The organism is Methylophaga sp. UBA2689 (assembly GCA_002354555.1).
Taxonomy (GTDB): domain Bacteria; phylum Pseudomonadota; class Gammaproteobacteria; order Nitrosococcales; family Methylophagaceae; genus Methylophaga.
Genome location: DELT01000099.1, coordinates 10,660 through 68,330 on the forward strand (window position 1 = coordinate 10,660; position 57,671 = coordinate 68,330).

The following is a 57,671-nucleotide window of genomic DNA, read 5'->3' on the forward strand; positions in this document are numbered from 1 at the left end:
ATCAAAGGGGAAGAACAAACCGAGGCACTTCGTCGCCGTCTGCGCGCCATGGAGCGTGACGGACAAATCCTGCGTAATCGCAAAAATGCTTACGGCATTGTCTCTAAAATGAATCTGGTCAGTGGCCGCGTAATGGGGCATCCTGAAGGCTTTGGCTTTTTAATTCCTGATGAAGGCGGTGAGGATTTATTTCTCAGCGAACGTGAAATGCGAGTTGTTTTGCATGGTGATCGTGCGTTAGCTCGTGTCAGCGGTACCGATCGCCGGGGACGTAGAGAAGGCGCGATTGTTGAAATAGTTAAACGTGCCAACCAGACTGTGGTCGGTCGGTTGCAGGAAGACGCCGGTCTTTATTATCTAATTCCGCATAACCGTCGCATCAGTCAGGATATTATGATTCCTGTTCCCGACTTAATGGATGCCAAAGACGGACAAATTGTCGAAGCAGAAATTACTGAACATCCGAATAAGCATCGCTCGCCTTTAGGCAAAATTGTTACTGTATTAGGCGACCATATGGCGCCCGGTATGGAAATCGATATTGCACTTCGCAGCTTTGAACTGCCGCATGTCTGGTCTCCAAAAGCGTTGGCTCAGGCTGAAAGTTTTGGTGAAACCATTCCTCAGGATGCTATTCATGATCGTCTGGACTTACGCGAATTGCCGCTGGTCACAATAGATGGTTCAGATGCGCGTGACTTTGACGATGCAGTTTATGCAGAAAAACTGGACTCAGGTAACTGGCGTTTGTGGGTGGCTATTGCTGACGTTTCCTATTACGTGAAACCTGAAGATAATCTCGATAAAGATGCCCAGGAACGCGCCACTTCAGTGTACTTTCCAAGTCAGGTCATTCCGATGTTGCCTGAAGCATTATCCAATGGCTTGTGTTCATTAAATCCAGAGGTTGATCGTTTATGCATGGCCTGCGAAATGATCATCAATCAGGACGGTGAAATTGAATCCTACAAATTTCACCAAGCAGTAATGAACTCCAAGGCACGGCTGATTTACGAACAGGTTGCCAGCATCTTGCAAGAAAATGATAGCGAATTACGCAATCAATATGCCCATGTACTTCCGGGGCTGGAAACCATGTATGAATTGTTTCATGTCATGCTCAAAGCACGCGAAAAACGTGGGGCAATTGATTTTGAAATGACCGAAACACAATTTATGTTTGATGAGAATCGGAAAATTTCCTCAATCGAACCTCGTCAACGTAATGATGCCCATCGGTTAATTGAAGAATTCATGATTGCGGCCAACGTCGCAGCAGCAAAATATTTGCTCGCCAGCAAACTGCCGGTTTTATACCGTGTTCATGAAGTGCCATCGGTTGAAAAACTATCTGCCTTACGTGAATTTTTAGGTGAGTTAGGATTGTTTTTAGGTGGTGGAGATGAGCCTGAGCCCGGCCACTATGCCTCTTTATTGAAAACAGTCAGCAAACGCCCTGATGGACATTTGTTGCAAACAGTTATGTTACGCAGTATGAAACAAGCGGTTTATTCTCCTGAAAATGTGGGTCACTTTGGGCTGGGTCTCGAAGCTTATGCACATTTCACGTCACCGATTCGACGCTATCCGGATTTGTTAGTGCATCGTGCGATCAAGCATGCTATTACTAAACAGAAAAAGGCCACCTGGCATTATTCGGAAGAAGCCATGGTGCAACTTGGTGAACATTGTTCAATGGCCAGCCGTAGAGCTGATGAAGCAACGCGTGATGTTGCTGACTGGCTCAAGTGTGAATACATGCGTGATCGTGTTGGTGAAGTTCATGAAGGTGTTATCAGCGGTGTGACTGGTTTTGGTTTATTCGTGGAACTGAGTGATATCTACATTGAAGGTCTGGTTCATGTCACTGCACTGAAAAATGATTACTATCAGTTTGATGCCAGCGGCCATCGCTTAATGGGTGAAAAATCACGCAAATCCTATCGTCTGGGCGATTCCATTAAAGTTAAAGTGGTACGAGTAGACCTGGATGAAAAGAAAATCGATCTGGATCTGGCATAACATAGATTGTTTATTTAGAGTTACCACTGTGGTTAGTTTAAAATTACCAGCTCAGTGGTGGTTTTGAATGATAAACGGGCCCCGGGGCTCAATTTCCCTTGACCAGAAAAATAAAGGCAGTACAATTGTCGACTTCCTGAAGGTCACCCAGCTAATTTCGAGTGATTTTCTGAATAGATTTCTGTGGTGAGTGTAGCTCAGTTGGTAGAGCCCCGGATTGTGATTCCGGTGGTCGTGGGTTCGAGCCCCATCACTCACCCCACTTTTTGAAATCGACTATTTACCTCATCACATTGAAAGTAAATAACCGATTCAGCATTATTTTTTTAACAGGTGATTCAGGCTTGCATGCCCCCCACACTGTTTGTATAATGCGCCTCTTGTTGCCGGTGTAGCTCAGTTGGTAGAGCAACTGATTTGTAATCAGTGGGTCGTAGGTTCAAGTCCTATCTCCGGCTCCATATATATAACAAAGCCTCAGAAGTTTTTAGCTTCGGAGGCTTTTTTATTTGTTTACTACATTTGAGATTTTCCTTCTCTTACTACCAAGTTTTTATTGTATTTGTAGCTTCAGAAAATCCAATGGGGCGTCTTTTTTCAGCACTGACAGTCTCTGCTCATGAGTTTTAAGTTTTAGAGAGTGGAGTTAAATCCAATTAAACTTAGCGAAACATGAGAAACTTTTGCCTTTAACATCAACGGTGTTAACACATCCCAGTCATGGTATTCGTGCAATTGTGACATCATCTGCTTCGAATAACTGACATTTTCTCTTTGCATCACAGGTTGACTCTGGAATTTTGTTTGGCTGTTCAATTATCCGAACTTGGTTACCAACCAACGGTATGCTGGGCAACAGACTTTTTCCTTACATGATTACTATCATATAAATTTACAGTGGTTATTAGAGATGTTTATCTCTAACGTAAATTATTTACTAAATTAATCAGATTTTTATAACCTTCTTCTATCTCTTCGAATGCAATCATTGCCGACGTTATGTCACCACACTGATGCAGAACATGTGTATTAGCGATTGAGTTTAATAGCGTTGTATAGTGGTTTTCCAATTGCCCCAGCAGGTGTGCTTCGATAAATTGAATGCTCTTTGCCTTTTTCAACCAAAATCCGCAATGACTATGTGCTGAGACAATTAATGGAAAATTACTATTGGTTTTAGCGTGGATATTGTTTTTTAAAAATTCATGCTCTATTTCGAGAAAATGTATAAATAATCTGAGTTGGGAAGTTTTTAAGGAATCATTTTTCTTATTTTCAATAACAATCAGTTCTTGTATGGAAAAATTGCAAGCCCATTCCAATACACTTTCTGCTGGCATTGGTCGCGCGATAGCATAACCCTGTGCAATTTTACACCCCATACATAAAAGAATCTGAGCGTGTTTAAACGACTCAACGCCTTCAGCAATAACTTCGATGTTAAATGAGTTGGCAAGAGAAATGACACTTTCGACAATTTTATAGTCATCTGCATCATTGAGCATATTCCGAACAAAAGATTGATCTATCTTGATAGTTTTTATGGGAAGTGTTCTTATGTGGCTAAGCGAAGAATATCCTGTTCCAAAATCATCCAAAGCCATTGAGATATCTAATTTTTCCTTACATTCAGCAATAACAGTCTGAATTGAAGATAATTCATCAAGCGCATGGCTCTCCAGTATTTCAATTTGAAAAAAACTCAAATCAAGTCCGGGAAACTCATTACATATTATCTCCAGACTTTTTATAAATGAGCTTCTTGCAAGATGATAAGCAGACAGATTGACACTTACACGTAGTTTTAATCCATAGTTATGCCAAGTCGAAAGACATTTCAAAGCTTCTTTTATCACATACTGTCCCAGCAAAACCTCGACATCGGACTCATTTATTGAAGGCAAAAACTCAATTGGCGATAAAAGACCCTTTGAAGGATGCTGCCAACGGACCAACGCTTCAAAACCAATTATTTCGCCGGATGTCATATCTATCTTGGGCTGAAAGAACAATCGCAACTGCTCTTCGTTTATCGCTGATAAGACTTCAACATGGCTGAAAGAACTTTTTGAGACTTCTTTTACTTTTTCAGTATCTCCATACATTAAAAATGCTGATTTACCTGCATTTTTTATCTGATAAAGAGTTTGATCAGCGTGTTCAATCAGAGAATCCAGAGATCCTTTATCGAAAGGATACAGCGTGTAGCCAATCGAAGCCCCTATATATATTTTATGTCCATCAACAAGATCATAAGGTTGACTCACTGTATTTAATAGTTTTTGGAGTATTCCATCACAATCCGACCGGCTATGAATCTCACTCAATAAAATGACAAACTCATCACCGCCATATCTCGATATTGTATCTTCCTGTCTAAGCTGGGATTTTATTCTATCGGCCAACTCAACCAGAAGCTGATCTCCAATGTTATGGCCATAAGTATCATTTACTGGTTTGAAGTCATCCAGGTCCAAAAAGCAAACCGCCAACATTTCATGATTTCGATTTGCTTTAGCAACAGCCTGATTAAACCGATCTCCCAGCAAGTGCCTGTTAGGTAACCCGGTAAGTGCATCGTAATGGGCTAATTTTTCAAGACTTGTGTGATGTTCTTTCATTTTGGTTATATCAGACATCATTCCCAAATAATGCACAGTGTCAGTACCCGGTATGTTGACTTTATTTACACTTAAAAGCTCTGCATAGAAAGTTCCGTCTTTTTTTCTATTCCATACTTCACCTTCCCAACGCCCATTTTCTTCAATAGTCAGCCACATGTCCTTATAAAAGTTTTTATCCTGCCGACCGGAGCTTAGAATACTCGGGTTGTTTCCAATCAATTCTTGTTCTGTAAAACCGCTTATCCGACAAAAAGCATCATTACAAACAAGAATGCGAGCTTTATCATCGGTAATAATCATGCCTTCCTGAGCCTTGTTAAATAGCTCCATCAACAGAAAATCTAGATTGCTTAAATCAAACATAATTTACTCCAAACTACTTAATCCCTCGTTTTATGCTTATGAATTAGTTTGTTTGGCCCAAAATTGAGCGGCCAGGGATTCAAAGTTTGTTGTTAAGGACATCATGTGTGAACTGATGGAAACAGTGTTATCTGCCTCTCTGACGTTATTGCCCGACGAATCTCTTATGTTATGAATACTCTTACTAATTTCTTCAGCCACGGCACTCTGTTGCTCAACTGCAGAAGCGATTTGTGTGGTCATATCATTAATTTTCTGGATCACATCCAGAATATTTGCAAAAGAACTGACTGTATCCTGATTATGACCGACACAGGTATCTGCCTGTTTCAACCCCTCATTCATCGCCTTAACAGCGGTAGAGGAATTATTTTGAAGCTTCTCAACCATCACGCGAATCTCTTCTGTAGAAGTTCGTGTTCTACTGGCAAGGGAGCGAACTTCATCGGCAACCACAGCAAATCCGCGTCCAGCATCGCCCGCTCTTGCTGCCTCAATTGCAGCATTTAAAGCGAGTAAATTGGTTTGCTCAGAAATTTCATTGATTACGTCCAGCACAATGGCAATATCGTTACTGCTTTTTTCCAGTGCTTTGATCGTTTCTGATGCTTGCTCGACACCGCCTCGCAATGTCTGCATCAAATCAACGCTAATTTGCACCACCTTCTTGCCATTTTCAACTTCCTCAACCCCTTTATTGGCTATTAAAGTACTGTTTTGAGCATTCCTCGAAACCTCCTGAATACTCGCAGACATTTCGTTTATTGCCGCTGCAATCTGTTCTGTCTCATTGAATTGTTGCTCGGCATATCCTTTTGAAGCTTTAATAGCCCCACCTAAAGTATAAGTATTTGAGCCCATTGTAGCGGCGCTGTCGGCAACACGACCGATTAAACCTGCTGTTTCAGACTCGAGAAACTTCATGGCCAGTGCAATATCACCAAGCTCATCACGCCTTCCACTATAGACATATCTGGCCACAGGATCATGTATGGTTTTACGCGCATTGGTAACAATGACTTTTAAGGGTGATAGCAGGATATAAACCCCACCTAGTGAAACACTGATACACAAAAGTGAAATGAGAGTAATGAATAACCAGCTTTGAAGTAACAGGCTTGCTAAAATCTGGATCATCATTGGCAGAACTATTAATGCAGCAATTTTGAAAATTATAGATAGAGAGTTTTTAAGTTCTGCAGTCTTTTTCCCTGTGCGAAGCTTTTCGTAAATTCGGGAAGCACGATCCACATGTTCTCTTTTGGGCTTTCTTCTTATTGACTGGTATTCCCGTGTTCCATCGTCTTTTGTTATCGGGGTAACGTAGGCATCAACCCAGTAGTGATTTCCATTTTTGCAACGATTTTTGACCATTCCCATCCAGGACTTATCAGATTTAACTTTTCCCCACAAAGCAGCAAAGGCAGCAGGTGGCATATCGGGATGCCTTACTACATTATGATTTTTGCCTACCAATTCCTCTTCAGTAAAACCACTAATATCAACAAAGTCCTGATTGACATAAGTAATAATTCCCTTACTATTTGTAGTGGTAAGTATATTTGCATCACTTTTGTATGATTCTTCTACTTGTGTAACTGGTTCGTTAATCTTCATAACTTTTGGCCTTTAGCGTGGAAAGCATATTTAACTACTCGCAAGGCTATATTTAGTTTAAACAATAGGTCTAATACCAAAAATGAATCAACGTATAACAAAAAACTATCAGTTCAACTATGACCTGAAACAGTTACGGGCTTTTCTTGAAGTTGCTAAAGTAAAAAGCTTTAGTAAAGCAGCAGAGAATTTGTTTATTTCTCAACCGGCAATTTCAAGAAAAATTTCTCAGCTTGAGGAGGCATTGAACTGCCAACTTTTCATTAGAGAAAACAATACCGTTACATTAACACCAGCAGGCGAAGAACTTAGAAATAAATTACCTAAGATTTTTGACAATCTAACAGGCATAACTGAGTCACTCAACTCTCTAACAATATATAACAAATTAAAAATAGGTTATACATGTGCTGCAATGAGTAGTTTTTTACCCAACTTGATACGCAAAACTACAGATAAACTTCCAGGATATGAATTAATTTTTTCTGAAGACAATACAACAGGGTTAATTAATAAGGTACTTGAAAATAATATCCATTGCGCATTTATTATGGCGCAACCAAAACACGAAAACCTGATAACAATAAATATCCGGTCCGAATCCATGGGCTTGATGATACCGGATAATCATCCTCTTAATTCACTGAATGAAATACCACTTGAATTACTCAAGCAGGAAACGATAATTCTTTTTCCCAGACCTCAAAACCCCAGCTTATATGACCATATACTGGAACATTTTCATAACAAAAAATTTATGCCAAAAGCTATAAGAGAGGCGGATAGTTGCAATGCAATATTTGGTTTTGTTGCTGCGGAAACTGGTGTTGCCTTTATAGCAGAATCGATGGCAGGACTTTGCATGAAAGGTACGATTTATAAGCCAATTTCTCAACCGGGTCCTGAAATTAAATTCAGCTTCATATCCAATAAATTTTTTCTTGAAGACTGGCATTTAACTTTTTAACGTTTAATTTCTGAAAACTATTGTGACGATTCTTCTTTCTACCAAAACCAGATAGATACATCCTTTATCATTCAGAATAACCTTTAACCTTAAACTAATATTTGTTCAGTATAGAAGGATGTTAAATATAAATAGTTTTTTCAAAATAAAAACGGCTACTATTATTAAAATAAATTGAATAAAAATTACAATTTAAAAATCTAAATTAATTACATTTTTTTATAACAACCAAATTTTCATATTTATTTAAAAAACTAAATCATTAAACACATATCACCAAATCAAATATAGCGACGATTATTTCAGTTAATTATTTATAAGCAAAAAAGCCCAATCTACCACTTTTGGGTTATTAGCAGCGATAAGTATCAATAGCATTACCTCAGATAAGTATTAACCTTGTAATATATGCAAATATTTTTTAAGGGAAAAATGTAGTATGGCATCTGTCACATGTTGACGGCTGGCTGCATGTAAATAAATGAAGAAAGCTATTTATTTGTATTGTGATATAAAAAAAAGTATTTCCAAACTGCCACTATTGTTTATACCTTTTTTGGTGATAGTGGTAGGTTCTGGTTTTTCCTTGGCACAATATCATCAAGTTAAAAGCCGTAATCAGCAGGTGATCGCTGATCGCTTTGCTATATCGTTTAACGAAATCACCCAAAGCATTACTGAAAAAGTCCGCAGCTACGAACAGATGTTACGGGCGACTCAGGGATTATTTGAATCCTCAAAAATTATTACCCGCTCAGAATTCCGAAATTACGCTGAAAAACTCCGGCTGGAAGCTTTTTATCCCGGGATTCAGGGATTGGGATATGTACCACTGATCACACCTGAAGAAAAATCTGCTCATATCGAAATGGTCCGTCAATCAGGATTTCCTGACTACAACATTTATCCTGAAGGTGAACGGCAAGTTTATACAAGCATTTTGTATCTTGAACCATTTGAGACACGTAATCTTCGGGCGTTTGGTTTTGATATGTATTCTGAAACCACACGGCGTGCGGCCATGATGGAAGCGCTTCAAAGTGGCAACACCGCGCTCTCTGGAGGGGTAAAACTTGTTCAGGACAATCCCGAAGAACCCGTAACGGGATTGCTTATGTACCTGCCATTATTTGAATCAAATGCCTCTGAAAAAATCCATACTGGCTGGGTTTATGCTGTATTTCGAATAAATGACGTGATCAATGCTTCATTAACGCAAAATGGCATATTTAGCCATATGCAGATAACAGATGTGACCGATGGCACGCAGGATGTGCTGTTTCAGTCCAGTCAATTTCAAACTAATACTTTTGAATTAAGTGAGACATATACTCTGGCAGGTCGGCAGTGGAAAGTAACCGCCTATCCCGATAAAGCATTCATAAAAGCCTTCGAAAAACAGTCAGCAACTGCATTGTTTTTTTTAGAATTGTTAATGACATTTTTAATTGCTTTTATATTCTGGTTATTAGCAAGTGGTCGTGTAAGAGCAGAAAACAGGGCAAACGAAATAACCCAATCCCTGAAAGAAAAGCACTTAAAGCTGCAGCTGGCAACAGATACCGCTGGCATGGGTACCTGGGAATGGAATTTTCAGCGCCAGATAGTGTTAGTAGATGAGCATCAATTAAGCATTTTTGGCGAGAAGGAACATGCCAATCAGTCTCTTAGTCTCGAAGACTGGTTTTCCCGATTTGAAGAAACTGATCGTCAGCGGGTGGAAATGGCATTTGAGCGAAGCAAAGCAAATGGTGATGATCTCAATATTCAGGCTTTGGTACAGGCTGGTAACGAGACCCGAATGGTACAACTCAAGACGGCCATTAATTTCGAGGCTTCAGGCCTGGCAACAGGCATGATAGGTATTTGTTTTGATATTACTGACAGCTGGCTTTATCAGACACAACTTGAACAAACTGAAGCACGTTGGAAACATGCGCTGGAAGGTAGTGGCGAAGGCGTATGGGACTGGTCAATTATCGATGACAAAGTGCTTTTTTCGGAAAAACTGATTTCCATGCTGGGATATACACCAGATGAATTTTCTCCTCATGTCAGCGAATGGTCAGATCGTATTCATCCAGATGATCGTCAACAGGTATTCAGCGATATTGATGCGTTGCTGGATGGCAGCCAACCTGAGTACCGAAATGAACACCGTATGCTGTGTAAAGATGGTAGCTGGAAATGGATTCTGGATCGTGGCACGGTGGTTGACCGTGATGAGCAGGGCAATCCACTCAGAGCTATTGGTACTCATACCGACATCAGTGGACGAAAAGCAATCGAAATCAATCTGCGTATCAGTGAAGAACGCTTCCGTAATGCCTTTGATACAGCTGCTATCGGGATGGCACTGGTTGGTCTGGATGGGAGCTGGCTGGAGGCAAACCCAGCCTGTTGCGAAATGCTTGGTTACAGCGAAGGTGAATTATTACAAATGACCTTTATGGATGTGACACATCCTGAAGATCTCGATGTCGATAAACATTTTGTCGATCAGCTTATTGCCGGTGAAATTGATCACTATCAGATGGAAAAGCGTTATATATGCAAAAATCATCAACTAATTGATGTATTACTCAGCGTCTCGGTGGTTCATGACATAAATGGGGATCTGCTGCATTTTGTCTCACAAATAGAAGATATTACCGCCAGAAAACACGAACATGAATTAATGCGAAAAATGGCGCTTTATGATGCCTTGACCGGCTTACCAAATCGCCGTTTGTTTGACGAGCGGATGAATCAGGCAATACTCGGTGCAAAACGAAATAAACATCCGCTGGCCCTGATGTTTATTGATGTCGATCATTTTAAGCAAATCAATGATACCTACGGGCATGATGTTGGGGATCAAGTGATAAAACGCGTAGCAGAAACCATGCTGTCAGCATTAAGAGCGACGGATACACTTGCTCGATTTGGTGGTGATGAATTCGTCGTCTTACTGAACAAAGTAAGTTCTCCCGAAGCTGCGGTAAAAGTGGCTGAACACTTGCGCAAGAGTCTGGAAAACCACCTTGTATTTGGGGATATTCGGTTATTGATCACTTTGAGTATCGGCATTGCAGCCTACTTACCCGAAACGAATGAAACTCCCCTTCAGCTTATGAAAAAGGCCGATATGGCGCTTTATGATGTCAAAGCTCGTGGCCGTGATGGTGTCGGTATATTCCAGACGGGTGGATTTGAAAAATAATAACTCAATATTTGTAAATAAAATCAGTATGTTTTCATTCCGCCATCAATTCAAGTGGTGAACCAGTAACAATTTGCTTAGTCTGATAAAAAGCATTACTTCTGTTAGATTGTATATTTGCATTATCAGGTTAAACAAAGAGGTTTGAATGTCCTATATTGAGGTGACGATGAAGAAGCTGCAACGAAGCAGCCCAAGTCAGCCAGAGTTTTATCAAGCTACCGAAGAAATTCTCCAATCTATATGCCCTTTGCTGGACAGAAATCCTCAGTATCTACAACAAAATATCATCGAACGCATAGTTGAACCGGAACGCCAGATTATGTTCAGAGTTGTCTGGCAAGATGATGACGGTAACGTCCAGGTTAACAAAGGCTATCGAGTTCAGTTCAACTCCGCACTGGGCCCCTATAAAGGTGGTATCCGCTTTCATCCTTCAGTCACTGCCAGTACCGTTAAATTTCTGGGCTTTGAGCAGATATTTAAAAATGCATTGACTGGTTTATCACTCGGTGGAGGCAAAGGTGGCTCAGACTTTGATCCCAAAAATCGATCAGATAACGAAATTATGCGTTTCTGTCAGGCATTTATGAACGAGTTGCAACGGCATATTGGTGCGACCATCGATGTACCCGCAGGCGACATTGGCGTGGGTAAGCGTGAGATTGGCTATCTGTTTGGACAATACAAACGTTTGAATCGTCACTTTGAAGGAGTACTGACAGGAAAATCGCTGAATTGGGGGGGATCACTTGTTCGCCCTGAAGCCACAGGCTACGGCTTAGTCTATTTCACAGAAAATATGCTGCAAGCCAATGATGATTGTCTCGATGGCAAAAAATGCCTGGTATCAGGGGCAGGAAATGTGGCGATACATACTATTGAAAAACTCTATCAATGTGGTGCACTGCCAATAAGCTGCTCTGACAGCACCGGTACCATTTATCACGAAAAAGGTATTGATTTAATTCTGCTGAGGGAATTAAAAGAGGATCAAAATTGCTCTTTGGCGAAATACCTGGAATCACACCCTGACGCTGAGTTTACACCTATCAAACAGTATCCTGAAGGTGGTCATGCGGTATGGCGTATTAAAGCAGATGCTGCTTTTCCGTGCGCGACCCAGAATGAATTATCGGCAGCTGATGCCGTTGCACTGTGCAAAAATGGTATTAGCTGCATTGCTGAAGGCGCCAATATGCCCTGCACTGCTGAAGCACAGGCACATATTATTGCGGCAGGGATTCATTATGCTCCAGCCAAAGCTGCCAATGCCGGCGGCGTCGCCACCAGCCAGCTCGAAATGGCGCAAAATGCCAGTATGATGCAATGGTCGTTTGCTGACGTGGATCAACGTTTGCAAATTATCATGAAAGATATCTATCAACGCTGTGCAGAGACTGCCATTGAATTTCATCAACCCTGCAATCTTATGCTGGGGGCAAATATCGCGGGATTCCGAAAAGTTGCGGATGCGATGCTGGAACAGGGATTGGTGTAACCTCAGTTACATCTATCGATAAAGACTAATATTCGGAATACAATTTTGAAATTCACAAACCTATTAATTGTGAGCATAGGCCTCGCCACATTAACTCAGACATTAACAGCCAGAGCAGAGTCCATTTCTTTGAAAATAGTTGATCAACAACAACAGGCTGTTTCCAGTGCGGTAATTGAGGTATTGAGTTCGCCCGAAAGCTTTGGTCAAGTAGATTCAATCAATGTTATCGATCAGATAGATAAGATGTTTGTCCCTGAGCAAATTGTTATTCAACAAGGTCAGGCAGTTGATTTTCCCAATAGCGACAATATACGCCATCACGTTTATTCATTTTCTGAAGCTAAAACGTTTGAACTCAAGCTCTATGCCGACAAACCGGAAAAGCCAATCCAATTTGAAAAGCCCGGTGTGGTTGTAGTGGGCTGTAACATTCACGACACAATGATTGGCTACATTTATATCGCACAACACCAAACGGTTGTGACGTCCTCTGATCAAGGTTACGCAAAATTTAATGCAACCGAGCAGAATCCCCGGATAAGTGTCTGGCATCCCTATACGACTGATGGTGCCGAAAGTCGTCAGTATTTTGAAATAGATCAGCTTGAACAAAATGATAAAGGTGAGCACATAGTCCAGTTGGACATTGCGCCCCCACCTCCGCGTGAGTCATTTGAGGATACCTTTGGTGCGCCTGGGCATCACTAAATTACGCACGCAAATTCTGCTATTTGCGCTTTCACTGGTTCTGGTGACCACAATGGTCATTCAGGCTATTTCGTGGTGGTCTGCCAACCAGTTTAATCAGCAACAGATTCAGCAAAATACCATTAAGGCTGAAAATATTCTGCGTCAATACATTCGCTCAACAGAAAAAAATCTGGTGAATTCGGCACAGGTACTGACGGCAGACTTTGGTTTTAAACAAGCGGTGGCTTCCGGCGACAAAGATACTATCGCCAGCGTATTAATGAATCATGGTGCACGAATCAATGCTGATTTAATGTTGTTGACGGATCTATCCGGTAAGCTGATCTCCAGTAGTCATTCGATCATTAACGATGAGGCCCTACTGAGCTATGTAGTTAAAGATTTACTGGAAAAACCTGCCATTGCTCATATTGTGATGCTGGACGACCGGGTTTATGAGCTCATCCTGTTACCAATAATGGCCCCCAGAACCATTGCCTATACGTTAGTAGGATTTGAGCTGAATCAGACAAACCTTAATGAGCTCAAACAACTCACCGGTCTGGACATAACCCTGCTTAAACATTCAGTTCCGGTTTATTCCACACTGGAAAATATTTCAAATGATTCAGAATTTATAGAGACGATAAATTCAGCTCACACAGAATGGTTTTGGATGGAAAGACCTACATTTATCAATTCTGATTTTATGCCAGTGACCACCAGCATAAACCCTGTCAGCATTCTTTTATCAGCTGACTTAAGACCCACCTATCAACAATATGATGAGATGTCTGGGCGCATCATCCTGATAGTCTTATTGGTGATGTTGGTTTCCATCATCATCAGCACCATCATTGCACATACCTTAACCACCCCGCTCGCTAAACTGGTCGGCATCGCCAACCAGTTTGCCAAAGGAAATTACGATGCCTGGCAGGAACCCGGCCAGGCCAGTAGTGAAATCCGTGATTTAGCTGCTGCCCTCAGAACCATGGGGTCAGAAGTTAAACAGCGTGAACAGGTTGTGACATGGCAGGCCAGACATGATGCATTGACCGGTTTATTCAATATCCACACCATGCGAAGCACACTTTCAGCAACAATGCAGGAATATGGTCAATGTATTGTAGTGGCGACGTATATTCAAAATTTCCGACAGATAAATGATCGGCTTGGGCCTGAAGTTGCCGATGCCTGCCTCACTGTTCTGGCTCAACGACTTAACCAGTTTGCTACAGCTGGAGAAAAAACCAATGCACGTCTGGAAGGAATCGAGTTTCTATCCGTTATTCAATTGCTGCCTGGACAAAGTCCTAAACAGGTTGTTGAAGCATTGCTTAATAACCTGGATAAGCCCTTTCAAATTGGTAATATCAGTTTAAGCGCTCATTTTTATGCTGGGGTGTGTTGCTATCCAGCCGATGGATATGACAGTAAAACGATGCTTCGTCGAGTCAGAATTGCTGCTGATCATGCTCGCCTGAATCGTACAACCATACATGTCTATATGCCCGGTGAAGACGAAAATCATCTAGAAGAATTAAGCCTTATTGAAGCGCTTCAAGCACTGTTGAGACAACCGACTAATATTGAATTATTTTTAAACTTCCAGCCTAAGGTTGAGCTTAAAAATGGCAAAATGGAAACCGTAGAAACTCTTATACGCTGGCATCGTCCAGGCTTAGGCCGAGTTGCACCTGATAAATTTATCGGCTTGGCCGAACAGTCCGGTCTGATCGTTGAGTTAACCCACTGGGTTATCAAACAGACACTCAAGCAGTTAAGCGATTGGCGGGAAAATGGATTGGCATTAAATGCTGCCATTAATGTGTCGGCAGAGGATTTGGCGCATCCGGATTTTTGTCAATTTCTGGACACACAGATTGAGTTTTACAATATTCCCGCCAGCTCGGTCACGATCGAGATCACCGAACGCGATATCATGTACGATGAAGCGCTGGGTATCGAGGTACTTAAAACCTTAAAAAAATCCGGCTATATGATTGCTGTAGATGATTACGGAATAGGTCAGTCATCATTATCGAAATTAAAAATCCTACCTGTCGATGAACTCAAACTGGATATGAGTTTTATTCGCAATCTCGATAGTTCTACAACGGATCAAAAAATTGTTCGATCCACTATCTATCTGGCCCATTCATTGGGGTTAAAGGTGGTGGCTGAAGGTGTTGAAAATGCTGCGACCTACTCTATTCTGCTGGAAATGGGCTGTGATAGTGTTCAAGGCTATTTAATAAGTAAACCTCGGGATGCTGAAGATCTCGTTGCTTGGTTAGGTGAAAATAATGCGACTTATTCTTTTTCTGCTGACAGTATCACTCACTAGTCAGCTTTTCGCCGCAGATGGCAAGTTGATCGCCACGCCCGGCATTTCCCAAATTGAAGGGACCGGCGGTGGCGGTTTTGTACCGTGGGCTCAATTAGCCGGTTATGGCAGTCGAGATGAAATAGCCGCCAATGTATTTTGTAGTGGTGCGAATGTGGATGACTATGATTTACGTGTCTGCGGCGCTCAGGCGACTTTCTATGACCGAATTGAATTCTCAGTTGCCAAGCAAAAATTTCATGTTGATGCCTTAGACCTCGATATCAAACAACGTGTATTGGGTGTCAAAGCCAGACTTTATGGCGATATTGTCTATAGTCAATTTCCGCAGATAAGCCTGGGGATCCAGCATAAAAAACTTGACGATCCTACTGTCGCCTATTTGTTGGGCGCAGATGATGATTCCGGAACCGATATTTATCTGGCTGCCAGTAAACTGCATCTTGGTGCAATTGCCGGGTATAACTGGCTATGGAATGTAACGGCCCGTTCTACAGAAGCCAATCAGACCGGCTTATTAGGTTTTGGTGATGCAGCACATGGAAGTCAGCGTGAAATTGTCCTTGAAGCATCCACAGCTATACTATTTGGTCGCCATTTAGCCCTTGGTGTTGAATATCGCCAAAAACCCGATAATCTTGCTTTAAAAGAAGATGACTGGTCTAACGTGTTTGTGGCCTGGTTTCCCAATAAGGTTATAAGTGTCACGGCCGCCTGGCTTGATCTGGGTGAAATTGCTGGCGCCAAAAACCAGAAAGGGGCTTATTTTTCTGTGACAGGTTACTTTTGATGTTAGCGAAATTCCAATATAGCTTTTTGATGGCTTGCTGCCTGATATTAACCGCTTGTGCTAGTACTTCAGAATCCACGCTCTACAATAAACTGGGTGGTGAGCAAGGTGTGAATAATATTGTTGAAAACCTCATCCAGCAAATTGGTCAGGATGAGCAGATTTTCCATTATTTCGCCGAAGCCCGCGTCAGCCGATTCCGTGAAAATCTCATCGAACACTTTTGTGCGATCTCTGACGGCCCCTGCCAATATACCGGTGACAATATGGCCGATATCCATACTGGTATGAATATCAATGAAAGCGATTTTAATCATTTGGTGGATTTATTGATTAATGCCATGGATGCTGAAGGAATACCTCACCGTGTTCAAAATCAGCTGCTTGCTCGTCTGGCACCATTGCGTGAAAACATTATCTATCTATGATTCAACTTTATCGTCAATATCAGATTCTACAACCGGAAAAGCAGGAACATGGGTAAAAATCACCTGATTACGGCCATGATTCTTTGCTTTATATAACGCCGTATCGGCCGTATGCAAAATCACATCCATCGGTGGCACAGCCTCTTCAGGCCGTAGCAGGCAAACACCACAACTCATCGTCACCGGAATTAACCGGGAACCACTCGGGATGGGATCATCCGCTATAACTGATCTTAATCTTTCAAAAGATGCTGTTGCCTCTTCAGGTTTTAATTGCAAAGCGACCAAAAACTCTTCCCCTCCAAAGCGTCCCAATACATCATAGCTTCGCAAAGTGGATTTCAGGCGTTTTGCAAAGCGGCGCAGTACCTCGTCGCCTGCAGCATGACCATAGGTATCATTTATCTTTTTGAAATTATCTATATCGCATAATGCGACGCAATAAATTTTATCACTACGAGTTGAGCGTGCGAGTTCTTCAGTGATTCGTTCGATAGCAGCATGACGATTAAGAATGGACGTTAAATGATCATGAGTTGCTCGGTAAATCAAATCCTTGTATAGATGAGAAAGTGGATTTGCCAGACGTCTGGCCAGCAAAGTGCTGAGCACCACACTGATTATCACAATAAATAACGTTAAACCCAGCAGAGAATAATTCAGTCGATCAAAAACCTGATAAAAAATGGATAAATCTGCCAACAAAAATAATTGTATTTGCTGGTCATTAACGCTTTTTAACTTGACCTCTTCCAATAAGAATTGGGATCTTTGCCACCACAAATCAGGCACATTCGTTTTTTGTAGAAGACGGTCGAACTCAGCTTTATGAATTTGCAGGGTAGTTAAAAAGAAATCTGTCTGGTTAGATTCAAACACAATATCCAACCCGGTTTTGAGCTTTAATTCTTCCAGTAAGGGTGCATTTATTTCAAACGCGATAATACTGATAGCGACTTGATGCGGTGCATTGATGGGTAAGCTGAATAAACGATACAAACGATTATTTATTTCCACAAACTGACCCTGCTGGCTGATGCCATTAAACGCCAGCCAATTGATATCGGCCATATCAGAAAGTGGGAAATCCAATTCATTCGCTGCAATCAGCTCACCATTATCACTGACCACCAACATCAAATCTGCCTGAATCCGTCCAGCATGGTTAGTAAGCATGCTGGTAATGGTAGGAACATCATTGGTCGCAACAGCTTGTCTGAAACCAAAATCCTGGATAATAACTCTGGTTGCGTAACGTAGATTCGTCTCACGGCTGTCAATGTACTGATGCAGAAAATAGGAGGCATTTGCCACCTGTTCATGAATTTGCTGCTGATTATGTTTATGAATAAACCAACCATGGCTCAGCTGCATGGCAAACGCCGTCAGTAAAATAAGACTGACACAAAGTAGAATCACCCTGGTTCGGATGCTATTCATCTAAAAGTAGTTTCCATAATATGCAGCATATTCAGCCATCTGAACTCCTTTCATCAGGATTTATCAATCCTGTAAAGTTTCAGGGTAGACTCCAGGCCCTGATTTTCTGTCCGGTTTTAAAACCAAACAGACGATTGCCACCCACAGCGACAGCAATATACTGTTTACCATTAACACTGTAGGTAATGGGTGGCGCATTGACGCCCGCTTCAGTTTTACCGCTCCAGCGTTTTTCTCCCGAATCAGCATCAAAGGCCATCAGTTCACCACTCCCTTCTCCGGTAAACACCAGACCACTGGCTGTACTTAAAACGCCGCCTATTAATGGATTTTCAGTTTTGACCTGCCAGACTATTTCCCCACTATCCAAATCAATTGCAGTTAATAAACCATGTTTTTCAGGAGTATTTAACGGAGACATTGAAGAATAACGCACCGCTTCTTCTCCATCCTTGGCGGCCTGTTTGTGTAATTTATATTCCACCGGCCAGTGAATGGCGGCAATAAATACCAAACGTCTGCGAGCATCCACTGAAACGGGAGACCAGTTTGCCCCGCCCATTACACCAGGATAAATAACCGTGCCTTCGCTGCTGGGAAGTTCAAACATGTTTTTTTGCGGGACAAAGGCTTCACTTTTATAGAGAAACTTACCATTTCGTCTATCATGCACATAAAACCAGCCGGTTTTACCGGCTTGCCCAATGGCGGGGGTAGGTTTTCCCTGGATTGTAATATCAAATAAAACCGGGGGACTAGCCACATCGTATCCCCAGCTGTCATGGGGGACTTGTTGATAATGCCAGCGATAATCTCCACTGTTGGCATCAAGTGCCAGTAGTGAACTGCTGTAAAGATTATCTCCTGGTCTGGATGAGCCTTCCATTTGCGGTGAAGGATTACCAGTACCAAAATGCAGGATGCCAGTGTAAGGATCGATAACTGGCGTACTCCATGCCGAAGCACCACCATAGCGCCAGGCGTCGCTATGCTGTTCCAGCGAGGCTTTTTCCTTTGCAATATCGCGCGGTAATTTCACCCCATCAGCGGTTTTGGTAACAAAATCACCTTCCCAGTTTTCAGCCTTGATGGTATCAAACTGCCATTTCTGTTTACCGGTTTCAATATCATAGCCAGCCATGAAACCGCGTCGACCATATTTCCCGGCTATCCCGACGACAGCGCCCAAAGGTGAATCAGAGTCTGTAGCATCAAGATGTAAACCATATCCCACACCAGTAATACCAATAATGACTGTATCCTGATAAATCATCGGTGCCATATTGATACCCGCTCCGGAGGTGCCGGATACACTGCCCAATTCCGTATCGTCGAGCGTGCTGACATCTTCCTGAATACCACTGTTTTCATCAACAACACGATTATCCCAGCGTTTTTCGCCTGTTTTGGCATCCAGTGCAATCAGTCTGGCATCAATAGTGCCGGTCAAAACCATTCCATTTGCAACAGCCACACCGCGATTCGCAGGACCACAACAAATGGGATAATCTTCATCTAAATCATGTTCGTAGCGCCATAACTGATTACCTGTCGCAGCGTCCAGCGCAACCACATCATTAAATGGCAAGGAAACATACATCACACCATCCTGAACCACCGGTGTCGCCTGGAAAGTCTCATTTACACCGGTATCAAACTCCCATGCTTCAACCAGCCCCATAACATTACTTTTGTTAATCTGCGTCAGCTTACTGTGCCGTTGGTGCAGATTATCACCACCGTAAACGGGCCACTCAATCTCTTTTGCTAAAACTGGCAGGGATAATATAGTTAAAAGCCCCCCCAACCAGATGACGTGTTTTAAAGGCATGGTTTTCTCTCTCTTGATTATTTTTAGTTATGATAACAATTACTATCGAGCGAGGATTATTTATCCCGTAAATTGGATCTTATGATCCAGATCAAATCAAAGCCCGATAACCCTACAGCAAATAAGTAAGTCTCCCTACAATCAAATTATCAACACCTGTTGTTAATCAGATAAGTGAGGTAAGTAATGTATAAAACACTACTGGTAGGACTTATAACGTTTTTAAATATATCCCCTGTGTTGGCAGATAATCTTAGAAACGAGCCCATCAAACCGATAAAGCCGTTTATTATTACCGAACCCGCCAAAGTTGAACTCGGGAAAAAACTTTTTTTTGACCCCAGACTCTCCCGCTCGGGTTTCATATCCTGTAATTCCTGCCATAACCTCAGTATGGGTGGAAGTGATAACTTGCCGACTTCCATTGGTCATAATTGGCAGCAAGGCCCAATCAACTCTCCCACCGTACTCAATTCCAGTATGAATCTGGCCCAGTTCTGGGATGGTCGGGCAGCCGATTTACAGGAACAGGCTGCCGGACCAATTGCTAATCCGATGGAAATGGCTTTTAGCCACTCTCTGGCCATTGATGTTTTGCGTTCGATTCCACAATACGTTGCTGCATTCAATGAAATCTATGGCAGCAATGAGATTACTCTGGATCAGGTTACCAATGCCATAGCGGCCTTTGAAGAAACCCTGGTCACTCCTAATTCTCGCTTTGATCTTTGGCTTAAAGGCAATGACAATGCTTTGACTGACACTGAAATTGCCGGTTATCAGAAATTTAAAGAAATCGGTTGTGTGGCCTGTCATAACGGGGCTGCTGTAGGTGGCAGTTCATTCCAGAAAATGGGGATTATGGAATCCTACCAGACCGAAAACCCGGCTGAAGGACGTATTGCAGTGACCGGTAAAGATGCCGACCGCTTCTCCTTCAAAGTGCCAACTTTACGTAATGTTGAGTTGACCTACCCTTACTTCCATGACGGTGCCTATTGGAAACTGGAAGATGCCGTCGATGTGATGGCCAGACTGCAGCTGGGGCAGAAACTGGAAAAACAGGACATTCAAAACATAACTGCATTTTTGAAAACCTTGACGGGTGACCAACCCAAATTTGCCGTACCACAATTGCCACCGTCTACTGCTGACACACCAATTCCAGTTCCTTTTGAAGACTGATCAGTCAACAACGCCCGCCAGTATTGATTACCGGCGGGCTTTCTATGGAGTTTTTAATCAGGCAGATCTGCAACCCTATCAACTACTGCCGCATATAAATCTCGAGTTGAAGCAATCGCACCATCCTGAACCTGCTCAGCCGAAATAACTTTGCCACCCGCAGCCTGAAGCGGTCGGGTTGCTGTTGCACTGGCCACAACAGTTGGTTTATACCCCAGATTAAATCCGCCATGCGCTGTGGAATTTACACACATATGTGTCATAAATCCTGCCAACACAATATTTTCAATATTCAGCGCTTTCAGCCTTTCATCCAATTCAGTTTGCACAAACGCATTGGGAAAGTTTTTGGTAATAACGTATTCCCCGTCTTTAGGTGCCACCTCATTGGAAATCTGGCCAATATCCGTAGTGAGATCGTAAGGTGAGCCCATGCCACCATCATGTTGAATATGAATGACAGGGATATTTAACGCCCTTGCACGTTCCAGCAAAGCTTTGGCTTCAATAATAGCTTTTTCTACACCTGTGAGCTGCATAACTCCCACACGATAGGTATTCTGACAATCAACCATGATCAGTGCTGAATCACTTAAACGGGCCGGCTGATGGCCAAGGCCGACAATATCTCTCAATGTGGTGGGTGTGTTACTCATATTGCTCCTTTAAAGAATCATTTGGATTTTATTCTGCACGATGCTGAAAACTGACCGCATAGGCTGCAGGGCGAGCCAGTAATATAGGATCATCTGAAGGTTCAATACCCTCCGGCAAAGCCAGTGGGTTGAACATGGTTTTGCGTTCATATTCCAATGCATTACCTTTAACCGCTTCTATAACAATGGTTCCTAACTCAACCACTTCACGACTTTCCGGCCAGATAACCGTGGCATCATCCACTTCATCATTTTCATTGGCAATTTGCAGTTTTAGATGAAATTTCACCAGTTCTCGCGGCAAACGTTCGCGAATTTCATTCATCAGATAATCGTTATTCTGTTCACCGGCTACTTTCTGTCCAAGCATTTTTTCATCTTCATATGGCTCAACAATATAACGTCCATAAACCGACTGGCCGAGCTCATTGGTAAATTTAAATGCATTAATGCTGTGATATGACAATACGGCGAAACTTGCCGGTACCGGTTTTGGATATTCCGCAAAGGCTTTTGCAGCTGGATTTTCCTGAATATATTTTTTTAATGGCGTGGGCGATTCTTCACTTTTTGCTGATTTTTTAACCGCCGTCATAAACTGCAAAAATTCCTTTGGGGTAGAAGCAGGAAACCGTGGTACTGAACTCAATACCAGATCCGTGTATTCGTCATCTTCCAGACTAAACCGGACTGCCATTCCCTTGATGATTCCCCTTGGGTCATTATCGGCAATATCCGGAATACCGGTGCCATTTGAAAATCTTACAACGATAGGAGTCGCATCATCATTATTGAAATGTTCTGCTTTAGAGATGCGTGAGGCAGATTCATCTGGATAAAAATCTCCTTTTAACACCACACCTTTCGCATGAACCGCTCGCATACCTTCATGAGGTCCGTTAAATAATTCATGCTGAATATCGACAATCTTCGCCACCGTCTCTACATCATTTTCCTCAGCATAAGCCGACATAGATGAAAGACTCATTAACAATGCCGCCATCGAACCTGTCATTTTTGTGATTTGCATGTTTGCCTCCAATATTCATTATGAATCCATTTTCATGAAGCCTTTGAATAATACGAACCTTTCTGCCTAAATTAGTTCAAGAATTCATAGGTTCCAATAACATCGATTAAAACTGGGCCATTAAAATCAAATTTACTGGTTTGCACTTACTAGACGACTGGTCTATTATGGGACCACTTTAGTAGACGACCGGTCTAATATGACACGCATCGAAACAAGACAATCATTAATTCAAGTGGGTACCGACGTTATTGGTAGCCATGGATTTAATCCTACCGGCTTAAATACGGTATTGAAAACAGCGGGCGTCCCCAAAGGCTCCTTTTATTATTACTTTGCCAGTAAAGAAGAATTTGGTCTGGCAATCATTGATGAGTTTGCAGTTGCCTATAACGATAAAATTGCTCATTTCCTGAACAACGAGGCTCTAAGCCCTCTGCAACGTATTCGGGCCTATCTGGATGACGGGCTGGCGACAATACGTGAGGGCATGTGTAAACGCGGCTATTTGATAGGTACATTGGGACAGGAATTATCCAGCCAGAATGAAACCTTCAGAGTTCGCCTTGATCAAGTCTTCGAAGGCTGGAAACAACAATTCGGCCTGTGCCTGAAGTCCGCTATCGACTGTGGCGAGCTCTCTGAAGAAGCCGATGTTGAACAACTTTCCGAATTTTTATTATCGGGATGGCAAGGCGCAATTCTGCGCGCCAAAATGCATTCCAGCATTACACCACTCCAGGCTTTTATCGATATCGTTTTTACAAACGTATTGATTAACCGATAGCCATATTCTCACATTTACCGGGGGTTCTTTTATGAGCAAAGTTGCTCGTTTCCATCAGACAGGTGGACCTGAAGTTTTACAACTGGACGATATGGAGATATCCGCACCTCAAGCCGACGAAGTGTTGCTCAAAATTAACACCGTGGGTCTGAATCGTGCTGAGGTCATGTTTCGCAGTGGCCAATATCTGGAAGTACCCGAGCTTCCTGCACGACTCGGATACGAGGCATCAGGCATCATCGAACAGGTAGGTTCCAATGTCAGCCAGTTCAAAACCGGCGATAAGGTTAATGTGATTCCAGCTTTTTCAATGAATCAATACGGTACCTATGCTGAAAAAGCTGTTTTACCGGTTCATGCTATCGTTAAACAACCACCCAGTATGTCTGACAATGAAGCAGCGGCTGTGTGGATGCAATATCTTACCGCCTGGGGTGCATTGATTGATATCGGGCAGTTAACCCAAGGACAGACAATACTGATTCCTGCGGCATCCAGCAGTGTCGGTCTGGCCGCCATTCAGATAGCGAATCAGGTTGGTGCCATTCCAGTAGCAATTACTCGTACAGCGGCTAAAAAGTCCATGTTGCTTGAACATGGTGCCCAACATGTTATTGTCAGTGAATCCCAGCAAATAACCGAGCAGGTACAGCTGATTACGGGTGGTAAAGGTGCGGAGATGGTGTTTGATCCTGTCGCCGGACCAGCATTAAATGAATTAGCCAACGCGTGTGGACGATTCGCACAAATTTTCGTCTACGGTGCGTTAAGTACTGAGGCCACACCTTTTCCATTATTTACAGCCCTGGAAAAAGGCCTCACCTTTCGCGGATATACCTTGTTTGAAATCAGCCAGAATGCCGAGCGTTTACAACGCGGTGTGGAATTTATCGAAAAAGGCTTGGCTGCCGGCCACCTCAAACCGATTATTGCCAAAACCTTTTTATTGGATGACATTGTTGCTGCACATCAGTACATGGAATCCAACCAACAAATTGGCAAAATCATTGTCACCACTTCAAAAAACTAATGCTTTTCACAATGGAGGAATCCAATGAAGTTTAACCTCAAGACTCTAAGTGCCTTAACCCTTGCTTCGCTTGGTTTAATTAGCACTGCTAGCTTCGCCGATGCAGCTGATGTCGAAAAAAACCTGCATAAACTCAATGTACCTGATGGCTTTAAAGTTGAAGTCTATGCCGAAGTGCCAGGCGCAAGGCAAATGGCACTGGGCCAGTCCACTGGTACAGTGTTTGTCGGTACACGTGGCCAAAAAGCTTATGCAGTAGTGGATCGCAATAAAGATCGTAAAGCCGATGAAGTGGTCACTATTCTTGACGACCTTAAAGTCGGTAACGGTGTCGCCATGTATCAGGGCAACTTATATATTGCCGAACAAAACCGTATTGCTCGCTATGCAGCGCCTGGATTTGATCTGACCCTGCCCTTTAAGCAAATGCGCGAAGTGATTTATGAAGATCTGCCTGATAAAGCGCATCACGGCTGGCGTTATATTGACTTTGGACCCGATGGCAAACTCTATGTCACTGTCGGTGCCCCCTGTAATATCTGCGATGTAAAAGGTCAGGAAGCCACCATTATCCGGATGAATCCGGATGGCAGTGATGCTGAAATCTATGCTGAAGGTATTCGTAATTCTGTCGGTATGGATTTCCAACCGGACACCGGAACATTGTATTTTACTGATAACAACACCGATATGATGGGTGATGACATTCCACCGGGTGAATTAAATGCTGCACCTGAAAAAGGCATGCACTTTGGCTTCCCCTACTATGCCGGCGGTAAAGAACGTCATGAAGACTGGGCCGATAAAACACCGCCCAAAGATGTCACCTTCCCGGTCGCTGAATTTCAGGCCCATACTGCTGCACTGGGCATGAAATTTTATACCGGCAACATGTTCCCGGAAGATTTCAAAGGAGATGTCATCATTGCCCAGCATGGTTCATGGAACCGCACAGAACCGGTTGGCTATCAGTTAATGCGTGTCACATTTGATGCAAACAATGAAGTCAGTGGTCATGAAACCTTTATCGATGGATGGTTAAATGATGGTGAAGCGTGGGGCCGTCCTACGGATGTCCTGCAATTACCTGACGGCTCGGTGCTTGTCTCTGATGATTTTAATGGCGTGATTTACCGGGTCAGTTACGGTGAAGAACAGAGTGATGCTCAAACCACCAGCACAAGACATGGCAACAACACGATAGAAAATCTGATGATGCCGGAATCAGCTATCGCCCATCCGGATGGTCGGGTGTTTGTCACTGAAATCGGTGAATTTGGTAAAAATGGTGATGGTAAAGTCACTGTTGTGAACACCGATGGCAGCACTGAAACGCTAGTCGACGGCCTCAATGATCCCAAAGGCATCGATATGTTTAACAACACGCTTTATGTGGCCGATGTTGATCAACTGGTGAAAATCAGTCTGGATGGTCAAAGCGAAGTGATGGTTAAACCAGGTGATTTTCCAGGTAAACCAGTGTTTCTAAATGATGTCGAAATTGACGGCCATGGCAATGTATATGTATCCGACAGTGGTGACGATAACGGCAAAGATGCCGGTATTTATCAAGTCACAGCCGAAGGCAAGGTAACTGAAATCATCAAGCAAAATTCCGGTATCAAACGTCCCAACGGTTTGTTAATGGATGGCTATAACAAGATGCTAGTAGCTGATTTTGGCACTGGTGACTTGTTTCAACTTGATATTAACTCCGCTAAAGCCACTAAAGTGAACAGTGGTTTTGGGGGTGCAGACGGTCTGGTTCGGGATACTGATGGATTTTTATATATCAGTGACTGGAATAACGGCAAGGTATGGCAGTTAAATGAAGCGAAAGCTACGCCACAATTGATCACCGACGAGTATAAAGCCGCAGCTGATATTGCTTTATCAGCCGATGGTAAACATATCCTGATGCCCGATATGAAAGCCGGAAAACTGTATTTTCTGCCTATTAAATAAAGCTTGTTTAAGCTCTTCAAAAAGCCGGGATTCGTCCCGGCTTTTTGGTTTTTAACGATCCGATTCAAACCAGATATGGATATAATTCGAAAGAGCCTGCTACGCTACCCCACCAACAGATAAAGCAATAGCAGATTAAATAACACACTCAAAGCTGCACAGGTTTGCCAGAATCGCACCGGATGACGTTCAATCAACGGCACATAGTCAGTTTGTAAAAATGCCGGGTTGGGTTTTATCAGGTCCGTCTGCAGTTCGGATAAGGCTTCATAGCGTCGTTGTGGATTAAGCTGTACGGACTTTTCTATCGCTTTATCAACCCACACAGGAATATCCGTTCGAACCAATGTCAAAGACTGATAATTCAGGCGACTCAATTGCTGACGATTCATCTGTTTTTCGAAACGCTTTCCGTACGGTAACTGTCCGCTCAGCAATTGGTAAATAATCGAACCCAAAGAAAACTGATCGGCCTGCACCCCCGCTTGCTCTCCCAGCAAATATTCCGGTGCGGTAAATTCTTTGGTTCCCAGCAGTTTTTTGCGTTCTATTGGCGAGGCCACATCGGCAATACCCGCAATACGGGTAGAACCAAAATCGATAATTTTTATGATCCCTTCATCACTCAGCATGATATTGCCGGGTTTAAGATCCTGATGCAGCATATCCAGTCGGTGAAAAGCCCGTAATCCAGAGATGAGCTGTGGGAGTATCTGTCTTACTTCATTCAGGCTAAGCGGCCCTTCATCATCCAATTTCTGTTGCAGGGTTTTTCCCACCACATATTCCATCACATAATAAAGAAAACGCCGGGAACGCTGTTGCTCAACGATGCGAACTACATGAGCATTGTCAATTCTTCGGCCAATCCATTCTTCCAACTGAAAGCGTTCCAGATAAGCGGGATCATCTTCAAAGTTCACTGAAGGGGTTTTCAATACCACTTTCTGCTGGGTTTCGGTATCGATTGCCAGATACAACTGACTGGTCGAGCTGGCATGCAGCTCACGTAACACCCGGTAACCATCAAGAATGACACCTTCATACAATTCTGGTGGGAACGGTAACGCCGTTAATCGTGCATAAACTTCATCCGGCTTCGGTTCAGACAACTCATCAATACAAAAAACCTGGCAACTTACATTATCTCCACTGCCGTTTTGCAGCGCTAACTCACACAAGTCTTTGGCACACTGCTCAGGATCAACATCATCACTTAACTGCTGTTTGATGACATTGTCGGCAACAAACTCATAAACGCCATCCGTCATCAAGATAAACACATCACCGCGCTCAACGGCCAGATTCTTGTAATCGATTTCCAGTGCATAATCGACACCGAGCGCCCGGCCCAGATATTCTTTTCCTTCATCCAGTTTTATCCGGTGATCCTGGGTCAGTTGTTCCAGCGTATTGTTACGAAAAAGATAGATTCGGGCATCGCCGACATGAAACAGATGTGCGGTAACCGATTTGATGATCACCGCCGAAAAGGTAGTGGCAAAACCCCGTGACATTTCCCGAAACTGATGACTCTGCCCACACAGCCAGACATTAATCGCCGTTAATACCTTGCCACCGGATTGTTTGACCGACCAGGTATCTGGTGTGCTGTAATAATCGGCAATAAATCCGGTGATGGCTGCATGACTGGCCTCGCGAGCCTGCTCGCTGCTACTGATACCATCGGCAATCGCACAGATGGCACCCTTACTTTCCAGCAGCAAGCTATTCTCCGGGGCATAAAAACCAATCGCATCCTGATTTTCTGCTTTTACCCCGGCCCGCGAGTATTGTCCGCAACGGACTTTCAGCATGATCTCGATCCCGTTTAATGAACGTCGATCATTTGCACGGTTCCATCCGGCAACACTTCTGCCATCTGGCCACGCGGCTCATCCATAAATTGCACTACGATCAAGGTAACAACAGCGGTGGCGGCAATTACCCAGAAAAATAACTGCGCTGAAACCACTGACAAAACTGTTAAAAATAACAATGCACCGACATTACCATAAGCACCTGCCATCCCGGCAATTTGTCCGGTCAGACGACGTTGTACTAAAGGCACCACAGCAAAAACCGCGCCCTCACCTGCCTGAACAAAGAACGAACAGCACATGGTTGCCAACACAGCTAACACAATAAACCATTCGGGCGTAATCAGGCCCATAACAAAATAGCCCACAGCCAGACCTGCCAGACAAATAGTTAATGTCAGTTTACGACCCAGCTTATCACTGAAGTAACCACCGGTTGGACGCGAAACCAGATTCATAAAGGCAAAACCAGATGCCAATAGCCCGGCCTGAACAACAGTAATATCAAATGTTTCACTAAAAAATAGCGGTAACATCGACACCACCGCCAACTCAGAACCGAAGGTTGCCAGATAGGCCAGATTCAGCACCGCGACCTGCTTGAATTTATAGCGATGAATTTCCGGAACTGGGGTATGAAATATAGATTTGTTGACCTGATAGATATGATATAGCTGGTACAAAAACAACAGCACCAGCCCAGCATAAATCAGTAAGGTCACCGACTCAGTCAGTAATGAGACCCCACTTGGTGACAGTTTCCATGCCAGTAGTGCCAAAGCGCCATACATCGGCAGAGTCATCAAAATTAATAAGGCAAAGTCGCCTTTGCTGGTGACTTCCATCGCCCCAGATTTTTTCGGTTTGAAATAAGTTGACCCTTTCGGCGTATCAGAAACGCTGTTGTAATAGATAAACGCATAAATCAATGCAATCAAACCAGTTAAAGCAACCGCATAACGCCAACCTTCTTCACCGCCAAACATCAACGCAATTGTCGGCAGACTCATCGCCGCTGCAGCTGAACCGAAATTCCCCCAACCGCCGTATATGCCTTCCGCCAGACCAACCTGTTTGGCTGGAAACCATTCTGAAATCATTCGAATACCGATAACAAACCCGGCACCGACAAAACCCAGCATAAAACGGGCTAAGGCCATTTGTTCAAAACTGTCGGCCATCGCAAAAAAGAAACACAACATACTGGAAATCCCCAGCAGCAATGAATACATGATTTTGGGGCCGTATTTATCCACTAACATGCCCACCACAATCCGAGCAGGAATGGTCAGGGCGACATTCAAAATCAATAGGGTTTTAACTTGCTGGTCGGTGAGGCCAAGTGTTTCTTTAATTGAAACCAGTAATGGTGCATGGTTAAACCAGACCACAAAACTGATAAAAAAGGCCATCCAGCTGAGATGTAAAATGCGGCTGTTACCGCTGAAGGATAAAAATTTTAAATTTGAGGCAGACATTGTGTTCTCACTTCAGAACGTTTGACCAACATTGGTCACCGTCTAAAGCGGGAATTATGCCAACTTGTAAGCTATTGATTTTGTTAATTACTTATTATTTAAACAGGTATCTTATGCACTTATTTAAACCACAACTATTCTTGCTGCACCATGGCTGTGCAGTTTGTCAGGCGACAAAGGCCACAGCATTCTTACCTGACTGTTTCACCCGGTACATCGCTTCATCGGCGGCTTTTAACAAGGCATCAATGTTTTCACCATCCTCAGGATAACGGGCGATCCCAATACTGGCTCCTACCTGACAAGGGCAGTTATCAATCACCATTTTTTCGGAAAGTGTGGCAATGATTTTATCGCCTACCGTTTGTAAATGCCTATCATTATCTACATCACTTAGCAGCACGACAAACTCATCGCCGCCGATACGAAATACGGTATCTGAGGCACGTAAACGCTGACCAATGCGTTGGGCTACCTCAATCAATAAGGCATCTCCCACATGATGGCCACAATCGTCATTGACGGATTTGAAGTTATCCAGATCAATAAACATCATCGCCAGCGAAGTCCCCTTGCGCTGTGCCTGTAAAATGGCCTGTTCTGCCAGCAGGCTGAACTGGGCCCGATTGGCCAGACCGGTCAAACTGTCTTTATGCGCCATTTCGGTAAGCGCCAGCTCCAGTTGTTTGCGTTCGGTAATATCGCGAATATCACCGCTGAGTTCGATGGTGCGACCATCTTCACTACGATTGAGTTGAAGTAACATTTCGGCATCAATTAATTCATTGTCAGCCCTTACCAGCTGTACTTCACAGCGACTATAAGGCAAAGGCCGAAATTTTTTGGCCAATAACAACAAATGTGAGATGCGGGTCGCTGATTCCTGATCAAACAAGCGATGATAAGGTTGGCCGAGATAATACCGCTCTTCGTGTTGCAGCAATAATTTTACTGATGCACTTATAAAAGTGATATTACCGCTGGCAGAATTAATGACGATAACGATATCAGAGCTTTTTTCCATCAGCTTACTGAAATACTGCTCGCGACGAATCAAACGATTTATTGCCATAGCAAATGACAACAGAATCAAAATCACAATAATGCTCTGTAATCCTCTTAACAAATATGTTTGGCGTTTAGCAGAAGCTTCGAGTTGATTGGTTAATTTATTCATCAAAGCAAGTAACTGCAGATTATCAGCCACCATGGCATTCACCAGTTGCTCCAACGCTGAATCATTAAGTTGCATTTGTTGAATAGATAGATATAAGGGTTTCCACAACGCAACCGACTGCTCCAGTGTTGTTTGTATTACGGTTTCCTTGAATTGTTCAACCTGGATAAGCTGACTATCGGCACTAAGTGTTTCACCACCGTTAATCATGGCGTTCAGAGTTTGATCGAATAAGGACATGGCCTCCATCAGTTCCTCAAAGGCCGCGTCGGTATTGAGTCCCTGATTCTGCTGATAATGCATTAACAGCAGTGATTTGGTCATTTTCTGTGACAACATGCGTTGTCGACCGGCAATATTGATATTGATTGAGGAGGCTTCCAGCTGAACCGAAATACGATAATTCATTGCCAGTAACGTGATATCAAAGATGATCACCAGACTGAGTGGCAACAAAAAATGTCTGTACTTACTGATTACCTCAAACATTCCCGCCCCCCTTGTTATCCGCTGAGGATTTTCAGCGTTAATCGTCCTGCCAGTCCAGGTCGCAACAAAATACATATAGCTTGTTATGCACCACTACCGTCTGGGAGACCGTGATGCACATTCTGGAGTCAGCGACGGATAGATAGGGTCGACTTAGCTGCATTTCGCCGGGATGTTCAATGGCTCTGAAATGATAGTGTTTGTGTGACCAATTAGCATTATCACCTGACAAAAGCGGGGTAAAACGCGTGTCCATTTTTTGCTGGTAATTCGGAGAATAGACATTTCTGGCCATCTGATAACCCACTTCATCCAGTAAATAACAGCGTACGGCTCGCTTTTCCTGAAACAGAATAAGGGTGCTGGTATCGAAGGCATTAGTAATGGAAAATTCACTGATGGCCTGACGAAACAGCGTTTCTATCTTTTTGAAATCCTGATTCATTTGATGGCTGTTTTTAAAGCGCTGACGTTGCTGAATTTTCAGTAAATGATCAATATCTTCAGCAAATTTACTATTTTGCGAGATGCGTTGCTGCGGTCGGGCAAAATAGAAGCCCTGAACCATATCGGCATTAGCCGCTATAGCCACCAGTGCTTCTCGTTCAGTTTCCACCCCTTCTATCACCACCAGGCTGCCGGCTTCGTGTATCAGTGATACGACGCCGGTCAGAATTCGCTCAACCCGGCTCGAGGTTCCCGCACCATGGATCATGCTGCGATCAATTTTTACGATGTCCGGTTCCAGTTCCCAGATACGATCAAAATTGGAATGCCCGGCACCAAAATCATCAATCGCTATCAGGCAACCCAAATCCCGAAAATGGCGGATCAAACTGCGTAAATATTGACGATCATCAATTTCACTTTCCAGAATTTCAATAACCACCCGATGTGGGGAAATTCCGGTCTGCTCAAATAACGCATTCATAAAGCCGGCATCAGGGCGCTCAGCGACCAGACATTGTGAATTAAGGTTTAGAAATAACCAGGCTTCACCATTCGGCTGACGGGCAAAATTGTGCATATGCAACCGTCGACATAATCGATCCAGAGACAGATTTTCGACACCGGTTTGCGGTATTGCCAACAGCTCCATTGGTGAATGGGGTTGTTTTTCGGTATCGACCGCGCGAATCAGCCCTTCATAGCCAACAGGACGACGATGCGAAATGCTGAAAATGGGCTGAAAATGACTGCTCAACGTTAAATGATGATAATCAGCCGTCACATATAGACTGGTTTGTTCAGCATCATGCATCTGCTGCATTGGCATACCTTTAAATTCTGATTGGAAAGCAACTGTGTTCAACATAATATAGCGGCCAATTCACCGAGAAGTTTTGTTAATTATCAAACCTGCCCAACGTGAGCAGGTTTGATTCACACTTGCATCCATGCCAACGCGTCTTATTTAGCTCATTTCAACGCATCAGGCAGCCTTCCTGGCATGCCTTTGATGTAAAAATTTAATCACTTCAGAACGGTAATGGTTGTAATCAGGATTGTCAGCTAGGTCCAGTCTTTGTCTTGGTCTGGGGAGATCTACCTGCAGAATTTCACCAATACTGGCCGCCGGGCCATTAGTCATCATCACGATTTTGTCAGACAGCAACACGGCTTCATCCACATCATGAGTAATCATAATGACCGTGTTATTCAGATCCGACTGAATCTCCATCAGCGAGTCCTGCAAATGCGCCCGGGTTAAGGCATCTAACGCACCAAATGGTTCATCCATTAATAATACTTTTGGCTCCATCGCTAACGCTCTTGCGATACCGATACGTTGTTTCATGCCACCTGAAATTTCCGCTGGAAGTTTGTCTTTGGCATGGGTCATATGCACCAATTCCAGATTGTGTAATGTCCAGTCACGAATCTGTTGCCGGTTACGGGTTTTACCAAACACTGACTTTACTGCCAACTCGACATTTTGATAGCAAGTGAGCCAGGGAAACAAGGCATGATTCTGGAACACGATGGCGCGATCCGGACCAGGTTCATTCACCTCTTTGCCCTGCAGAATAACGCCACCTTCAGTGGCTTGATACAAACCACCGACAATATTCATCACAGTGGATTTACCACAGCCGGAGTGACCAATAATACTGACGAATTCGCCTTTGCTGATTTGGATGTTCACGTTATCCAACGCCCTAAATGGACCATTGGCGGTTGGAAAATCAATGCTGACATGATCGATATTTAAATAACTTTCCATTGTCTGCTCCTAGCGAATAGTTGCTGTTTTGTCGTATGAGAAAAATTTCTGCAATGTGAGCATAATGCGATCCAATGCAAAGCCAATGAGACCAATGGCCAATACCGCGACCATAATCCGGCTGAGCGAATTGGAGCTGCCATTTTGGAACTCATCCCAGACAAACTTACCCAGACCCGGGTTTTGTGCGAGCATCTCTGCTGCAATTAACACCATCCAGCCGATCCCCAGCGAAATTCTCAACCCGGTAAAAATCATCGGAATGGAAGAAGGAATCACGATTTTCCACACAGTGGTGAAATACCCCAGCCTCAATACCTTGCCCACATTGAGCAAATCACGATCAATAGATGACACGCCAACTGCAGTATTAATCAAGGTGGGCCACAATGAACACAACATGACGGTGATGGCCGAGGTAATAAATGATTTGGAAAACATGGGATCGGCTGAAACATATACCGCACTGACCACCATAGTCACAATGGGCAGCCAGGCTAAGGGTGATACCGGTTTGAAAATCTGGATCAGTGGATTTATCGCGTTATACAAATTCTGACTCAAACCACTGACGATACCGATCGGAATCGCAATCAGACTGGCCAGCAGAAAACCGACAAATACGGTAAACAAACTAGTCCATATCTGATCTATAAAAGTGGGTCTTCCATTGAAGTCCCTAACTTTAATTTCGGCCTCTGGATTTTTCGCCAGTTTGTCCGCATTCCGCTGTTCCTGACGCTGATAGAAATCGGTCTCACGCTGACGTTCTGCCTGATGTTCTTCATTAAGCACCTTGGCCTGCTCCCATACCTGGACTGGTCCGGGCAATTGGCCAAGACTGGTATCAACTTTGGCAGCAGCCAGATGCCAGAAAAACAGAAAGGCAAGCATTGCCACCAACGGCAAACCAATCATTTTAACTAGCTGTTGAAATTGAAACCCAACGGGTTCCCCACCAGCGATTTTCGCCAGTGGGACGAACCAGTTGAGCCCCGTTATTTCCAGAAAATATATGAGTTTATCGTTCATAAGAGTCCATCTTTGTCAGTTTTATGAAAAGCAGGTGGATTAATCCACCTGCTCCTCTCCTTTCAGGCCAATGGCAAATTTTTCCAGGTAAGCATTGGGTGCTGACCCGTCAAATTCGATGCCATCAATAAACTCATTTTGAGCCGGTTTAAAACCCGTTTCAGAGGAGAAATCCGGGAAATCTGCTGCAGCTAACTTGCCCTCTTCAATCAATTCTTTTGCTGCAATTTGATAAATATCTGGACGATAAACTTTCTTGGCCATATCGGTATACCAGCTATCCGATTTGGCTTCCGATATCTGCCCCCAACGACGCATTTGGGTCAGATACCAAATGGCATCACTGTAATAAGGATAGGTCGCGTTATAACGGAAAAACACGTTGAAATCGGGGATTTCGCGTTTATCACCTTTTTCGTATTCAAAGGTGCCGGTCATGCTGTTGGCAATGACATCGTAATCAGCACCGACATAATAACTTTGTGAAAGTATTTCAACGGCCTCAGGACGATTGGCATTATTCTCAGCATCCAGCCAATGTGCAGCACGGATGAGGGCCTTTACTAATGCAATATGAGTGTTGGGGTTTTCATCAGCCCATTGCTGACTGACACCGAACACCTTCTCTGGATTATTTTTCCAGATTTCGTAATCGGTAATCACCGGTACCCCGATTTCCATAAATACTGCCTGCTGATTCCATGGCTCGCCCACGCAATAACCTTCAATGGTTCCTGCTTCCATCGTCGACGGCATTTGAGGTGGAGGGGTTACCGATAACAAGGCTTCTGCCTTAAGCTGACCACTACTGTCACCTTTATGTGGTGCGTAATAGCCTGGGTGAATGCCGCCAGCTGCCAGCCAGTAACGTAATTCATAGTTATGGGTAGAGACCGGAAAAACCATGCCCATATTGAACGACTTACCTTGTTGTTTGTAACTATCAATAACCGGTTTTAAAGCTTCAGCACTGATCGGATGCTGGGGGTTGCCATCCTCTGCCGTGGGAATATGCGGTTTCATCTGCTCCCATACATTATTGGAAACCGTAATCGCATTACCATTGAGATCCATACTGAAGGCCGTAATGATATCGGCTTGGGTTCCATACCCAATCGTCGCACCAAGGGGTTGTCCGGCAAGCATGTGGGCGCCATCAAGTGCTCCATTAATGACACCATCCAACAGCACTTTCCAGTTTGCCTGGGCTTCCAGGGTGACGTACAAACCTTCGTCTTCAAAAAAGCCTTTTTCATAGGCGATTGCAAGGGGCGCCATATCGGTGAGCTTGATAAAACCGAGACGAAGATCTTCTTTTTCCAGCTCGCCCGGAGCTGCCAGTGAATTTGTGGAAAAACTGATAACACCGAGGATGCCAAAGGCAGATAACCAGCGGCGTATGGAATGAGAATTTACTTTGGGTAAAGACATAAAAAGCTCCAACTTTTATGGCCAGTTCAGTCTGATGACTCCATTACTGGAGATCATAAAAACAAGGCCAGAGGACAGAAAACGGCGACGTTGCCCGATACCGGGGAAATCATTTCCAGACACGGTTTTCAATCCTGCGTTGGATTGTTCCAGGACCTTAGCCAAGAACAAAGATGGCTATGAAACAACAGATCCCACTGTCCCATTTGCAGTTAATATGCCAATTACATACCTATTTAAAAATTTATAAATTTCAGTCACTTATTAAATCGCTTTACTAAAACTCAGTTTCAACTTGCGTCGCTTTGGGGCTTAACAAAAAGTCTGGCACCCAGATGGTGCAGCAGCAGACAGCTTTATTTCATTCAGGTATGAGGATGTGTTTCCAGCAGGTTCGCCGTAGCCAACACCTGTTTCGCCAACATCCCCAGACGCATGTTCTGGTTCATCGCTGTGGTGCGTAATAAACGATAAGCTTCGTCCTCGCTGCACTGACGCTGTTGCATCAATACGCCTTTGGCACGATCAATAATCTTGCGTTCCGCCAGTTTGGTTTCCAGTGATTGCACCTGTTCACGCATCGTCTGTTGTTGCTGGAAACGATTTCGTGCAGTGCTCAGTAACGGCAGGACCCGGTGCGGTTGTAAACCATCAACCACATATGCACTGACGCCAAGCTCAATAGCCTGTTTTTCAACCTGCGCGTCATACACATCGGTGAAAATAATCACTGGCATCGGTTGTTGTCTGAGTAACATATCGACAAGCGCCATCATGTCACTATCGCAATTACGAACGGCCAGAATGAACATGCCGGTAAATTCGAGTTGTTTCATGGCCAGTTTAGGAAGGGAAGCCGATTGATTGGTCACCTCAAACATGGTGCCACTCAATTGTTCGACTAATTGCTGTGCTATATCTGAACGATCGCACACCAATGTGGAATTAAAATTTTGTGTCATGATGTCAGTTGAGTTTCGCATGATTATCCGCAGCATAGTTAATGATAAGAGAAAACACATTGAGTACCGTATCAATGGCACGGGTGGCCGTTTTAAAATATTCATCGGCTGATAAGGTAATCGAACCTTCAATCAGCACTTGTTGATCAATGATCTGTAATAATAAATCTGTATCTCGTTCGATTTTGCCATTTTGACCAGCCAGAATCCCTACCAGGTCTTTATTGCGTATTCCGGCAGTTTCCCTGAGTAATTCGCCTATTCTGCTGTTTGCCGTTAAACGTTGGAAAGACAACATCATCGTTTCGGTGCCCCCTGCCTGACCTCGGGCACACAGGGTCGATCCAACGGCACGCATTTGGCCGAGTATTTCAGCAGCTCTGAGAGTGTCCAGACAGATTTCGGATAAGCGAGTGATGTTATCCAGCATAAAATGATGAAGGTTGTACAAACGGCTGAGATCGTCAAACAAAGACAATTGGCCTTCGATCATCGCATTGTGCTGACGAATAACCTGATGAGGAGTCAGATTGCGATCCAGTACCTGCTTTTTCAGCCGCGGCCAGTGATCTACAAACGATTGCCATTGCGGTAGCGTTTGCATTTCGGTGTTTTGAGCACCGAGAATGAATTGATCGATTTGTTGTTGCAGGAAGGTCAGCTTGCCGACCAGGGAAGCATTTCCAGCGCAGACAGCACTGCTGGTGCCGCGATGCTGCTGAGATAAATCAATTAACTGTTTTAAATGAACCAGTTGTGAAATGGCAAGTTCAGTACGCCGTTTATCACGGAAATTCAGGGTAAATTGTCTGGTAGCAGCAAAACATGCTGCTACCGATAATGCACCTGCAATGGTGGGATTGACTATCATAGTCTGACTCTCAATTAGTCGTTGTTCCGATTATTCCCAGCTGAAAAGATAACCAGCCATTAAACCTAAGGGAGAAATCAACACCAACAAAAGCAGCTTGAATAACTCTTTCATCAAATAGAAAAAATCAACTAAGTATCCCATTGTTGTGGCCTCCTTCTTTGTATGGCAACGACAAGGATATTGCATAAGCTGTGCCAGAGATAAAAATGTTATTTTTCAATACCTTAAAAATTAACGCCCGCCTTTTATGCATTAAAATGGGCTGTGTTAAACGGACCGTCGCTTATTTTTGGTGCGTGAAACCAGAATGACATGCAAAAAAAAGCCAGCCCTCAAAAGGACTGGCTTGGCACAAACATAGGTTTTGCTGATTTTTTAATCGCCACTAATACTGGTAGTTACAAAGATCAACGGGCCCTGGCGCCGAGGAGATATTAGAATTTTACTTGACCGTAAACCCAGAACTTTTCGGTATCCACTAATGATTGAAATTCATCATCCGCTTGATAATCAGCGTATTTCACACCCACGGTGTAATGCTGGTTAAAGGTTTTTTCCAACAGGATATCCAGTTCATTACCGGCATCCAGACTGTCCTGATCCGTTTCAAAGTCGTGGTAGGAAACAATCAGTTTGGCTCCAAAAATCACATTGCCAACGACTGTTAAATAAGTGTCTTTCAGACCCTGCGCAGGTGTGTTGAGGAATTGATCGGCCCAGCCCTGAAACGCATGATTGGTACCCAGTGGTGTTTTAAAACTGTCCGTACCATCCCCTTCCTGTACTTCATAAGAGAGTTTGGCCATCCAGCCTTTATGCTTGGCACCCAGTTCTGCCAGATAATAATCCTGAGCATCCATGGTGCCGCTTTTATAATCGCTTTGACGGGCATATTCAGCACTGTAAACCAGGTTCCAGCTATCATTAATTGCTGGTGCACCACTGAGCCGCGCTCCTAATGTTTTAGAGGATGTCGCTTTTGCATCTTCGTATTCCAGCAAATATCCATAGCCTTCCAGCTTGCCAAACGGTAAACCGCTGTATTGGGCATTAAGCAAATGAGCTTCAACATCAATTACACCATTTCTTATAATGCCAGCATCACGATCATCACCAAATATAGTGTTGATTTTATTAACAAAAGCATAGCTCAACTTAGTATCTGGCAACGAACTATTCTGCAGAGAAAAAGCATCAAAAGTCTGATGATTCTGCCGCCATAACACATTACCGATATAGCGATGGAACGGTGCATCCCGGTAGGTAATTTGTTGACGGCCAAATTTCGCTACGGTATCAAAGCCCTGATAACTCAGATAAGCCTGATTGACTTCAGTACCATCTGGATCTGCCACCACTGAGTATTCAGTCTCACCATTTGTTGTACTGTTATAGTTATCCCCACCCAAATCAGTAACATTCTCAAACTCGATAAATGCACCAAAACCATTTAAACGACCGGTTTCATAGCCCAAGGTCGAACGGACAGTAAACGCATCAGCATCTTTCAAAGCATTATCCTGTTCAACAGCCTCATAACGGGCACGGGCAGAAAAACTGACTTTTCCGCCAGTCAGAGCCTCAATAAAGCTGTCTTGTTCCGCTGCAGCCGCTGTCATTGAAAATGTACCAATGAAGCTCGCCATCAACGTCGTTGCAGTATATGTAGGTAATTTTGACATGATCCTTCCTTATTTACGGGCCGCGGAAATACCTTCGGCGACCGAAATATCAAAAAAATAGAGATTGATTTGCCACGTCGTTATGGCTGCATACGCGCTGGGCGGTTCAGAGGGCAATGCATCATCGTAAATACACAACACTCGTCAATTTAGGTTGGCAGAAACAGGCTCTGCCATAACATCTGTCAGGAATTAGCCAACAGCTGTTTTAATTCGGGAATGCATGAACCACAATTGGTTCCGGCTTTTAAACATCGACCAATATCATCAACTGATTTGGCTTCACCTTTACGGATAGCGTCTTTAATCGTGGTTTCACCTACACCGAAACAGGCACAAACCATTTTGCCTTTATCCTGCTGTCCAGGGCCTGGACGGCCTGCCAGCAGACTTTGCCGGGCAGTCGCATCCAAAGTTTGTTCAGTAAATAATTGTGACAGCCAGCCACGTTCCGGCAGATGATGATCTGCAGCCAGAAACATCACTGTCTGTAACTGGTTATCAACAATATTGGCAGCACGATAGCGGCCAGCTCGCTGATCACTGAATTCAATCCACTCACCTTGCTGCTCAGTAATATTCTGGATCCACTCAAGTGGCTGCTCTACCCAGTTTTCACCGGCCAGTTCATAGCGCCAGAACTGCTGACCTTTCACCTTGACCCAATAGGCTGTTTCAGTGAGGCTCAACGGTTGGCGGGATAAAATAAAGCCATGCCAGCGCGGTAAAAATGGTCTTACATTGACCGGTGTATGTTTGGACTCGGGTTGCCCGGAAATCGGATCGGTTATCGGTGCAACCAAGGTATCGACACGTGCCTGCGAAGCAAATTGACCATTCCAGTGAATCGGTACAAAGATACTCCCAGGTCGTTGATCCTGAGTTAGATTAACCCGCCCGGTAAGTCTTCCCCATTTGCTCTCAACTTGAGCCAGTGCCTTGTTCTGAATTTGCCAGTGTCCGGCATCAACTGGATGCATATCAATCATCGGTTCACTGATATGAGCATTTAATCTTGGCGCCCGTCCAGTGCGGGTCATGGTATGCCACTGATCACGGATACGGCCGGTGTTTAACACCAAAGGATAGGTATCATCCACTTCGTTTTGCGGATAATGCGGATCAACCGCAATCATTCTGGCTTTACCGGAGGTGGTATAAAAATGATTATCGGCAAACATTCTGGCCGTGCCCTGAGGCGCATTTTCGGTCACTGGCCACTGAATCGGCTGCAGAGCAGCATATTGTTGCTCAGTAATACTAGCCAAGGCACTGATATCAAAATCACGCTCACCCTGATTTTCAAATGCTGACAATCTGGCATGTTCACGAAATACATCTACGGCCGTTTCAAACTGAAACTGTTCAGCAAAGCCCATACGTTTGCCGACTTCCTTGAGCATCCACCAATCGGCTTTAGCTTCACCGGGTGCTGGTAGAAAAGCCCGTTGATGACTGATACGGCGTTCCGAGTTGGTGACAGTGCCGTCTTTTTCGCCCCAACCAAGCGCCGGCAGCAATACATCAGCAAATTCGGTGCAGTCGGTTTGCTTTTCAATTTCAGAGACAATGACCAATTCACACTTTTCCAATGCTCTCTTGACTTGATCAGCATCCGGTATACTCACCACCGGATTGGTGGCAATAATCCAGACAGCCTTGATCTCGCCCCGCTCTATTGCCTGAAACATCTCAATAGTTTTATGACCGGCCGTGTTGGTTAAGCGATCGGTGTTCCAGAAACGTGACAAACGATCATGATGTTCCGGTTTGTCTATTTCCATATGAGCAGCCAGCTGATTACTCAGACCACCGACTTCGCGTCCACCCATCGCGTTAGGTTGGCCGGTAATAGAAAATGGGCCCATGCCCACTTTGCCAATCCTGCCCGTGGCCAGATGGCAATTGATAATGGCATTACATTTATCGGTGCCACTGGTGGATTGATTGACGCCTTGGGAGAACAGGCTGATCGTTTTTTCAGTAGAGGCAAACAGTTGATAAAACTTCGCTATATCAGCTTCGGATAATTCCGTCTGACGTGCCACCTGTGGAATATTGGCGGCGGTTTTGCCCGCCGAATCCAGTGATGAAGCAAAGCCTTCCACATATTGCTCAAGATAATGCCAATCGATACAGTCATGCTGTTTGAGATAGCTCAGCAAACCATTAAATAAAAACGCATCGGCACCGGGCCGTAATGGCAGATGCAGATCGGCAATATCACAGGTAGCAGTTTTACGTGGATCAATCACCACCACTTTCATATCTGGGCGGTTTTGCTTGGCCTGAGTAATACGCTGAAACAACACAGGATGACACCATGCAGTATTCGATCCGACAATCACCAGCAGATCATTCTGTTCAAGATCCTCATAACTGCAGGGCACCGTATCACTGCCAAATGCCCTTTTGTGAGCGGCCACGGCGGATGACATACACAAACGGGAATTGGTCTCGATATTGCCACTACCAATAAAGCCTTTCATCAGCTTATTGGCCATATAGTAATCTTCGGTCAGAATTTGACCCGACACATAAAACGCCACTGCATCCGGCCCATATTCATCAATGATCTGTTTAAACCGGTCACTGACATGGTCCAGTGCGTTATCCCAGTCAACCCGTTTGCCATTTAGCTGTGGATACAATAAACGGTTATCCAGACCGACGGTTTCACCTAAGGCAGAACCTTTCGAACACAAGCGCCCTAAATTAGCTGGATGGGCCGGATCACCTTTTATGGCGACCGTACCATCCGTTTGCGGTGTCGCTAAAACGCCGCAGCCGACGCCGCAATAGGGACAAGTTGTTTGTGTCGCGTGTTGTGCCAAAACAGTCAATCCTCAGAGTGCAATGTAAATCAGGCCGTCTTCGACTTTGGTATCAAATGATCGGGTGCAACCTTCGTCTGGACCAGTGGCCTCACCACTGCTTAAATCAATCACCCAGTTATGCAATGGGCAGGCGACACGTTTGTCGTAAACAATCCCTTGAGACAGCGGGCCTTTTTTGTGTGGGCATTGATCAAACAAGGCAAATACCTCATCCCCACTGGTCCGAAAAATCGCCACATCCCCATCCGGTGTGGTCATCACTCGTGAGCCTTTTTGCGGTACGCTTTCTACCGGTCCTACTTCTGTCCAATTTTGCATTTGTTGTTAACCTACTTGCTTGATGGGAATATAGTTTTCGCGCTGTTTGGCAGCATGTTCCGCCCACGGATCGTCCTGCGATTTTTCCTGTGACGCATAAAACCGCTGTGCCAGGACTTTACGGTTGTCATGATCATCAACCACTTTGGCCTGCACGCTTTTAAGTCCCACCCGTTCAATCCATGGTGCGGTACGTTCCAGATAATGCGCATCTTCACGATAAAGCTGCATAAAGGCTGCACAGTATTCCATCGCTTCCTCTTCAGTCGCGACTTTGCACAGGAAATCGGTCGCACGAACCTTGATACCACCGTTACCGCCGACATGCAGTTCATAACCGGAATCCACACAGACAATACCGAAATCCTTGATGGTGGCTTCAGCACAGTTACGTGGACAACCTGATACGGCAATCTTGAATTTATGCGGTGTCCATGAACCCCAGGTCATTTTTTCCACCTTGATACCCAGGCCAGTGGAGTCCTGTGTACCAAACCGGCACCATTCCGAACCGACACAGGTTTTCACGGTACGCAGAGATTTACCGTAAGCGTGACCCGAAACAAAACCGGCTTCACTCAGATCAGCCCACATTTTCGGCAGATCGTCTTTTTTCACACCAAGTAAATCGATACGCTGGCCGCCAGTGATTTTAACCGTAGGCACCTTATATTTATCGGAGATATCGGCAATAGCACGTAACTCATTGGCGTTGGTCACCCCACCCCAGATCCGGGGCACCACTGAATAGGTACCATCCTTCTGGATATTGGCGTGAACCCGCTCGTTTATAAACCGTGATTGTGGATCATCCTGATAGTCTGGCCAGGTACTAAGCAGATAATAGTTTAATGCGGGACGGCATGAGTGGCAGCCATCAGCATTTTTCCATTCCAGCGCAACCATCAGATCAGAAATGGTTTTCAAACTCTGTTCTTTAATGGCGTTTTTCACTTCGCCATGACTCATGCTGGTGCAACCACACATGGGTTTTTTGCTTGGCGTATCGTTAAAGTCACTGCCAAGCGTCGATGCCAGTAATTGCTCAACCAGACCTGTACAGGAACCACATGATGCAGAAGCTTTGGTATGGGATTTGACTTCATCAAGGGTAAACAGGCTGTGTTTACTGATGGCTTTAACAATATCGCCTTTGCAGACACCGTTACAGCCACAAATTTCAGCATCATCCGGCAGGCCATCGACAGAATTGGTTGCACCATGACCAGAATCACCGATATGGTGCTGACCAAACAGCATATTCTCACGGATACTGGACACATCGGTACCATCACGCATTAACTGGAAGTACCAGGCGCCATCGACAGTATCACCGTATAAAACCGCACCAATCAGTTTGTCATCCTGAATGACCAGCTTTTTATAGATATGGCGGGCGGCATCTTTAAACACCAGATCTTCAGTGCTTTCATCACCAATAAAGTTACCGGCAGAAAATAAATCAATGCCGGTGACTTTCAGTTTGGTGGAAGTAATTGAGCTGACATAGCGAGCAATACCCATTTGAGCCAGATGGTTAGCACAGACTTTTGCCTGTTCAAATAATGGGGCCACCAGACCAAAGGTTGAACCACGATGCTGTACACATTCACCCACTGCATAAACTTTAGGATCAAAGGTCTGCATGGTGTCATCCACCACAATACCGCGTTCACAATGAATACCGGCAGATTGTGCCAGTTCAATATTGGGGCGAATACCTACTGCCATCACTACAAGATCGGTATCGATTTCGGTCCCATTTTTAAAAACGACTTTTTCAACCCGTTTTTTGCCTTCAATCGCTGCTGTTTCATGCGACATCAGGAAGTTCAGTCCTTTGGCCTCTAACTCATGCAACATCAGATCAGATGCCGGTTTATCTAATTGCTGATTCATCAACACATCGGCAATATGTACCACGGTGACTTCCATACCCTGAATCATCAAACCGTTGGCTGCTTCCAAACCAAGTAAACCACCGCCAATAACAACGGCTTTTTTATGAGATTTAGCGGTTTCCAGCATGGTATCGACATCAGCAATATCCCGGAAGCTGATAACACCAGGCAAATCACGACCCGGTAAAGGCAACATAAATGGACGAGAACCGGTGGCCAGCAACAGGCGATCATAGTCAAACACTTCGCCTTCTGCGGTTTCCAGCTGGCGTTTTACTCGATTAATATGCGTGATTTTTTTACCGGCATGCAGGGTAATGCCATTGTCGATATACCATTGCCGATCATTGATCATTATCTGATCAATCGTTTTATCACCAGCCAGCACCGGGGACAGCATGATACGGTTGTAGTTACCGTAAGGCTCATCACCAAAAACGGTAATGTCATATTTTTCAGGTGCTAACTTGCGTAATTCTTCCAGTGTTCTCACACCGGCCATACCATTACCAATCAGCACTAATTTTTCTTTCATGGATTGCTCCTGCATTTCGACTAAATATGCTTGAGCAAGCACTGTGCCAACAGATAACTTATTAATTTAATTGAATATTAATTTTAAACAGGTAAGTAACATGCGACTTTGTGGTGCAAAATGGTGCACTACGCACAAAGATGGTGAATTGGGCCTATTTATCTTACATTTCCACCCCTGCTGGAGGCTATTTTAATAAACGGTAATACGATTACGTCCTTTATTTTTCGACTCATACATGGCGTGATCACAACGTTCAATCAGATTATCCATGCTTTCTCCCAGTTGATACTCTGCCACACCAGCACTGATGGTAACGCTGATACTGTCATCTTTAATCCGGATCTTATGTTCACTGATAGCTTCGCGAATCGTTTCTGCCACCCTTGCTGCATGTTGTTGATCACAGTTTTCCAACAATAATAAAAATTCTTCACCACCCCAGCGACACAATACATCTACATCGCGTACTTTTTGTTTTATCAATCGAGACACAGACTTGAGTACCTGATCCCCAAACTGGTGACCGTATTTATCGTTGACCGATTTAAAATGATCAATATCCAGTACGATCATTGATAAAGACCAATCCTTACGCAACGCAGTTTTTTGGGCTTTATTAAATACCCAGTCAAATACCTGTCTGCTGGTCGCCCCGGTAAGTTTATCTTTGGTCGCCATCATTTCAAGACGACGCTGATAGCCACGAATAGTGAAATGAGCAAGCATTAGCACACAGATACTGATTGCCAGAGAAACTGCGACATTAATCCATAAAGCTGTTTCAATCCGGTCTGCAGCAGGATCGTTGATTTGCTCGACAATCAAAAACCAGTCAAATTCTGGAACCAGACGACTGTTTAAATAGATCGTGTTACCGTTTTTGGCCGCATAGCTCACCGATGCGCTCGGATTACTGAGGATCTGCAGAAACAATTGGTCCAAACCCGCTTTATTTTGCAGGTATATATCATCTTGAAACTGACTGCTACGCAAGGTAATTTCACCCTGACGATCAACAAAATAGATTTCCCTTCCATAGCGTCGTTGGTAGTTTTCAATCAGTTGAGCAACTGACTCCATCGACAGGCCAACACCGGTTACCCCGACTAACTCACCTTGTTGATTGAGAACGCGATAATTCACAAAAATGCTCATGCGATTGGGTTCTGCAGTATCCCAGTCGATATTGATATCGTAATCCGTGTTGATTTTACGCGTGTTGAAATACCAGCTGTCAGCCGGTTCAGACTCATCAACCTGTTTGATAATGCCTTTGGGATGATAATAATTGCGTGTTTTTTCAGAAACAAAAAAAGCGGTAATCGTATTGTATTTTCGTTGTATCTGCGCCAGATATTCAGATAAGCGCTCGGGATCCTGTTCTCCATTCTCAGCCCAGTTAATCATAAAAGTATCATTCGCCATCAATGATGAGATTAATAAGGGTTGCAACAGGTCACGCTGAATTTCGGAGTAGATGTTATCACTGGTGAGCGGCAGCATTTGTTTTTGCAACTGATCACTGGTGGAATCCCGGGCCACAAAATAGCCAATCAGACTGGTGGCCATAAATCCCAGCAAAACCAGCGCACTGATTGTCAGCGTGAAAATTCTCTTCCGATTTTGCATTCCGGCCAGTCCGTTACTAAACAAAGTTTTCAATCATAGTGAATTTACGGTAAGGATCCTAGGGTCTGTTTATCTTTCATAGCCGCCTCTGTTGTGACTGAAGATGCACCAATCAAGGCGCGAGGGATATAGTTTGTGAGATACATCCATGTATCTCACCCTTTTAGGGCTAACGCTCAAAAACACTCCCAGCGTTTTTGTAGTCATTCTAAATAAAAAACGGGCAATACGGAGTCGTGCATTTTCAGTCACTTCCCGCAGGGCTAAGACTGTTTTTCAGCCCGACTGCGTTGTAAAAGACTTATGTAGAACAACAACTACCTCACATCATTTCCGCCTTGTTGGACAAAAAATAGACGCCAGCAGAGGCTGACCAAAGCCACAATGGCCCTAATTCCTTTTTAAAGCCTGCAAATTGTCTGTATTCAATTCAGCTGGCTGCATCTGCATTAGTTTGGCATGCACATACTGATGCATATCCTGATAACGTGTTCTGAGAGATTGGAAATTCTGCATGGCCGTTTGTTTTTTACCGGCTTGATAGAGTTTGATAGTCATGGTTAACAGGTGATGAAAACTGCGATATTTTTCTTTCAGAATTTGTAGGCACTCTTTATCAATAAGTTGGAGATTTTCTGTTCGCTCTAACCAGACACCACAATGCGATTGTTTAATCGACAGCGTTGGCCACAGTTCAAGTTCTTCGGGATCCACTTCAAAACGCTGTTCAAGGCTTTCCAGACTTAACTCCAGATATAAGTAAAACAGGTTTAACTGTGTCCATTTCAAATGCTGACGATGATAGCGATAACTGAACCAGTCTTCAGGCAATTCAAATTGCTGCTTCCAATGCGTTAATTCAGTCGCTGGCATCGGTTTGGCAATCACATACCCCTGAGCCAGTTCACAGCCCATTGAAAGCAAAATCTGTCCGTGGCGCAGTGACTCCACCCCTTCTGCAATAACCTCCAAATCAAATGATCTGGCCAGTGCAATAACACCTTCTACAATTTTGCAGTCATCCACATCATTCAGCATGTTCCGCACAAATGTCTGATCAATTTTTACCGCAGATACCGGCAAAGTCCTGATATGACTCAAAGATGAATATCCTGTACCAAAATCATCCAGCACTGTTGCGATAGAGAATTCATCTCTGCAACGACGCACTACATCAACGATCAGGCTGAGATCATCCAGGGCGTGACTTTCCAGGATCTCAAATTGAAAATACTGTAAATCCACCGCAGGAAACTCTGTAACGATCTCGCCAAGTCTTTGTAAAAACCCATTACTTCCAAGATGATAGGCCGACAGGTTGATGCTGATATTCCATTGTTTAGAGTCAGCCTGCCATTGTTGTAGATAACTTAACGCCTGACGAATGACCCACTCACCTAACTGAATTTCCAACGATGTGCCATTGATTAAAGGTAAAAACTGTTGCGGAAATACCAGTCCGTTTTCAGGATGCAACCAGCGAATCAGTGCTTCGTATCCAACTACTTCTCCACTGCACATATTGATTTTTGGCTGCATGTATAACTGAAACTGGTTTTCACTCAAAGCCTGACGAATAGCATAAAGCTGCTCGGTTTTTTCATCACGCCAGGCTTCATTGCCTGTTTCATACATGCGAAATGTTTTCTTACCGTCCAGTTTAGCTTTATAAAGCGTTTGATCAGCGTGCTCTATGAGGGTTTGCATCGAGCCCTGATCAAATGGATAAACGGTATAACCAATTGAGGCACTGATACGGATGGTGTTGTTATCAATCAGATAGGGGCGGCTTAGCTCTTCAGTCAATCGTTGCAATAACAGTTCGCAATCCTGACGGTTTTTAATTTCACCAAGCAGCATGACAAACTCATCGCCACCATAACGGGAAACCGTATCATCCTGACGTAACATGGCCTTTATACGCTGCGCGACTTCAATCAGTAATTCATCACCGGCGTTATGTCCCAGCTCATCGTTGACGGGTTTAAAGTTATCCAGATCCAGAAAACATACCGCTAATAGTGTTTGAGTACGATTACTGTGGGCGATCGCCTGCTCAAAGCGATCCACCAGCAGATTTCGATTGGGTAAAGCAGTTAATGCATCATAATGCGCCAGACGCTCCAATTCGGCCTGATGCTGCTTTAACATGGTGATATCGGAGACCAGCCCCAAATGAAACATCTCCCCCGTCTGCGGATCAATAGTGCGATGAATCGTCAGCACTTCAGCATAAAATGAACCGTCTTTTTTACGATTCCAGACCTCGCCCGACCAATATCCATTGTCTGACAGGCTTTGCCACATTTTGCTGTAAAAGGTTGAACTTTGTTTGCCTGAACTAAGAATATTGGGTTGTTGGCCGATTAATTCATCTCTGCTATAACCGGTGATGGCACATAATGTATCGTTCACATCAACAATGATATTGTCGGTATTGGTAATAATAATGCCTTCATGTACTCTATCAAACAGCATTTCCAAAAGAGAGTGTCTTTGTTGCTTAAGTAAGGCGCTCACCGGAAAATATCCTTTTAAAAAAACCATAAAATCATTAGGGTTTTTAGCATAGCCTTTGTGGCTTAGGCAAGTTTTCCTTTCAATATCTGTCAAGCATAAAAAAAGCCGGACATTAAGACCGGCTTTTTTCTGCTGCAAAAGACTGTTGGGTTTATTCAGCCATATTCCAGATATGTGAAACGACTTCCCATTCATCCTGGTCGTTCTTTTGCAGAACTGTCATCAAAACACCATTAAATGTCATCGTTTCACCATTTTCACCTTCAACATCTGCTGACCAGTTAGCCAATTGACTGACTTGTCCTGCAGAGGAATAAGTCGCGATAGTGGTTATATTATGATTGTGTAAACCATTATCGAAAAATCCCTGAAACAGTGCCGCAATCTCCTGTTGGCCATTCAATACATTGCCATCACCAGGTGATAAAGTGGCCTGTGATGCATATAGCTCAGTTAATGCATCGAGATCCTTATCGTTAAAGGCAGCATTCCACTGCTCATTAGCAGAATTAATGACTTCCTGTGCATCATAATCGGCCCCAGGATTACTGCATGCACTTACTGCCAGAATAAGCAGACTCAGGGGTAATAAACGATTTACAATTTTCATAGAGATTCCTTTTTTTGAACATTATTTAAGATGAGATTCATCTTCAAAAACATGCCGTCGCTGATAAACTTTTTTCAGTAACGACATCAGTTGGGTTGTTTCGGTTTCGCTCAGCGCCTGCATTAATTGATTTACACGTTGATAATATCCCGGCATTAAATCATCAAGTTTTGCCTGTCCCAGAACGGTCATTCGAATCAATATCTGACGCCTGTCCTGCCTGCCATGTACGCGACTGATTAATTTATCGCGTAACAAACCATCTAATAAGCCGGTCATGGTGGCCCGTGAAACCCCCGCTTTTTCAGCCAGCGCTGAGGGTGTTGAACTCAGGTTATCCTCTCGCATCAGCAATAGCAAAACCCACCATCGACCCTGTAACAAGTCATATTCCGCCAGATAGCTGTTTAATCCCAGAGATAAATCAGAACCCACCCGAAGCAGATTCAAAAATGTCATAACATTTTTGATGTCGGTTTGCGGGTAACGATCGGCAAACTTCTGCAATATTTCAGCGTTAGGAATATCTTTAACTTGCAACATGGCAGCAAGCTTATAGTTAGCCAACTAACTATGTCAACTCCAATTCAGTTTTTATTTAATGCTATAGTTTGAAGCAGAATTTAATAGTCCTGTTTGCCGAGATAACGCCATTGTTTTGTATTGACCCAGCTTTTTTCATATTTCGATCCAGCGAACGGGGGTCATTTTCCGTCGATCGCCACTGCAGTCTCTAATAGGTTTGTCCGGTGGCTGCTAAACCTGTTCTAAAATTACATTCGCCGATTCATAGCAAATTATTGCTCTACACCTTCGTGCTGATTGGGCTGATGTTACTGGTGATTTATCAAAATTATCAATCACAGTTATCAGCCTACTCAACACAGATAAACCAACAAATCGCACAACGCAGTCAGTTGCTGGCCTTGATGCAGACCCAGCTACTGGAATCCAAACTGGAAGCAATTGACCAAACGTTGAAACTCATCAGTTCACATCCGGATTTTATTAAAAATTCATCGCCTCATACCTATCTCCTTGAGAAATATTCTCAAAATAATCCTGAAATGCAGGCTTTATTGCATATCAATGCGGATGGGCTGTTACGCTATCCCAAACATCAGCGTAGTCAGCTGGATTTATCGGGTCGTGACTATTTTAAAGTGCATCAGAGCTCAAAAACGGATGGCGTTTTTACTTCAAAACCCATGTTACCTGGACGGGGTCATTCGGATCCGGTGATGGTGATCAGTCGTGGTCTTTATGATTCGGACGATAATTTTCAAGGGGTGCTTGCGGCAGTTATCGATATCGAAACATTTTCATTGGCCCTCAGTGGCATCAGTGTCAATGCCCAGCTGTTTTCATCAATTGTTCACCAAGAAGGTGAGGTTGTATTTCGAGTACCTTTTAGAAACTTCGAAGTGGGACAGACTCTGGATTACGTAAAAGATCGCAGTGATAAAGACAAATTACCCTTAACAGGTGAAGGTATTTATCAGCATTTCAGCGGTGATTATCAATTTGCCTATCAAACGTTGCCCAAATGGCAATTACACGTTTTTGTTGGCGAAAAACGAGCCGTAGTCGATGAGTTAATTTCCAACTACCGGTTTTCGCATATACGTAACAGTTCTTTGACCGCCCTATCACTGATGTTGCTGATTCTGGCCACCGCCTGGTTAATTGGCCGGCGTTTGGATATAAACAAACAGCTGATTGAGAGCAAAGCTGCACTGCAACAAAGCTATCAGCGTAATCAGGCGATTATAAAAGCCATTCCAGATCTTCTGTTTACCATAGATAAAAATGGCAAAATCATTGATTTTGAACACGGCGATAGTGTGCCTTTAATGATGTCTGAACAGGACTTTATAAATAAACATATAAGTGAAACATTCCCTGACTTTCTGGCACAGCGGACGTTACTGGCGTTACAAAAAACGCTGAATAGTGGAGAAAGTGATTATTACGAATACGAACTGACTATTTCAGACAAACAGCATTTTTTCATGGCCCGCTCCTCGCCAATTAACGAGGACAGAATGCTGGTAGTTGTCATTGATATTACCGAGCGTAAAAAGTCCGAAAATGCCCTGCAATGGCAGGCCACGCATGACAGTCTGACTCAGTTACCCAATCGGGTGCTGTTTTATGATCGACTGAATCAGGCCATTACCGAGTCAGCCCGATATAAGCAGCCTTTTTGTCTGCTTTATATCGACCTCAATGATTTCAAACAGGTAAACGATACCTATGGGCATCTCAATGGCGATTTATTGCTGATTCTGGTGGCACAACGTATTCGTGAATCTATTCGTCAGTCAGACACAGCGGCCAGATTAGCGGGGGATGAATTCGCCATTATTGTTAACCACAGTAATCTTGATGAAGCCCTGCAAGTATCCGAAAAGCTACGGGAGCAGTTAGCTGTTGTTTATGAATTAAATGATGGAGTAATGCTGAGTATCAGTGCCAGCATTGGTATTGCTTGTTATCCCCATGATGGTAAGGATGCTGATGAATTGATTCTGCATGCTGATAACAGCATGTATCATGACAAACGTTCGACTGCTTCTTAATTCAGACAGACAGCAAGCGTCTGATGTAAGCTGATACCTATGAATTCAAAGATAGAAAAACTGGGGCTGCGTCTCAACAAAACACTTGATGGAATTGATCAACAAGCTAGCAAATGGGTGGCACGCAGTCTCGATAAACATTTAAGTATTGGCATTACCGGGTTTAGCGGTAGTGGCAAGTCAACTTTTATTACCAGTCTTATTCACCAGCTCAAATATTCCAATCATGCGCATCTGGGAGGCTTCCTGCCAGCCAGAGATGAGCGCCTGTTAAATGTCGAATTACAGCCACTGGATGATTTACCACTATTCGATTATCAACAGGGAATTCAGGCCCTGGCAGATGATCCACCTGCATGGCCACCATCAACTACTCATATCAGCGGTTGCCGGTTAATCATTGAATTCAAAAAGAAATCCATGTTGCCGACCTTCACAGGGGAAACCCGTCGATTCACGCTGGAATTACGTGATTATCCAGGTGAGTGGTTGCTTGATATTGCCATGTTGCAGCAGGATTATCGGCAATGGAGTATGGATACTGCAGCACTCTGTTCCAAAGGTATCCGTCATCAACTCGCTGCAGAGATGCAAAAAGAGTTTAATGATTTGGATCCGCTCGCTCCAATCGATGAACAACATATTGAAGCGTTATTTGTCCGTTATCGAAGTTTTCTGGTGACCTGTAAAACCGCCGGTTTGACATTTATTCAGCCTGGCCGGGCATTATTGCCTGACAGCACAGACTTTCCAGTGTTTATTCCATTGTTCAACCTGCAAACGCTCAGTCCGCAAGCATTGGACAATGCCGATGAAGACTCCTTATACAAAGTCATGCAGCAGCGCTATAAAACCTATCTGAAAAACTTTGTTCAGCCATTTTATAAAACATTTTTCCGGGGCATTGATCGTCAGGTGGTATTGATCGATGTCCTGAAAGCATTGAGTGGCGGTAAGGAAAAATTTGATGATATGGTCATTGCGTTCAGCCGGATTATTGATTGCTACCGCGTGGGGCATAATGCGTTTCTGAACCGTTTATTCAGCCCTCAGGTCGAAAAAATTCTGTTTCTGGCATCCAAGCCGGATCGAATTTTAATGAATCAACACGAATCTTTGCGTCGTCTATGCGACGATATAATCAGTCATATCTGCCCACAATCGGTTAGAAATCGTATTGAAATCGAAACGGAAGTGGCTGCCGCCGTGCGAACGACACATGATCATAATGATCATCTGACCGCCAGATTGCTGGATGGACAATATGGCGAATTACGCCACCCTGCTATTCCCGATAAACTGCCTGATGCCGATCAGTGGCATCAGTTATCCCGCTGGAATCCGCCTGTACTTCGGGCTCCGCTTAATCCTGACTTGATAATGGGCGGCCGTCTGGCTCATATTCGGATGGATAAGGTTTTACGGGATCTGATTGGAGATAAATTCTGATGGCTTCCACAGAAGATTTTTTTAAACCTAAACCACAACAGGAAGCTAAGCAAAAAGCGGATATATCCCCCGAGGAAACGGAAAACTTTTTCAAAGTTCACTCTGAAAACAACGAGGTAAACCTGCCTGATTCGGTGGAAACCGATCCATTGCTCGATTTTGAAGACACACTGCTGATACCACCGCGTCGTAATCGCGGTTTGAAGTGGTTGATCGTCACATTGTTCATTCTGTTAATCGGTATGTTGGCCTGGGATGTAGTTGATTTTGCTCAAATGCTCTGGCAACAAAGTAAAGCCATGGGGTTAGCCTTCAGTGCCTTCGCTGTTTTTTTAGCAGGCCTGGTATTACAGCAATTGCTGGTGTATCGCCGCAACCAGAAACAGCTTAAACGAGCCGAGAAGATCCGCGAACAGGCTGATAAACTGGTTCATGAACAACATCTCGGCAATGCAAAAAAATGGCTGAATTCGCTAGAAACTTTCTATGATGGTCAGCCACAGGCTGATTTATTAAAACCCTGCGTTGACAAGCTGCCTGACTATCTTAATGACAGTGAGGTTGTCTATCGTATCAGTGAAGACTTCTACCGGCAGCTGGATCGCCAGGCAATCCATATTATTGAACGCACCAGTATCAGCAGTGCAGCAATGATTGCGGTCAGCCAGCTGGCCGTTGTGGATTCTTTGTTAGTGGTCTGGAAAACACTGAAAATGATTAACCAGATCAATATGATTTATGGCGTCAGATTAAATCGCTTGGCCCAATGGCGATTAAATCTGAGGGTCTGCAAAATCGCACTTGGCAGTTATGCCAGTCAGGCGGGCATCAGTTTTTTCTCTGAGCAGGTCGGCATCGGTTTAGGTGGCAAGATTCTGGGCAGTGTCGCACAAGGATTTGGGGTGGGTCTCTATCAGGCCAGAATCGGTATCCATGCGATGCAACATATTCGGCCAGTAGCTTTCACCAGTGACGAAAGACCCAAACTGAATATGTTTGCCAACCTGTTACGCCGCAAATTAACCAAGCTGACGGTAGAACAGGAAACGGATTAAGCTGATTATTCTGGCTGTCAGAGTTGAGCGATAAGGTGATTTGAACCGAATATGTGCACCCCATTACGTCCAGCTGATTTCACCTCGTATAAGGCCAAGTCAGCCTTTTTGGTAAGCTCGCTGACCGTTTCGTTTTCAGCATCCCCCGGGAAGATTGCTACCCCGATACTCAGGGTAATATGAAAGTCATGAGTATTAACATGCAAGGGCTGAGATACCGTTTCAAGAATATGTTCTGCCACTAGTTTTGCATCATCTGGCTTTTTGAGCTCCGTGAGTAAAATAACAAATTCATCACCACCGACGCGGCTTAAGGTGTCTGTCTGACGTAAGCAGTGTGTCATTCTGTCAGCGACGGATTTAAGAATCTCATCACCCACATCATGACCATGGGTATCGTTAATTTGTTTGAAATGATCAATATCGACAAACATTAACGCTATTGGATAGCCCACCCGTTTGGCATGAGCCAGCGTATGGCTTATATGTTCATCAAACAATCGGCGATTTGGCAGCCCCGTTAAGGTATCGTGATATGCCATCTGCCGAATACGATCCGATTCAGATTTGCGGGCGGTTACATCTTCAATTTGTGAAATAAAATGGATGACCTCGCCCTTTTCGTTGCGAACTAACGAAACACTCAGCAACACAAAAATAATATCACCCGTTTTATGAAAATAGCGCTTTTCCATCTGATAGTGTTCGAGATCCCCATTGAGTAATTTCCGCACATACTCAAGATCCAAATCCAGATCGTCTGGATGTGTCACATCGACAAAGGTTTTATCCATCAACTCTTCTTCGCTGTATCCCAGCATCCGACAGAGTGCCCCATTCACTTCGACCCAACGACCATCAAGACCAACAATTGCCATACCTATTGCGGCGGTATCAAACGCATTGCGGAAACGCTCTTCACTTTGTTGCAGTGCCAGCTCAGCCTGTTTGCGCCACGAAATATCGATTTTGGTACCAATAACGCGAATCGGATTTCCCTGCGTATCACGTTCACCAACCGTGGCACTACCAAGCATCCATTTCCAACTGCCATCCTTACTGAGGATGCGGTGTTCATTTCGATATTCCGGTTTTTCTCCACTTAACATCCGGTTGATATCAGCGGTTACCCTCTCGATATCCTGAGGATGTATTAACTTCAGCCAGTGCTCCATCTGACCGATGATTTCACCCGGGGCATAGCCGAGCATGGCCAGTAATTTGTCAGAGAACACCACAACATTATTGGTAACATCCCAGTCCCAGACCCCGGCTCCACTGCCCTCCAAAGCATGTTTCCAACGTTGTTCGGTTTCCAGAATCATTTTCTGATGTTGCCAGTCTTCGGTGATGTCATAGCTGACACCGACCAGAGAAAGCAGCTGCCCAGCATCGTTGAAATATAGTTCGGCTGAAGTATGTATCATTCGAATTTCGGAACCATGAAGTATTCTAGAACGAATTTCAAAGGATTTATGCTGTTTAATTGACTGTTCTACAGCCACTCGGAAAGGCAACAGGTCCGCATCATGGATCAATTTTTCAAATTCCGTGTAATCCATATGCTCAGTTGAGTTTGTAAAACCAAATACCGTGCTCGCCATGCTGTCGAACATAATGATATTTGTTTCCACATCCCATTCCCAGATTGCAATTTCAGCCGCCTCTGTTGCCAGCGCCAGTCTCCGTGCATTCTGCCGATAGGATTTGGTCATTTGAGAAGCAATGCGAATGGCGTTTACCCGGCTTTTTGCAATGGCCGCAATCACCAGTGCAAACAACAGAGAAATAACGATACCGATTATCCAGGTTATCCATGTATTGTTACGCACAATCGAATGAGCAAACTCCCGATCTGGTTGGCCAACAAATGACCATGTCCGGCCACCAACCTCGTAACTTTTTTGTAAACTGAATGAATCTTCGGAAGCAATTCCGGGCAAAGAAAATAACAGACTTTCGGTTTTATCGGCCCCATCATCATATATATTCAGCAAGCCGACATTCTTATGTGTAACCAACACATCCTGCAATACATCATCAATACGAAATACCGCATAGACCCAGCCAGAATGAATAGTTCGCTGATCAATTGCCACATCTGATTCACTTGCGTCGATGTACACCGGCAGATACATCAATAAACCATTGATGGTCGAGTCTGAACCATCCTGTTTTAAAAATACCTTTTCGGTAATGCTTGCCTTGCCGGTATTGACAGCTTGCTCCATGGCTTCTCTACGAGTGTTGTCGGCATACATATCAAAACCTAAAGCCCGCATATTTTTTTTGGTCACAGGTTCGATGTAAAGGTTTGAGGTATATTTATCCCGCACTCCTTGCGGATAAATATCATAGCTCATCATCCCGGATTGTCTTACAGCATTAATATGCGTCTGCTTTTGTTCTGGAGAGAGCGCAACCACATAACCCAGTCCCTGAATACCCGGATAATTTTCTTCCAGTTTCAAGCTCTGATAAAAATTGGCAAAATCCTCACGAGATAAATCTGGAGATACATAAAACAAGCCCTGGGTTGCCCGTAACATTTCCTCGTAGGCATTTATTTTTCCAACGACGGC

The 57,671-nt window shown here is 43.9% G+C and carries 39 protein-coding genes and 2 tRNA genes (1 of these 41 running past the window's edge); 17 read left to right on the forward strand and 24 right to left on the reverse strand.

Annotation, left to right across the window (positions count from 1 at the left end; translation table 11 throughout):
• From rnr to B3M51_RS12285, 3 genes are all read left to right on the forward strand, one after another.
• Nucleotides 1-2,022: ribonuclease R (rnr, locus tag B3M51_RS12275; protein WP_292759581.1), on the forward strand; the 2,022-nt coding region annotated here is incomplete at its 5' end.
• Between the two features lie 186 nt (nt 2,023-2,208).
• Nucleotides 2,209-2,284 (forward strand) — tRNA-His (locus B3M51_RS12280).
• Nucleotides 2,285-2,407: 123 nt separating this feature from the next.
• Nucleotides 2,408-2,483 (forward strand) — tRNA-Thr (locus B3M51_RS12285).
• A gap of 459 nt (nt 2,484-2,942) precedes the next feature.
• Here the strand turns inward: B3M51_RS12285 and B3M51_RS12290 are convergent.
• Both B3M51_RS12290 and B3M51_RS12295 read right to left on the reverse strand, forming a co-directional pair.
• On the reverse strand, nt 2,943-5,009 hold the full coding sequence (locus tag B3M51_RS12290; protein ID WP_292759583.1) for a putative bifunctional diguanylate cyclase/phosphodiesterase: 2,067 nt from the start codon (nt 5,007-5,009) through the stop codon (nt 2,943-2,945).
• A gap of 36 nt (nt 5,010-5,045) precedes the next feature.
• Nucleotides 5,046-6,626, reverse strand: coding sequence for a methyl-accepting chemotaxis protein (locus B3M51_RS12295; protein WP_292759585.1), 1,581 nt, complete (start codon nt 6,624-6,626; stop codon nt 5,046-5,048).
• Nucleotides 6,627-6,708: 82 nt separating this feature from the next.
• On the opposite strand from B3M51_RS12295, the gene B3M51_RS12300 reads away from it, so the two are divergent.
• The 7 genes from B3M51_RS12300 (at nt 6,709) to B3M51_RS12330 (ending at nt 16,557) form a co-directional block, all read left to right on the forward strand.
• Nucleotides 6,709-7,593, forward strand: coding sequence for a LysR family transcriptional regulator (locus B3M51_RS12300; RefSeq protein WP_292759587.1), 885 nt, complete (start codon nt 6,709-6,711; stop codon nt 7,591-7,593).
• A 481-nt stretch (nt 7,594-8,074) separates the two neighbouring features.
• Nucleotides 8,075-10,795, forward strand: a complete 2,721-nt coding sequence (locus B3M51_RS12305; RefSeq protein WP_292759589.1) for a sensor domain-containing diguanylate cyclase — start codon at nt 8,075-8,077, stop codon at nt 10,793-10,795.
• 148 nt (nt 10,796-10,943) lie between these two features.
• Nucleotides 10,944-12,296 carry an NADP-specific glutamate dehydrogenase gene (gene gdhA / locus B3M51_RS12310; protein WP_292759591.1) on the forward strand — a complete coding sequence of 451 codons (1,353 nt, stop codon included), beginning with the start codon at nt 10,944-10,946 and terminating at the stop codon, nt 12,294-12,296.
• A gap of 45 nt (nt 12,297-12,341) precedes the next feature.
• Nucleotides 12,342-13,007, forward strand: a complete 666-nt coding sequence (locus B3M51_RS12315) for a methylamine utilization protein (protein ID WP_292759593.1) — start codon at nt 12,342-12,344, stop codon at nt 13,005-13,007.
• On the forward strand, nt 12,988-15,339 hold the full coding sequence (locus tag B3M51_RS12320) for a bifunctional diguanylate cyclase/phosphodiesterase (RefSeq protein ID WP_292759595.1): 2,352 nt from the start codon (nt 12,988-12,990) through the stop codon (nt 15,337-15,339). The genes B3M51_RS12315 and B3M51_RS12320 overlap by 20 nt, the downstream gene beginning before the upstream one ends.
• Nucleotides 15,299-16,129 carry a DUF3034 family protein gene (locus B3M51_RS12325; protein WP_292479487.1) on the forward strand — a complete coding sequence of 277 codons (831 nt, stop codon included), beginning with the start codon at nt 15,299-15,301 and terminating at the stop codon, nt 16,127-16,129. Before B3M51_RS12320 ends, B3M51_RS12325 begins: the two co-directional genes overlap by 41 nt.
• Nucleotides 16,129-16,557, forward strand: coding sequence for a group I truncated hemoglobin (locus B3M51_RS12330; RefSeq protein ID WP_292479488.1), 429 nt, complete (start codon nt 16,129-16,131; stop codon nt 16,555-16,557). Before B3M51_RS12325 ends, B3M51_RS12330 begins: the two co-directional genes overlap by 1 nt.
• On the opposite strand, the gene B3M51_RS12335 is transcribed toward B3M51_RS12330, so the two are convergent.
• On the reverse strand, nt 16,552-17,997 hold the full coding sequence (locus B3M51_RS12335) for a sensor domain-containing diguanylate cyclase (protein WP_292759598.1): 1,446 nt from the start codon (nt 17,995-17,997) through the stop codon (nt 16,552-16,554). The two genes, B3M51_RS12330 and B3M51_RS12335, sit on opposite strands and share 6 nt — an antisense overlap.
• Nucleotides 17,998-18,076: 79 nt before the next feature.
• Nucleotides 18,077-19,828, reverse strand: a complete 1,752-nt coding sequence (locus B3M51_RS12340; RefSeq protein ID WP_292759600.1) for a pyrroloquinoline quinone-dependent dehydrogenase — start codon at nt 19,826-19,828, stop codon at nt 18,077-18,079.
• A gap of 186 nt (nt 19,829-20,014) precedes the next feature.
• Between B3M51_RS12340 and B3M51_RS12345 the strand changes: the two genes are divergently transcribed.
• Nucleotides 20,015-21,013, forward strand: a complete 999-nt coding sequence (locus tag B3M51_RS12345) for a cytochrome-c peroxidase (RefSeq protein ID WP_292479491.1) — start codon at nt 20,015-20,017, stop codon at nt 21,011-21,013.
• Nucleotides 21,014-21,066: 53 nt separating this feature from the next.
• On the opposite strand, the gene B3M51_RS12350 is transcribed toward B3M51_RS12345, so the two are convergent.
• Both B3M51_RS12350 and B3M51_RS12355 read right to left on the reverse strand, forming a co-directional pair.
• Nucleotides 21,067-21,669, reverse strand: coding sequence for a cysteine hydrolase family protein (locus tag B3M51_RS12350; RefSeq protein ID WP_292759602.1), 603 nt, complete (start codon nt 21,667-21,669; stop codon nt 21,067-21,069).
• Between the two features lie 28 nt (nt 21,670-21,697).
• Nucleotides 21,698-22,699: a catalase family peroxidase gene (locus B3M51_RS12355; protein WP_292759604.1), complete on the reverse strand. Its 1,002-nt coding sequence runs from the start codon at nt 22,697-22,699 to the stop codon at nt 21,698-21,700.
• A gap of 199 nt (nt 22,700-22,898) precedes the next feature.
• Between B3M51_RS12355 and B3M51_RS12360 the strand changes: the two genes are divergently transcribed.
• From B3M51_RS12360 to B3M51_RS12370, 3 genes are read left to right on the forward strand one after another with little or no spacing between them, the layout of a single operon-like run.
• Complete coding sequence (locus B3M51_RS12360; protein WP_292759606.1) at nt 22,899-23,486, forward strand: TetR/AcrR family transcriptional regulator; 588 nt, start codon at nt 22,899-22,901, stop codon at nt 23,484-23,486.
• A 31-nt stretch (nt 23,487-23,517) separates the two neighbouring features.
• A complete protein-coding gene (locus B3M51_RS12365; protein ID WP_292759608.1) occupies nt 23,518-24,516 on the forward strand; it encodes a zinc-dependent alcohol dehydrogenase family protein in 999 nt (332 codons plus the stop codon).
• Between the two features lie 24 nt (nt 24,517-24,540).
• Nucleotides 24,541-26,481 (forward strand): PQQ-dependent sugar dehydrogenase, encoded by a 1,941-nt coding sequence (locus tag B3M51_RS12370; RefSeq protein WP_292759610.1) that lies wholly within the window; start codon nt 24,541-24,543, stop codon nt 26,479-26,481.
• Between the two features lie 104 nt (nt 26,482-26,585).
• Here B3M51_RS12370 and B3M51_RS12375 read toward each other — a convergent pair whose 3' ends face one another.
• The 17 genes from B3M51_RS12375 to B3M51_RS12455 all read right to left on the reverse strand — a co-directional run bounded on the left by B3M51_RS12375 (nt 26,586) and on the right by B3M51_RS12455 (nt 50,570).
• Nucleotides 26,586-28,298, reverse strand: a complete 1,713-nt coding sequence (locus B3M51_RS12375; protein WP_292479497.1) for a bifunctional protein-serine/threonine kinase/phosphatase — start codon at nt 28,296-28,298, stop codon at nt 26,586-26,588.
• A gap of 14 nt (nt 28,299-28,312) precedes the next feature.
• On the reverse strand, nt 28,313-29,779 hold the full coding sequence (locus B3M51_RS12380; RefSeq protein WP_292759612.1) for a NarK family nitrate/nitrite MFS transporter: 1,467 nt from the start codon (nt 29,777-29,779) through the stop codon (nt 28,313-28,315).
• Between the two features lie 166 nt (nt 29,780-29,945).
• Entirely contained in the window at nt 29,946-31,445 is a 1,500-nt protein-coding gene (locus B3M51_RS12385) for a diguanylate cyclase domain-containing protein (RefSeq protein WP_292759614.1), read from the reverse strand.
• Between the two features lie 37 nt (nt 31,446-31,482).
• Nucleotides 31,483-32,760 carry an EAL domain-containing protein gene (locus B3M51_RS12390; RefSeq protein WP_292479500.1) on the reverse strand — a complete coding sequence of 426 codons (1,278 nt, stop codon included), beginning with the start codon at nt 32,758-32,760 and terminating at the stop codon, nt 31,483-31,485.
• 117 nt (nt 32,761-32,877) lie between these two features.
• A complete protein-coding gene (locus B3M51_RS12395; RefSeq protein WP_292479501.1) occupies nt 32,878-33,669 on the reverse strand; it encodes an ABC transporter ATP-binding protein in 792 nt (263 codons plus the stop codon).
• A gap of 9 nt (nt 33,670-33,678) precedes the next feature.
• Nucleotides 33,679-34,701 carry an ABC transporter permease gene (locus B3M51_RS12400; protein WP_292479502.1) on the reverse strand — a complete coding sequence of 341 codons (1,023 nt, stop codon included), beginning with the start codon at nt 34,699-34,701 and terminating at the stop codon, nt 33,679-33,681.
• Between the two features lie 39 nt (nt 34,702-34,740).
• Nucleotides 34,741-36,132, reverse strand: coding sequence for a CmpA/NrtA family ABC transporter substrate-binding protein (locus tag B3M51_RS12405; protein ID WP_292759617.1), 1,392 nt, complete (start codon nt 36,130-36,132; stop codon nt 34,741-34,743).
• A gap of 365 nt (nt 36,133-36,497) precedes the next feature.
• The gene (locus B3M51_RS12410) at nt 36,498-37,115 is read right to left on the reverse strand and encodes an ANTAR domain-containing response regulator (protein WP_292759619.1); all 618 of its coding nucleotides are present in this window, start codon (nt 37,113-37,115) and stop codon (nt 36,498-36,500) included.
• Nucleotides 37,099-37,965: a nitrate- and nitrite sensing domain-containing protein gene (locus B3M51_RS12415; protein WP_292759620.1), complete on the reverse strand. Its 867-nt coding sequence runs from the start codon at nt 37,963-37,965 to the stop codon at nt 37,099-37,101. Before B3M51_RS12415 ends, B3M51_RS12410 begins: the two co-directional genes overlap by 17 nt.
• 437 nt (nt 37,966-38,402) lie before the next feature.
• Nucleotides 38,403-39,650 carry a hypothetical protein gene (locus B3M51_RS12420; RefSeq protein WP_292759622.1) on the reverse strand — a complete coding sequence of 416 codons (1,248 nt, stop codon included), beginning with the start codon at nt 39,648-39,650 and terminating at the stop codon, nt 38,403-38,405.
• Between the two features lie 185 nt (nt 39,651-39,835).
• Nucleotides 39,836-42,484: a nitrate reductase gene (locus tag B3M51_RS12425; RefSeq protein WP_292759624.1), complete on the reverse strand. Its 2,649-nt coding sequence runs from the start codon at nt 42,482-42,484 to the stop codon at nt 39,836-39,838.
• A gap of 12 nt (nt 42,485-42,496) precedes the next feature.
• Nucleotides 42,497-42,805, reverse strand: coding sequence for a nitrite reductase small subunit NirD (nirD, locus tag B3M51_RS12430; RefSeq protein WP_292354121.1), 309 nt, complete (start codon nt 42,803-42,805; stop codon nt 42,497-42,499).
• Nucleotides 42,806-42,811: 6 nt separating this feature from the next.
• Nucleotides 42,812-45,241, reverse strand: a complete 2,430-nt coding sequence (gene nirB, locus B3M51_RS12435) for a nitrite reductase large subunit NirB (RefSeq protein ID WP_292759626.1) — start codon at nt 45,239-45,241, stop codon at nt 42,812-42,814.
• 192 nt (nt 45,242-45,433) lie between these two features.
• The gene (locus tag B3M51_RS12440) at nt 45,434-46,873 is read right to left on the reverse strand and encodes a sensor domain-containing diguanylate cyclase (RefSeq protein WP_292479509.1); all 1,440 of its coding nucleotides are present in this window, start codon (nt 46,871-46,873) and stop codon (nt 45,434-45,436) included.
• 390 nt (nt 46,874-47,263) lie between these two features.
• Nucleotides 47,264-49,393 carry a putative bifunctional diguanylate cyclase/phosphodiesterase gene (locus B3M51_RS12445; RefSeq protein ID WP_292759628.1) on the reverse strand — a complete coding sequence of 710 codons (2,130 nt, stop codon included), beginning with the start codon at nt 49,391-49,393 and terminating at the stop codon, nt 47,264-47,266.
• Between the two features lie 151 nt (nt 49,394-49,544).
• Nucleotides 49,545-50,003 carry a YybH family protein gene (locus tag B3M51_RS12450; RefSeq protein ID WP_292479511.1) on the reverse strand — a complete coding sequence of 153 codons (459 nt, stop codon included), beginning with the start codon at nt 50,001-50,003 and terminating at the stop codon, nt 49,545-49,547.
• Between the two features lie 21 nt (nt 50,004-50,024).
• Entirely contained in the window at nt 50,025-50,570 is a 546-nt protein-coding gene (locus B3M51_RS12455) for a MarR family winged helix-turn-helix transcriptional regulator (protein ID WP_292479512.1), read from the reverse strand.
• A gap of 182 nt (nt 50,571-50,752) precedes the next feature.
• Here B3M51_RS12455 and B3M51_RS12460 point away from each other — a divergent pair, with 182 nt between their 5' ends.
• Genes B3M51_RS12460 through B3M51_RS12470 form a run of 3 tightly spaced genes read left to right on the forward strand, consistent with a single transcriptional unit; the run spans nt 50,753 to nt 55,089 of the window.
• Entirely contained in the window at nt 50,753-52,585 is a 1,833-nt protein-coding gene (locus B3M51_RS12460; RefSeq protein WP_292759631.1) for a sensor domain-containing diguanylate cyclase, read from the forward strand.
• Between the two features lie 39 nt (nt 52,586-52,624).
• Nucleotides 52,625-54,034 carry a YcjX family protein gene (locus B3M51_RS12465; RefSeq protein ID WP_292479514.1) on the forward strand — a complete coding sequence of 470 codons (1,410 nt, stop codon included), beginning with the start codon at nt 52,625-52,627 and terminating at the stop codon, nt 54,032-54,034.
• Complete coding sequence (locus B3M51_RS12470) at nt 54,034-55,089, forward strand: YcjF family protein (protein ID WP_292759633.1); 1,056 nt, start codon at nt 54,034-54,036, stop codon at nt 55,087-55,089. Before B3M51_RS12465 ends, B3M51_RS12470 begins: the two co-directional genes overlap by 1 nt.
• A 17-nt stretch (nt 55,090-55,106) precedes the next feature.
• Here the strand turns inward: B3M51_RS12470 and B3M51_RS12475 are convergent, their stop codons facing one another.
• Nucleotides 55,107-57,671 carry the 3' portion of a sensor domain-containing diguanylate cyclase gene (locus tag B3M51_RS12475; protein ID WP_292759634.1) on the reverse strand. The gene runs 180 nt beyond the window's last position, so the window shows 2,565 of its 2,745 coding nt (coding positions 181-2,745); its start codon lies off the right edge, out of view; it ends in the stop codon at nt 55,107-55,109.

Coding starts and splice junctions, on each gene's coding strand:
- B3M51_RS12290 (WP_292759583.1), bottom strand. CDS start 5,009: ATGTTTGATTTAAGCAATCTAGATTTTCTGTTGATGGAGCTATTTAAC.
- B3M51_RS12295 (WP_292759585.1), bottom strand. CDS start 6,626: ATGAAGATTAACGAACCAGTTACACAAGTAGAAGAATCATACAAAAGT.
- B3M51_RS12300 (WP_292759587.1), top strand. CDS start 6,709: ATGAATCAACGTATAACAAAAAACTATCAGTTCAACTATGACCTGAAA.
- B3M51_RS12305 (WP_292759589.1), top strand. CDS start 8,075: ATGAAGAAAGCTATTTATTTGTATTGTGATATAAAAAAAAGTATTTCC.
- gdhA (WP_292759591.1), top strand. CDS start 10,944: ATGTCCTATATTGAGGTGACGATGAAGAAGCTGCAACGAAGCAGCCCA.
- B3M51_RS12325 (WP_292479487.1), top strand. CDS start 15,299: ATGCGACTTATTCTTTTTCTGCTGACAGTATCACTCACTAGTCAGCTT.
- B3M51_RS12330 (WP_292479488.1), top strand. CDS start 16,129: ATGTTAGCGAAATTCCAATATAGCTTTTTGATGGCTTGCTGCCTGATA.
- B3M51_RS12335 (WP_292759598.1), bottom strand. CDS start 17,997: ATGAATAGCATCCGAACCAGGGTGATTCTACTTTGTGTCAGTCTTATT.
- B3M51_RS12340 (WP_292759600.1), bottom strand. CDS start 19,828: ATGCCTTTAAAACACGTCATCTGGTTGGGGGGGCTTTTAACTATATTA.
- B3M51_RS12345 (WP_292479491.1), top strand. CDS start 20,015: ATGTATAAAACACTACTGGTAGGACTTATAACGTTTTTAAATATATCC.
- B3M51_RS12350 (WP_292759602.1), bottom strand. CDS start 21,669: ATGAGTAACACACCCACCACATTGAGAGATATTGTCGGCCTTGGCCAT.
- B3M51_RS12355 (WP_292759604.1), bottom strand. CDS start 22,699: ATGCAAATCACAAAAATGACAGGTTCGATGGCGGCATTGTTAATGAGT.
- B3M51_RS12360 (WP_292759606.1), top strand. CDS start 22,899: ATGACACGCATCGAAACAAGACAATCATTAATTCAAGTGGGTACCGAC.
- B3M51_RS12365 (WP_292759608.1), top strand. CDS start 23,518: ATGAGCAAAGTTGCTCGTTTCCATCAGACAGGTGGACCTGAAGTTTTA.
- B3M51_RS12370 (WP_292759610.1), top strand. CDS start 24,541: ATGAAGTTTAACCTCAAGACTCTAAGTGCCTTAACCCTTGCTTCGCTT.
- B3M51_RS12375 (WP_292479497.1), bottom strand. CDS start 28,298: ATGCTGAAAGTCCGTTGCGGACAATACTCGCGGGCCGGGGTAAAAGCA.
- B3M51_RS12380 (WP_292759612.1), bottom strand. CDS start 29,779: ATGTCTGCCTCAAATTTAAAATTTTTATCCTTCAGCGGTAACAGCCGC.
- B3M51_RS12385 (WP_292759614.1), bottom strand. CDS start 31,445: ATGTTTGAGGTAATCAGTAAGTACAGACATTTTTTGTTGCCACTCAGT.
- B3M51_RS12390 (WP_292479500.1), bottom strand. CDS start 32,760: ATGTTGAACACAGTTGCTTTCCAATCAGAATTTAAAGGTATGCCAATG.
- B3M51_RS12395 (WP_292479501.1), bottom strand. CDS start 33,669: ATGGAAAGTTATTTAAATATCGATCATGTCAGCATTGATTTTCCAACC.
- B3M51_RS12400 (WP_292479502.1), bottom strand. CDS start 34,701: ATGAACGATAAACTCATATATTTTCTGGAAATAACGGGGCTCAACTGG.
- B3M51_RS12405 (WP_292759617.1), bottom strand. CDS start 36,132: ATGTCTTTACCCAAAGTAAATTCTCATTCCATACGCCGCTGGTTATCT.
- B3M51_RS12410 (WP_292759619.1), bottom strand. CDS start 37,115: ATGCGAAACTCAACTGACATCATGACACAAAATTTTAATTCCACATTG.
- B3M51_RS12415 (WP_292759620.1), bottom strand. CDS start 37,965: ATGATAGTCAATCCCACCATTGCAGGTGCATTATCGGTAGCAGCATGT.
- B3M51_RS12420 (WP_292759622.1), bottom strand. CDS start 39,650: ATGTCAAAATTACCTACATATACTGCAACGACGTTGATGGCGAGCTTC.
- nirD (WP_292354121.1), bottom strand. CDS start 42,805: ATGCAAAATTGGACAGAAGTAGGACCGGTAGAAAGCGTACCGCAAAAA.
- nirB (WP_292759626.1), bottom strand. CDS start 45,241: ATGAAAGAAAAATTAGTGCTGATTGGTAATGGTATGGCCGGTGTGAGA.
- B3M51_RS12440 (WP_292479509.1), bottom strand. CDS start 46,873: ATGCAAAATCGGAAGAGAATTTTCACGCTGACAATCAGTGCGCTGGTT.
- B3M51_RS12450 (WP_292479511.1), bottom strand. CDS start 50,003: ATGAAAATTGTAAATCGTTTATTACCCCTGAGTCTGCTTATTCTGGCA.
- B3M51_RS12465 (WP_292479514.1), top strand. CDS start 52,625: ATGAATTCAAAGATAGAAAAACTGGGGCTGCGTCTCAACAAAACACTT.
- B3M51_RS12470 (WP_292759633.1), top strand. CDS start 54,034: ATGGCTTCCACAGAAGATTTTTTTAAACCTAAACCACAACAGGAAGCT.